The organism is Nocardia sp. NPDC057663 (assembly GCF_042799895.1).
GTDB lineage: Bacteria > Actinomycetota > Actinomycetes > Mycobacteriales > Mycobacteriaceae > Nocardia.
Window position 1 is genome coordinate 4044 of sequence record NZ_JBHVHX010000020.1, and the last position, 55178, is coordinate 59221.

At 68.7% G+C, this 55178-nt stretch carries 58 protein-coding genes and 2 pseudogenes (1 of these 60 only partly in view); 30 read left to right on the top strand and 30 right to left on the bottom strand.

The annotated features are described in order from the left end of the window. Nucleotides 1–76 precede the first annotated feature (76 nt). The 4 genes from ACFVAV_RS29050 to ACFVAV_RS29065 all read right to left on the bottom strand — a co-directional run bounded on the left by ACFVAV_RS29050 (nt 77) and on the right by ACFVAV_RS29065 (nt 3413). On the bottom strand, nt 77–505 hold the full coding sequence (locus ACFVAV_RS29050) for a DoxX family protein (protein ID WP_379038726.1): 429 nt from the start codon (nt 503–505) through the stop codon (nt 77–79). A gap of 73 nt (nt 506–578) precedes the next feature. Further along, entirely contained in the window at nt 579–1217 is a 639-nt protein-coding gene (locus tag ACFVAV_RS29055) for a DNA-3-methyladenine glycosylase (protein WP_379038727.1), read from the bottom strand. Nucleotides 1218–1263: 46 nt separating this feature from the next. Continuing rightward, entirely contained in the window at nt 1264–2154 is an 891-nt protein-coding gene (locus ACFVAV_RS29060; protein ID WP_379038728.1) for an RNA polymerase sigma-70 factor, read from the bottom strand. Between the two features lie 80 nt (nt 2155–2234). Further along, nucleotides 2235–3413, bottom strand: a complete 1179-nt coding sequence (locus tag ACFVAV_RS29065) for an NAD(P)/FAD-dependent oxidoreductase (RefSeq protein ID WP_379038729.1) — start codon at nt 3411–3413, stop codon at nt 2235–2237. Nucleotides 3414–3624: 211 nt separating this feature from the next. Between ACFVAV_RS29065 and ACFVAV_RS29070 the strand changes: the two genes are divergently transcribed. From ACFVAV_RS29070 to ACFVAV_RS29085, 4 genes are all read left to right on the top strand, one after another. Next, nucleotides 3625–5142 (top strand): multicopper oxidase family protein, encoded by a 1518-nt coding sequence (locus ACFVAV_RS29070; RefSeq protein WP_379038731.1) that lies wholly within the window; start codon nt 3625–3627, stop codon nt 5140–5142. 73 nt (nt 5143–5215) lie between these two features. After that, entirely contained in the window at nt 5216–5950 is a 735-nt protein-coding gene (locus ACFVAV_RS29075; RefSeq protein ID WP_379038733.1) for an ABC transporter ATP-binding protein, read from the top strand. Beyond that, nucleotides 5947–6711, top strand: a complete 765-nt coding sequence (locus tag ACFVAV_RS29080) for an ABC transporter permease (RefSeq protein ID WP_379038735.1) — start codon at nt 5947–5949, stop codon at nt 6709–6711. The genes ACFVAV_RS29075 and ACFVAV_RS29080 overlap by 4 nt, the downstream gene beginning before the upstream one ends. Before the next feature lie 22 nt (nt 6712–6733). Next, nucleotides 6734–7369, top strand: a complete 636-nt coding sequence (locus ACFVAV_RS29085; RefSeq protein ID WP_379038737.1) for a TetR family transcriptional regulator — start codon at nt 6734–6736, stop codon at nt 7367–7369. 1 nt (nt 7370) lies between these two features. On the opposite strand, the gene ACFVAV_RS29090 is transcribed toward ACFVAV_RS29085, so the two are convergent. The 4 genes from ACFVAV_RS29090 to ACFVAV_RS29105 all read right to left on the bottom strand — a co-directional run bounded on the left by ACFVAV_RS29090 (nt 7371) and on the right by ACFVAV_RS29105 (nt 11250). Continuing rightward, nucleotides 7371–8177 carry a class I SAM-dependent methyltransferase gene (locus tag ACFVAV_RS29090; RefSeq protein ID WP_379038738.1) on the bottom strand — a complete coding sequence of 269 codons (807 nt, stop codon included), beginning with the start codon at nt 8175–8177 and terminating at the stop codon, nt 7371–7373. A 116-nt stretch (nt 8178–8293) separates the two neighbouring features. Further along, nucleotides 8294–8518: a Trm112 family protein gene (locus ACFVAV_RS29095; protein WP_378857006.1), complete on the bottom strand. Its 225-nt coding sequence runs from the start codon at nt 8516–8518 to the stop codon at nt 8294–8296. 9 nt (nt 8519–8527) lie between these two features. After that, the gene (locus ACFVAV_RS29100; protein WP_379038739.1) at nt 8528–8971 is read right to left on the bottom strand and encodes a GtrA family protein; all 444 of its coding nucleotides are present in this window, start codon (nt 8969–8971) and stop codon (nt 8528–8530) included. Then, nucleotides 8968–11250, bottom strand: a complete 2283-nt coding sequence (locus ACFVAV_RS29105; RefSeq protein ID WP_379038861.1) for a hypothetical protein — start codon at nt 11248–11250, stop codon at nt 8968–8970. The genes ACFVAV_RS29100 and ACFVAV_RS29105 overlap by 4 nt, the downstream gene beginning before the upstream one ends. 294 nt (nt 11251–11544) lie before the next feature. Between ACFVAV_RS29105 and ACFVAV_RS29110 the strand changes: the two genes are divergently transcribed. Then, complete coding sequence (locus ACFVAV_RS29110) at nt 11545–12585, top strand: glycosyltransferase (RefSeq protein ID WP_379038862.1); 1041 nt, start codon at nt 11545–11547, stop codon at nt 12583–12585. Then, nucleotides 12582–13718 carry a dTDP-4-amino-4,6-dideoxygalactose transaminase gene (rffA, locus tag ACFVAV_RS29115; RefSeq protein WP_379038740.1) on the top strand — a complete coding sequence of 379 codons (1137 nt, stop codon included), beginning with the start codon at nt 12582–12584 and terminating at the stop codon, nt 13716–13718. The genes ACFVAV_RS29110 and rffA overlap by 4 nt, the downstream gene beginning before the upstream one ends. Before the next feature lie 87 nt (nt 13719–13805). Here rffA and ACFVAV_RS29120 read toward each other — a convergent pair whose 3' ends face one another. Beyond that, nucleotides 13806–16823, bottom strand: coding sequence for an acyl-CoA synthetase (locus ACFVAV_RS29120; protein ID WP_379038741.1), 3018 nt, complete (start codon nt 16821–16823; stop codon nt 13806–13808). Between the two features lie 81 nt (nt 16824–16904). Then, nucleotides 16905–17690, bottom strand: coding sequence for a hypothetical protein (locus ACFVAV_RS29125; RefSeq protein WP_379038743.1), 786 nt, complete (start codon nt 17688–17690; stop codon nt 16905–16907). A gap of 339 nt (nt 17691–18029) precedes the next feature. On the opposite strand from ACFVAV_RS29125, the gene ACFVAV_RS29130 reads away from it, so the two are divergent. The 9 genes from ACFVAV_RS29130 to ilvA all read left to right on the top strand — a co-directional run bounded on the left by ACFVAV_RS29130 (nt 18030) and on the right by ilvA (nt 26290). Further along, a complete protein-coding gene (locus tag ACFVAV_RS29130; RefSeq protein ID WP_379038744.1) occupies nt 18030–19436 on the top strand; it encodes a family 2B encapsulin nanocompartment shell protein in 1407 nt (468 codons plus the stop codon). A 12-nt stretch (nt 19437–19448) separates the two neighbouring features. Then, nucleotides 19449–20714, top strand: coding sequence for a family 2 encapsulin nanocompartment cargo protein terpene cyclase (locus tag ACFVAV_RS29135; RefSeq protein WP_379038745.1), 1266 nt, complete (start codon nt 19449–19451; stop codon nt 20712–20714). Further along, nucleotides 20711–21586 carry a geranyl diphosphate 2-C-methyltransferase gene (locus ACFVAV_RS29140; RefSeq protein WP_379038746.1) on the top strand — a complete coding sequence of 292 codons (876 nt, stop codon included), beginning with the start codon at nt 20711–20713 and terminating at the stop codon, nt 21584–21586. The genes ACFVAV_RS29135 and ACFVAV_RS29140 overlap by 4 nt, the downstream gene beginning before the upstream one ends. Beyond that, nucleotides 21583–22152 carry an isopentenyl-diphosphate Delta-isomerase gene (idi, locus tag ACFVAV_RS29145; RefSeq protein ID WP_379038747.1) on the top strand — a complete coding sequence of 190 codons (570 nt, stop codon included), beginning with the start codon at nt 21583–21585 and terminating at the stop codon, nt 22150–22152. The genes ACFVAV_RS29140 and idi overlap by 4 nt, the downstream gene beginning before the upstream one ends. Before the next feature lie 181 nt (nt 22153–22333). Further along, entirely contained in the window at nt 22334–22702 is a 369-nt protein-coding gene (locus ACFVAV_RS29150; RefSeq protein ID WP_379038749.1) for a hypothetical protein, read from the top strand. A gap of 49 nt (nt 22703–22751) precedes the next feature. Beyond that, on the top strand, nt 22752–23930 hold the full coding sequence (locus ACFVAV_RS29155) for a serine hydrolase domain-containing protein (RefSeq protein ID WP_379038750.1): 1179 nt from the start codon (nt 22752–22754) through the stop codon (nt 23928–23930). A 289-nt stretch (nt 23931–24219) separates the two neighbouring features. After that, nucleotides 24220–24723, top strand: a complete 504-nt coding sequence (locus ACFVAV_RS29160; protein WP_379038863.1) for an ATP-binding protein — start codon at nt 24220–24222, stop codon at nt 24721–24723. Next, nucleotides 24704–25039, top strand: a complete 336-nt coding sequence (locus ACFVAV_RS29165) for an STAS domain-containing protein (protein ID WP_379038751.1) — start codon at nt 24704–24706, stop codon at nt 25037–25039. The genes ACFVAV_RS29160 and ACFVAV_RS29165 overlap by 20 nt, the downstream gene beginning before the upstream one ends. Nucleotides 25040–25075: 36 nt before the next feature. Further along, on the top strand, nt 25076–26290 hold the full coding sequence (gene ilvA, locus ACFVAV_RS29170) for a threonine ammonia-lyase (RefSeq protein ID WP_379038752.1): 1215 nt from the start codon (nt 25076–25078) through the stop codon (nt 26288–26290). A 73-nt stretch (nt 26291–26363) separates the two neighbouring features. Here the strand turns inward: ilvA and ACFVAV_RS29175 are convergent, their stop codons facing one another. The 3 genes from ACFVAV_RS29175 to ACFVAV_RS29185 form a co-directional block, all read right to left on the bottom strand. Continuing rightward, the gene (locus tag ACFVAV_RS29175; protein WP_379038753.1) at nt 26364–26687 is read right to left on the bottom strand and encodes a DMT family transporter; all 324 of its coding nucleotides are present in this window, start codon (nt 26685–26687) and stop codon (nt 26364–26366) included. A gap of 19 nt (nt 26688–26706) precedes the next feature. Further along, nucleotides 26707–28125: an argininosuccinate lyase gene (gene argH, locus ACFVAV_RS29180; RefSeq protein WP_379038754.1), complete on the bottom strand. Its 1419-nt coding sequence runs from the start codon at nt 28123–28125 to the stop codon at nt 26707–26709. Between the two features lie 220 nt (nt 28126–28345). Next, nucleotides 28346–29548 carry an argininosuccinate synthase gene (locus tag ACFVAV_RS29185; RefSeq protein ID WP_379038755.1) on the bottom strand — a complete coding sequence of 401 codons (1203 nt, stop codon included), beginning with the start codon at nt 29546–29548 and terminating at the stop codon, nt 28346–28348. Between the two features lie 281 nt (nt 29549–29829). On the opposite strand from ACFVAV_RS29185, the gene ACFVAV_RS29190 reads away from it, so the two are divergent. Beyond that, a complete protein-coding gene (locus ACFVAV_RS29190) occupies nt 29830–29970 on the top strand; it encodes a hypothetical protein (RefSeq protein WP_379038757.1) in 141 nt (46 codons plus the stop codon). Between the two features lie 34 nt (nt 29971–30004). Continuing rightward, nucleotides 30005–30139, top strand: a complete 135-nt coding sequence (locus tag ACFVAV_RS29195) for a hypothetical protein (protein WP_379038759.1) — start codon at nt 30005–30007, stop codon at nt 30137–30139. Here the strand turns inward: ACFVAV_RS29195 and ACFVAV_RS29200 are convergent, their stop codons facing one another. Continuing rightward, complete coding sequence (locus tag ACFVAV_RS29200) at nt 30140–30826, bottom strand: GNAT family N-acetyltransferase (protein ID WP_379038760.1); 687 nt, start codon at nt 30824–30826, stop codon at nt 30140–30142. Nucleotides 30827–30974: 148 nt separating this feature from the next. Here ACFVAV_RS29200 and ACFVAV_RS29205 point away from each other — a divergent pair, with 148 nt between their 5' ends. The 3 genes from ACFVAV_RS29205 to ACFVAV_RS29215 all read left to right on the top strand — a co-directional run bounded on the left by ACFVAV_RS29205 (nt 30975) and on the right by ACFVAV_RS29215 (nt 32607). Then, nucleotides 30975–31130 carry a hypothetical protein gene (locus ACFVAV_RS29205; protein WP_379038761.1) on the top strand — a complete coding sequence of 52 codons (156 nt, stop codon included), beginning with the start codon at nt 30975–30977 and terminating at the stop codon, nt 31128–31130. A gap of 236 nt (nt 31131–31366) precedes the next feature. Further along, nucleotides 31367–32164 (top strand): DUF4184 family protein, encoded by a 798-nt coding sequence (locus tag ACFVAV_RS29210; RefSeq protein ID WP_379038762.1) that lies wholly within the window; start codon nt 31367–31369, stop codon nt 32162–32164. Further along, nucleotides 32137–32607, top strand: coding sequence for a hypothetical protein (locus ACFVAV_RS29215; protein WP_379038764.1), 471 nt, complete (start codon nt 32137–32139; stop codon nt 32605–32607). Before ACFVAV_RS29210 ends, ACFVAV_RS29215 begins: the two co-directional genes overlap by 28 nt. Before the next feature lie 99 nt (nt 32608–32706). Here the strand turns inward: ACFVAV_RS29215 and ACFVAV_RS29220 are convergent, their stop codons facing one another. Beyond that, nucleotides 32707–33333 (bottom strand): TetR/AcrR family transcriptional regulator, encoded by a 627-nt coding sequence (locus tag ACFVAV_RS29220; protein WP_379038766.1) that lies wholly within the window; start codon nt 33331–33333, stop codon nt 32707–32709. 91 nt (nt 33334–33424) lie between these two features. Between ACFVAV_RS29220 and ACFVAV_RS29225 the strand changes: the two genes are divergently transcribed. Continuing rightward, nucleotides 33425–34888, top strand: a complete 1464-nt coding sequence (locus ACFVAV_RS29225) for a carotenoid oxygenase family protein (RefSeq protein ID WP_379038767.1) — start codon at nt 33425–33427, stop codon at nt 34886–34888. Between the two features lie 10 nt (nt 34889–34898). Then, entirely contained in the window at nt 34899–35639 is a 741-nt protein-coding gene (locus ACFVAV_RS29230) for a nitroreductase family protein (RefSeq protein ID WP_379038768.1), read from the top strand. 131 nt (nt 35640–35770) lie between these two features. Here ACFVAV_RS29230 and ACFVAV_RS29235 read toward each other — a convergent pair whose 3' ends face one another. The 7 genes from ACFVAV_RS29235 to ACFVAV_RS29265 are packed head-to-tail and all read right to left on the bottom strand — an operon-like array spanning nt 35771 to nt 42856. Then, entirely contained in the window at nt 35771–36274 is a 504-nt protein-coding gene (locus ACFVAV_RS29235; RefSeq protein WP_379038769.1) for an arginine repressor, read from the bottom strand. Nucleotides 36275–36308: 34 nt separating this feature from the next. After that, nucleotides 36309–37241, bottom strand: a complete 933-nt coding sequence (argF, locus tag ACFVAV_RS29240) for an ornithine carbamoyltransferase (RefSeq protein WP_379038770.1) — start codon at nt 37239–37241, stop codon at nt 36309–36311. After that, entirely contained in the window at nt 37238–38440 is a 1203-nt protein-coding gene (locus ACFVAV_RS29245; RefSeq protein ID WP_379038771.1) for an acetylornithine transaminase, read from the bottom strand. The genes argF and ACFVAV_RS29245 overlap by 4 nt, the downstream gene beginning before the upstream one ends. Further along, the gene (gene argB / locus ACFVAV_RS29250; protein WP_218718170.1) at nt 38437–39324 is read right to left on the bottom strand and encodes an acetylglutamate kinase; all 888 of its coding nucleotides are present in this window, start codon (nt 39322–39324) and stop codon (nt 38437–38439) included. The genes ACFVAV_RS29245 and argB overlap by 4 nt, the downstream gene beginning before the upstream one ends. Continuing rightward, nucleotides 39321–40547 carry a bifunctional glutamate N-acetyltransferase/amino-acid acetyltransferase ArgJ gene (gene argJ, locus ACFVAV_RS29255; protein ID WP_379038773.1) on the bottom strand — a complete coding sequence of 409 codons (1227 nt, stop codon included), beginning with the start codon at nt 40545–40547 and terminating at the stop codon, nt 39321–39323. Before argJ ends, argB begins: the two co-directional genes overlap by 4 nt. Further along, nucleotides 40544–41602 carry an N-acetyl-gamma-glutamyl-phosphate reductase gene (gene argC / locus ACFVAV_RS29260; protein ID WP_379038774.1) on the bottom strand — a complete coding sequence of 353 codons (1059 nt, stop codon included), beginning with the start codon at nt 41600–41602 and terminating at the stop codon, nt 40544–40546. The genes argJ and argC overlap by 4 nt, the downstream gene beginning before the upstream one ends. Before the next feature lie 27 nt (nt 41603–41629). Then, entirely contained in the window at nt 41630–42856 is a 1227-nt protein-coding gene (locus tag ACFVAV_RS29265) for a cation:proton antiporter (RefSeq protein ID WP_379038775.1), read from the bottom strand. Between the two features lie 153 nt (nt 42857–43009). On the opposite strand from ACFVAV_RS29265, the gene ACFVAV_RS29270 reads away from it, so the two are divergent. The 3 genes from ACFVAV_RS29270 to ACFVAV_RS29280 all read left to right on the top strand — a co-directional run bounded on the left by ACFVAV_RS29270 (nt 43010) and on the right by ACFVAV_RS29280 (nt 45529). Next, on the top strand, nt 43010–43348 hold the full coding sequence (locus ACFVAV_RS29270; RefSeq protein ID WP_379038776.1) for a YciI family protein: 339 nt from the start codon (nt 43010–43012) through the stop codon (nt 43346–43348). Next, entirely contained in the window at nt 43349–44575 is a 1227-nt protein-coding gene (locus ACFVAV_RS29275) for an RNA polymerase sigma factor (RefSeq protein ID WP_379038777.1), read from the top strand. It begins immediately after the preceding gene. A gap of 87 nt (nt 44576–44662) precedes the next feature. Beyond that, nucleotides 44663–45529 carry a hypothetical protein gene (locus tag ACFVAV_RS29280; RefSeq protein ID WP_379038778.1) on the top strand — a complete coding sequence of 289 codons (867 nt, stop codon included), beginning with the start codon at nt 44663–44665 and terminating at the stop codon, nt 45527–45529. Between the two features lie 27 nt (nt 45530–45556). On the opposite strand, the gene ACFVAV_RS29285 is transcribed toward ACFVAV_RS29280, so the two are convergent. After that, complete coding sequence (locus ACFVAV_RS29285; RefSeq protein WP_379038780.1) at nt 45557–46264, bottom strand: ArsR/SmtB family transcription factor; 708 nt, start codon at nt 46262–46264, stop codon at nt 45557–45559. Between the two features lie 65 nt (nt 46265–46329). On the opposite strand from ACFVAV_RS29285, the gene ACFVAV_RS29290 reads away from it, so the two are divergent. After that, nucleotides 46330–47058 (top strand): hypothetical protein, encoded by a 729-nt coding sequence (locus tag ACFVAV_RS29290; protein WP_379038781.1) that lies wholly within the window; start codon nt 46330–46332, stop codon nt 47056–47058. Nucleotides 47059–47077: 19 nt separating this feature from the next. Continuing rightward, the gene (locus tag ACFVAV_RS29295; RefSeq protein WP_379038782.1) at nt 47078–47959 is read left to right on the top strand and encodes an isocitrate lyase/phosphoenolpyruvate mutase family protein; all 882 of its coding nucleotides are present in this window, start codon (nt 47078–47080) and stop codon (nt 47957–47959) included. Nucleotides 47960–47977: 18 nt separating this feature from the next. On the opposite strand, the gene ACFVAV_RS29300 is transcribed toward ACFVAV_RS29295, so the two are convergent. Continuing rightward, a complete protein-coding gene (locus ACFVAV_RS29300) occupies nt 47978–48469 on the bottom strand; it encodes a pyridoxamine 5'-phosphate oxidase family protein (RefSeq protein ID WP_379038783.1) in 492 nt (163 codons plus the stop codon). Between the two features lie 63 nt (nt 48470–48532). Here ACFVAV_RS29300 and ACFVAV_RS29305 point away from each other — a divergent pair, with 63 nt between their 5' ends. After that, the gene (locus ACFVAV_RS29305) at nt 48533–49507 is read left to right on the top strand and encodes a helix-turn-helix transcriptional regulator (protein ID WP_379038784.1); all 975 of its coding nucleotides are present in this window, start codon (nt 48533–48535) and stop codon (nt 49505–49507) included. 17 nt (nt 49508–49524) lie between these two features. On the opposite strand, the gene ACFVAV_RS29310 is transcribed toward ACFVAV_RS29305, so the two are convergent. From ACFVAV_RS29310 to ACFVAV_RS29330, 5 genes and pseudogenes are all read right to left on the bottom strand, one after another. Continuing rightward, the gene (locus tag ACFVAV_RS29310; RefSeq protein WP_379038785.1) at nt 49525–50622 is read right to left on the bottom strand and encodes an FAD-dependent monooxygenase; all 1098 of its coding nucleotides are present in this window, start codon (nt 50620–50622) and stop codon (nt 49525–49527) included. A gap of 161 nt (nt 50623–50783) precedes the next feature. Beyond that, a pseudogene (locus ACFVAV_RS29315) lies at nt 50784–51338 on the bottom strand (GntP family permease); the annotation flags it as partial. Nucleotides 51339–51348: 10 nt separating this feature from the next. Next, nucleotides 51349–51990, bottom strand: coding sequence for a bifunctional 4-hydroxy-2-oxoglutarate aldolase/2-dehydro-3-deoxy-phosphogluconate aldolase (locus ACFVAV_RS29320; RefSeq protein WP_379038786.1), 642 nt, complete (start codon nt 51988–51990; stop codon nt 51349–51351). After that, complete coding sequence (locus ACFVAV_RS29325; RefSeq protein WP_379038788.1) at nt 51987–52250, bottom strand: amidohydrolase family protein; 264 nt, start codon at nt 52248–52250, stop codon at nt 51987–51989. Before ACFVAV_RS29325 ends, ACFVAV_RS29320 begins: the two co-directional genes overlap by 4 nt. Nucleotides 52251–52743: 493 nt before the next feature. Further along, complete coding sequence (locus ACFVAV_RS29330; RefSeq protein WP_379038789.1) at nt 52744–54024, bottom strand: amino acid deaminase; 1281 nt, start codon at nt 54022–54024, stop codon at nt 52744–52746. Nucleotides 54025–54062: 38 nt separating this feature from the next. On the opposite strand from ACFVAV_RS29330, the pseudogene ACFVAV_RS29335 reads away from it, so the two are divergent. Together ACFVAV_RS29335 and ACFVAV_RS29340 are read left to right on the top strand one after the other, a co-directional pair. Beyond that, nucleotides 54063–54335: pseudogene (locus tag ACFVAV_RS29335) on the top strand (RidA family protein); the annotation flags it as partial. Nucleotides 54336–54437: 102 nt separating this feature from the next. Beyond that, complete coding sequence (locus tag ACFVAV_RS29340; RefSeq protein WP_379038790.1) at nt 54438–54605, top strand: hypothetical protein; 168 nt, start codon at nt 54438–54440, stop codon at nt 54603–54605. 3 nt (nt 54606–54608) lie between these two features. Here ACFVAV_RS29340 and ppc read toward each other — a convergent pair whose 3' ends face one another. Next, on the bottom strand, nt 54609–55178 hold the 3' portion of the coding sequence (ppc, locus tag ACFVAV_RS29345) for a phosphoenolpyruvate carboxylase (protein WP_379038792.1). The gene runs 2202 nt beyond the window's last position; the window shows 570 of its 2772 coding nt (coding positions 2203–2772); the start codon falls outside the window, past its right edge; the stop codon is at nt 54609–54611.

Below are 55178 nucleotides of genomic sequence, written 5' to 3' on the forward strand. Positions count from 1 at the left end.
AAAAACCCCGGTGGGCGCGCTACCCCGGAGTGTCCCGGCACATACCGGTCCGGCGACAGTCGGCGTGGTCGGTGATTCATCGAACCAGCGAGGTGATGCCGGCGCGGCGCTCGTAGGCGATCCAGGCGAAGATCGCGGCCAGCACCAGCGGGAAGATTCCCATCGCGGGCTTGTCGGCGATGAAGGCCTGCGTCGCGGCGGCGAGCACGGTGAGCACGGACAGGCCCGCGGCGGCCATGGCACTGAGCCGCGGCACCATCAGGCCGATACCGCCCGCCACCTCCGCGACTCCGATGAAGATGAGCAGCCCGAGAGGGATGGTCAGGTTCTCGGGGGCGTTGTCCATCAGCATGTTCGGGATGACGATCTTCGGGCCGCCCGAAGCGATGATGAAGAACAGGCCGAGCACCACCTGCAGGGTCCACAGGACGCGGTTGCGGATCTTGCCGGGGCGGTAGACGACGGCGCTGGAGAAGTTCGTGGCGGAGGTGGCGGAGGTGGTCATTTCTCGTCCTTCGGGTCGGTCGCGCTCGGTGGGTAGCGCGTTCACCGGATAAGACGGACCATGAGCGCCGAATTCATCGCTGCGGCGGAACATCTTTCCGCCCTGCCGCATCCTGCGGCGCCCGCGGGCTGCGGCGATACACCGACACCGCGGGCGAGGGCAGCCAGAACCGCCACGGCACTTCCTCGGCGACGCTGACACCCACGCGCGGCCCTACCCCGATTTCCGCTGCCCGCACCGGCTTCGCCAGCTGCAGCCGGATGCCGGAGAAGGGATCGAACAGCTCGGTTCCGTAGTCGGACAAGCTGATTCCGAGCGCACTGCCGACATTGCCCGGCCCCCGCGCCAAGTCGGCGTCGGTGCGCGCCGCCGGTCTGCGCGCACGCGCGGCATCGATGCCGTCGACCACTTCCCCCGCCCGCACCAGGACCGCGCCCGCGATGCCGTCGAAGCCGATGGTCACGTTGACGCACAGGTGGATTCCGTACGAGCGATACACGTAGAGCCGACCGGCCGGTCCGAACATGACCGCATTGCGGGCGGTCGGCCCCGGCCAGGAATGGGCGGCGGGATCGGGCCACGGCCCCGCCGGATCGCTGCCGTAGGCCTCGACCTCGACGATGCGCACGGCGACCGGCCCCGACGACAGGGTCGCGCCGAGCAACCTGCGCGCGGCGGTGGGCGGATCGACGGCGAGTTCCTGGGCGGACACGCTCGTCATTCTGACCCATCCGGGCGTGCGAACAGCGCAGCGGGATTCAGCCGAGCAGGTCGGTGCCGCGGTAGAGGCCGGCCAGCTTGCCCGGGTTGACCTGAAAACGCAGGTTCTGGATGCGGCCGTCGACGAGGTCGAAGGTGAAGGCGGCGCCGGGGTTTCCGCCGATCGAGGCGAGTGTGCCCAGTTCGCCGTTGATCTCGGCGGTGTTGAGTTCGATGCCCGCCGAGGACGGTTTGGCCAGCACGCCGAGGACCCAGCGGGCGACGTGGTCGGGGCCGTGCAGTGGCCTGCGCGCCGCGGTGACGACACCGCCGCCGTCGGACCAGCAGGTGACGTCGGGAGCCAGCAGGTCCATCAGCGCGTTCAGGTCGCCGCCGGAGCAGGCGGCCATGAACTGTTCGGTGATGTGGGCGCGGGCGGCCTTGTCGGTGTCGAAGCGCGGACGCCGCGATTGGACGTGGTTCTTGGCGCGGTGCGCGATCTGGCGCACGCCCACCTCGGTCTTGTCGAGCGCCTCGGCGATCTCGGCGTGCGTGTAGCCGAACACCTCACGCAGCAGGAATACCGCGCGTTCGACGGGGGTCAGGGTTTCCAGTACCACCAGCATCGCGGTGGAGACGGTGTCGGCCAATGCGGCGTCCTCGGCGATGTCGGGTGAGGTCAGCACCGGTTCGGGCAGCCACGGGCCGACGTAGGTCTCGCGGGTCACCCTGGCGGAGGTGAGCCGGTTCAGCGACAGGTTGGTGACGGTGCGGACCAGGTAGGCCTTCGGGTGGTCGACCGCGGCGTGATCGGTGTCGTTCCACTTCAGCCAGGCGTCCTGCAGGATGTCCTCGGCATCGGTGACGGTGCCGAGCATCCGGTAGGCGGTCGAGAACAGCAGACGGCGGTGCTCGAGGAAGGGGTCCTTGTCCGGCATGGGGTCAACCATGGCGCATGCTCCGTCACTGCGGCGGTATCGGGCGCCGGTTTCCCGCGAAACCGGCGCGTAGGTGATGGCGGGGGGCGGGCTCACGCGATGGCGCGAGTCGCCGTGCCGCCCTTGGACAGCTGGACGCTCATGGTCATCTTCTTGCTCGCCTTGAACGTCGGCACCGGGCTGCTGCTGACCATCTCCTTGTAGGTCCTGGCCGCCCAGCCGGTCAGGTAGAAGCGGCGCGGGGTGTCGTCGGCGTTGGTGAACTGGATGACCGCGTCGCGGCGGCCCAGGCTCACCGGCTGGTGGAAGTAGCCGAAGCGGAAGGGCCGCACCGGCTTGCCGCGCAACTCGGCCGCGATCGCGTCGGCGGCGTAGGCGGCGGTGGGCAGGCCGCTCTGGCAGGTGCCGTGGACCAGGCCCCAGGGCTGGCGCACCGCGGCGGCGTCGCCGACGGCGTGAATCATGGGGTGCGACACCGACTTCAGCGTGGGATCGACCACGATCAGGCCACGCTCGTCGGTCGCGATGCCCGCCTCGGCGGCGAGCGGCGAGACCCGCACACCGCTGGTCCACAAGATGAGGTCGGCGTCGATCCTGGTGCCGTCCGCGAGTTCGACCGCGTCGGGCAGCACCTTGGTGACGCGCAGGCCGGTCGCCCGGACGATCCCGAGCCGGTCCATCGCCTTCTTCAGGTGGGCGCGGGCCTTCTCGCCCATCATCGCGCCCGGCTCGGTCGCGCTGATCAGGGTGACGCGCAGATCGGGGTGGCTCTCGGCGATCTCGGTGGCGGCTTCGATACCGGTGAGGCCGCCACCGCACACCGTCACTGTGCCGCCGGCGGCGGCGAGTTCGGTGAGCTTGCCCGCGAATTCGTGCGCGAGGCGCGGGTCGGCGAGCGTCCAGGCGTGGTCGGCGACGCCGGGGACGACGGTGGTGTCGGTGGTGCTGCCGAGTGCGTAGACCAGTGCGTCGTAGGGAAGCTCGCCGAGACCGTCGACGTGCACACGCTGCGCGTCGGGGTCGATGGCGGTGGCCCAGCCCTGGACGAATTCGATGCCGGTGCCGTCGAGGAGCTCGGGGATATGGTGGTTCGCGAGTTCCTGACCGGCGGCGATCTGGTGCATGCGCAGCCGCTCGGTGAATCGTGCCGACGGGTTGACCAGGGTGATCCGGACGTCGAGCTTGCGGGTGCGCCGGGCGAGGCGGATCGCGGCCAGCATGCCCGTGTAGCCGGCGCCGAGGACGACGATGCGGTGCGTGGTGGTGTTCATGGCGATGCTCCTTGTCGGTGGGATGTCGATAGGACAAACGACCCCGGCGGAACGTGACAATCAGTCGATGTGACCCGTGTCACATGCCGGACTCACTGCCTCGAAACCTGCTGCTACCTGCGTAAACAACCGCACGATCAGGGTGCGGGCCAGGGTCCGATGGGGACGCTTCCCGATGTGCGACCACGGTCGCGCTCCCTACCGTCGGGACATGGCTTCCCCTTCTCGACCCGGCCGCCTGCGCCGGGTGCTGCTCGGCGCGGGCACACTCGCCCTCACCCTGGTGCTCACGATCGCGGGCCTGGTCACCTGGACCTGGGCCGGCGCCGACATCTCCACCGTCGGCACCACGGAATTCACCCACCCGCTCGCGATCCCACCGCCGGCCGCATCAACCGTCGAGCCCGACGGCACCCGCGTTTTCGACCTCGACATGCAGACCGGCACAACGGAATTCGAGCCGGGCCGCGCCACCGAAACCTGGGGTTTCAACGGCAGCTATCTCGGCCCCACGCTGCGAGCCGCCCGCGGCGAAAAGGTGCGGGTCCGGGTGCGCAACCAGCTACCCGAGGCGTCGACGGTGCACTGGCACGGCATGCACCTGCCCGCGGCGATGGACGGCGGCCCGCACCAGATGGTCGAGGCGGGCGCGACCTGGACGCCGGAATGGACAGTGGCACAACCGGCTTCGACGCTCTGGTACCACCCACACCCGCACGGCGCGACCGAGGACCATGTGCGCCGCGGCCTGGCGGGCATGTTCCTGATCGACGACGACACCGCGCTGCCACTCCCCGACACCTACGGCGTCGACGACATCCCGGTGATCGTGCAGGACATGCGCCTGCGCGGCGGACGCCTCGACGGCGGCCACACCATGTTCCGCGATATCGGATTCCTGGGCGACCGCATCATGGTCAACGGCACCCTCGCGCCGTACCAGGAGGTCGGCGACGAACTGGTCCGGCTGCGGCTGCTCAACGCCTCGACCGCGCGGATCTACAACTTCGCCTTCCGCGACAGCAAGCGGTTCTCGCTGATCGCCTCCGACGGCGGCCTGCTCGAACGACCCGAAACACTGACCGCCGTGCAGCTTTCGCCGGGCGAACGCGCCGAGATCGTGGTACGCATGCAGCCCGGTGAGCGCGCGGTGCTGCGTAGCGAACAGCTCGACGCCGGCCTCGACTTCTGGTCCAACCGGTTCGCCGGTGGCGACGACAGGTTCGATGTTCTCGAACTCCGGGCCGCGAATACCGTGCGCCCCTCCCCTGAACTGCCCGCCGCACTCGTCGCGCCGTCGACGCCGGACGGCTCGAACGCCGCCGTGGAACGCGCCTTCGACCTCACGCTCGCGGGCATCAACGGCTCCCCGATGGCGATGGACCGTATCGACGCGACCGTCACCCGTGGCACGACCGAGAAATGGGTGGTCCGCAATGCCGACGGGATGCCGCACAACTTCCACGTCCACGACGTGCAGTTCCGGGTTCTCGACTACGCGGGCGCACCGCCACCACCCGCGTTGACCGGGCCCAAGGACACGATCTTCCTGCCGCCGAACACGACCGCGACGCTGGCGCTGCGCTTCGACGGGCCCGCCGATCCGGACACCCCGTACATGTATCACTGCCATCTGCTCTGGCACGAGGACGTGGGGATGATGGGCCAGTTCGTGGTCGTCGAGCCAGGTCAGCAGGCCACGACGACACCCCCGCGGCACGCGCATTGACTCTTGCCACGCCGACCGGGTCGCGCTAAATTCATCACGTAGTGAATTCAACACTCGATGAATTGAGGCGACCATGTCGCACACCGCACCGCCACCGGTCGCCGTCCGGGTCGACGGCCTGACCGTCACACGCGGGAAACGCACCGTTCTGCACGGCCTCACGCTCGATATCCCGCGCGGTTCGATCACCGGCCTGCTCGGACCCTCCGGCTGCGGCAAGACCACCCTGCTGCGCAGCATCGTCGGCACCCAGATCGTGGAATCGGGCACCGTCACCGTGCTCGGCGACCCGGCGGGCAGCGCCGGGCTGCGCCGCCGGGTCGGTTATGTCACCCAGGCGCCGAGCATCTACCCCGACATCAGCGTCCGCGACAACATCGCCTACTACGCCGCGCTGTACGGACGCGACCGCGACGATGTCGAATCAGCGCTCACCGCAGTCGGTTTGCGTGAGTTCGCGGGCCAGCTCGGCGATCAGCTCTCCGGCGGGCAGCAGACCAGGGCGTCGCTGGCCTGCGCGCTGGTCGGCAAGCCGGAACTGCTGGTCATGGACGAACCGACCGTCGGCCTCGACCCGGTCCTGCGCGTCGAACTGTGGAAGCAGTTCCGCGAATTGGCCGCGGCGGGCACGACCCTGCTCGTCTCGAGTCACGTGATGGACGAGGCCGACCACTGCGATCGGCTGTTGCTCATGCGCGAAGGCAACCTGCTCGCCCAGCTCAGTCCCGACGAACTGCGCGAACGCACCGACGAGCAGAACCTCGAGACCGCCTTCCTCACCCTGATCACGATGGGAGAGAGCGCATGAACACCACTCTGCGCCCCTACACCGCCACCACCGGCCGGATCCTGCGGCAGCTGCGCAACGATCACCGCACCGTGGCCATGATCCTGGTGGTCCCGGCCCTGCTGATGACATTGCTGTACTTCATCTATCAGGACGCGCCGCGAGCGCCGCACGCCCCGCTGACGATGTTCGACCGGGTCGGCATCACCATGCTCGGCATCCTGCCGTTCATCGTGATGTTCCTGATCACCGCCATCGCGATGCAACGCGAACGCACCTCCGGCACGCTGGAGCGGCTGCTCACCACGCCGTTGCGCAAGCTGGATCTGCTCGGCGGGTACGGTAGCGCGTTCTCGCTGGCCGCCGCGGCACAGGCCGCCGTCGCCTGCCTGGTCGCCTTCTGGCTGCTCGGCATGAACGCCGCGGGCAATCCCGGCTGGGTGATGCTGATCGCCATGGTCGACGCGGTCTGCGGCGTGGCACTCGGCCTGCTCGCCAGTGCGTTCGCGCGCACCGAGTTCCAGGCGGTGCAGTTCATGCCGGTGGTCGTGGCGCCACAGATCTTCCTGTGCGGCTTGCTCGTTCCGCGCGATCAGCTGCCCGGGTGGCTGGAGGCGATCAGCAATGTGATGCCGTTGAGTTACGCGGTGGACGCGCTGCAACAGGTGTCGCTGTATCCGGAACCGACCGCGACCATGTGGCGCGATATCGCGGTGGTCGCCGGGTTCGCGGTGGTGGCCCTGTGCCTCGGTGCGGCTACCCTGCGTCGACGGACCCCCTGACGGAACGAGAAGAGAGACAAGCATGAGTGGCGGCGAATCCGGTTCGGGCACAGCCAGATCCGGTCGCACCGGGCGCAGGCCCGGCAATACCGATACGCGCGCGGCGATCCTCGACGCGGCCCGGATCCGATTCGCCGACACCGGTTTCGACAAGACGTCGATCAGGGCGATCGCCGGTGACGCCGACGTCGACCCCGCCCTCGTGCACCACTATTTCGGCACCAAGCAGCAGTTGTTCGCCGCGGTGGTGGAGTTTCCCGCCGATCCGGAGGCGACGCTGAACGCGGTCGACCGCGCGCCGCTCGACGAGCTCGGGCCGACCATCGTGCGCGCGGTGGTCGGGGTATGGGACTCCCCCGCCGGGCCCGGCATCGTCGCGATGGTGCGCAGCATGTTCGGCGGCGGCGAGATGAACCTGGCCCGGTCGTTCCTGCTCCAGGTGGTGCTGGAACGGGTGCGGGTCCGGATCGCCACCCCCGCCGACGACGGCCGGGCGCGGGTGGCGCTGGCGGCCGCGCAGATGGTCGGGGTGCTGACCGCCCGCAAGATCGTCGGGATCGAACCGCTGGCGTCGATGCCGATCGACGAGGTCGTCGCCGCCGTCGGACCCTCGATGCAGCGCTACCTGACCGGTGATATCGGCACCGGCGGTGCGTGATTCAGCGCGAGCGCACCCGGACGATCGCGGGTGGGATGTCGCGCAGGATCGGTAGCGCGGCGAACAGTGACAGGGTCGTGGCGAGCGGACCGTGCGAGGGGCCGTAGGAGCTCACCGTCACCTCCTCGACCGCGGGACTCCACGACCGGACCAGCGCGGCGACCTTGCTCCGCTCGACGCCCCAGGGCATCGGCGGCGCGAGGTAGTCCGGCGTCTTATGGAATCCGCGCATCGTCTTGCGGGAAAACCAGGGTGGGATGGTGTCGAACATCAGCTCGACGCCGGGGAAGCGTTCGAGGATCGCGGCGACCAGGCGGCGCACGTCGTCGGGCTCGAAGTACATGAACAGTCCCTGCGCCGTGACGAAGACGCCGTGCGTGGGATCGACGTGGTCGAGCCAGGTCAGATCGAGCGCGCTGATCGGCAGGTACCGGCACCGCGGGGATGGCGGCAGGAATCGGCTGCGGATCTCGATGGCCTCGGGGACGTCGACGCACAGCCAGTGCACCGCGCCGTCGTCGCAGCGCTGGAACTGGGTTTCCAGCCCGGCGGCGAGTTCGACGACGGTCCCGCCGGGATGGTCGGCCAGCCACGGGCGCAGCGCCTCGTCGAAGCGTGCCGACCGCACGGCGTGGGTGCCGTCGGGTGGCCCGAAGCTTCGCTCGTAGTCGAAGGCGATGGTGTCGTAGAGGCGTTCGCAGTCGGGATCGGTCAGGACCGCGTCGGCACGTTTCACCTCCGACCCGCGGTTGTGCAGGGTCCAGAGCATGGTCAGCGGAACACCGCTCAGGGCTACATCGTCGGACATCGGAGGCACCTTCTTGCGCTCGCCGGACGAAATCTACGTCACCGCCACGGGACGGCAACTGAGGTAACCCTAACTCTGAAGCGGGGCCCGTGGGGACCCTACGTTCGCCGCGCCGATCAGGACTGTGCGGTGAAGAACTCGTGCTCGGCGTCGGTGACGTCGCGGGCCTCGTCGATCAGCAGCACCGGAATGCCGTTGTCGATCGGGTAGGCGCGGCGCAGGCGCGGGTTGTAGAGCACACTCGCGTCCGATTCGGTGCGCACCAGCTGCAGCGGGCCCTTGTCCTGAGGGCAGGCCAGCAGGCTGAGCAGGGTTGCGTCGATGGTGGATTCGTGCGCCATGTCCCTAACCTACCGCGCCCGCCGGAACGAGATGTAGCGGTGCCCGAAGAAGCTGAGCACCGCGACCAGCCCCATCACGATCACCGACGCCGGTGCGGCCGGGAAACCCAGCCCCGTCACCGCCAGCTCCACCAGGATGACGTTGAGGACCAGGCCGCCCACGTTCACACCGCAGAAGGCGACGAAGTCGCGCAGCAGGTGCCCGCGGACCCGGAACACCAGGGTGCGGTGCAGCACGAACGCGACGACCGTACTCACCGCGTAGGCCGCGACCACCGCAAGACCCGGCCTGCCGTCACCGAACACACCCAGCCAGAACACGGCCAGCGCCATGCCGAGCAGGGTGTTGAACCCGCCGACGATCGCGAACGCCAGCTCCTGGCGTTTGACGATCCGCAGCAGCGGGCCCGGCGTCTCGAGCACTCCGGGGGCGGGCGCCGCCTCGGCCGTCATCGCACCGCGTCCACGAGTTCGGCGTCACCGTCGGGGATCGACTCGGCCGCAGGCGCCGCCAGCTCGTCCTCGGGCTTGCGCCCGCGCACGTACAGCCACTGCAACAGCGCGAGGCCGAGCAGGCCGAGGCCGATCGCCGCGCCGCCGATCTTCCAGCCCGGCGGGCGCCAGGTCAGTTCGAGGTCGCCGTTGCGGGTGCCCGCGGGGATATCGACCGCGACGAAGCTCTTGGCGACGACCGTGAACGGCACGTCCTTGCCGTCGATGCTCACCCGGTAGCCCGGCCAGCCCAGGCGCGCGAACACCACGCGGCCGCCGTTCTCCGAGCTGACCCTGACCCGGCTGGTGGTGTCGGTTTCCGACACCGAGACCGCGGTGCCGCCCTCGACCGCCGAGATGCGGCCGTTGCGGGTGGAGATCAGGCCGTTCTCCCGTTCGAGCACCGCGATGTACTTCTCGTGGCCCGGGTAGTCGACCCACTTCCAGCCGCTGGGCGCCTCCTGGTTGCGGGCGTCCGGGTAGAGCGCGCGCTGGAGCACGACGCGGTCGACGTTCATCAAATCGACGATCGTCTTGCCGGTGGACGGTTCGACCGCGAACGCGCGCCGGTAGGCGTCGGGGCAGACGCTGGTGTCCCAGCGCATGCACAGCATGTCGCCGAACCAGTAGTGCCCGTTCGGGGTGTAACCGCTGACGTAGGTGAGCTCGAGATCCTTGGCGTAGTTGCCGAACACCAGCGAGCCGTAAGCGCCGTCGAGCGTGCGCTCCCCCGGCTGGATCAGCGCGCGGTCACCCAGTTGCAGGGTGGTGCCTGCGAAATCGGGGAACGCCGCCATGGCCGCGCCGCGGTCGCTGGGCAGGTTCCAGCTCATCGGCGTCGGCTGGGCGCGGTCGACCTGGAAGTACGCGATCGGGAACACCGCCACGATCGCCAGCGCGACCGCGGCCGTTGTGCCCTTGTTCACCGCGAGCCACACCACCCCGGCGCCGAGCGCGGCGAGGACCAGCGCGGCCACCACGTGGACCACCCAGTTGTGCGGATCGGCCGAGAACGACCGCACCCACAGCAGCCCGATCAGCACCGCGGCGGCGATGCCACGCGGACGCCAATCCTTGAATGTCGCGAACCGGCCGAGCAGCACGCACACCAGCAGCAGCAGACCCAGCGCCACCATCGGCAGCACGCGGGCCGGCCAGCGCAGCGGTCCGATCGTGCCGGGACCGGCGGTCCACATGAGCGCGGCGATCGCGAACAGCGAGATTCCGCTGAGCTCGCGCCACGCGTCCCGCGCCTTACCCCAGTCGATGAACGCCAGCGCCGGGATCAGGAACCAGGCGATGTAGACCACCGGCAGCGGCTGCACATAGCCCCACCACGAGGTGAAGGCAGGCAGCGTCGAGGGCAGGCTCGCGTTCAGCGATTCCGACCACGGCACGGTGAGGAACTGGTCGTTGTTGATCTGGGCGGTGCCACGCCAGGTCACCTTGGCCGACAGCATGCTGGGCAGATAGGTCGCCAGCCCGGCCAGCGCGGCCAGTCCCGAGACCAGCAGCAGTTTCAGCGATGGCCGCCAGGTCTTCTGGTAGATCAGCTCGCCGACCGCGACCGCGCCGATCATCAGACCGGCCTCGACCGCGGGGAAGATGTACTGCACCGAAATCGCCAGATACAGGTACACGAACACCGGGATCGGCCCGCAGTATCCGACCAGCCTGCTCGGGCGCCCTGCGTGGTCACGCTCCGCTACCGCCTCCGGGCGCTGACCGAGCAGGCGGGGACCCCGCGCGTAGCGCACCCCGGACGCCCACGCGTGCACCATCCACGCGGTGCCGGTGAACGCGGTCATCCAGCTGGCCTCGTCGAAGAACAGCAGCCAGCCCGTGAACGGGATCGACACGCCCGCCAGCGCCGCCCACTGCACCTTCGAGCCGTAAGCCAGACAGATCCGGTAGACGCCGAGGCCGAGGATGATCGCGAAGATCAGCTTCACCACGGTCGCGTACAGCACGAGATTGCCGACCGACGGCGCGATCAGATCGATCAGCAGCTGCGGCGGATTCAGCAGTCCCGCTTCTTCGATCGAGTAGTTTCCGGCCATCCAGTGCTCGGGCACCATCACCGGCAGATCACCGTCGCGCAGCCGCCTGCCGAGCATCACCCACAGCGGAACGTACTGGGATTCGGTGTCGTCGGTGTAGAAGTGCCTGGCATTGGCCAGCAGAACCGCGCCGTAGCCCGCGATCACTCCGAGGGAGGTGATCAAGCCCCACAGGTACACGGCACGACGGGGAGGGGTTCTACTTTCCACCACGAGGACCAGACCCTACAGGTAAGCGCCCGCCTCGGCACTGCCGCACGGCACATCCGCCGCGGACCCGCCGCAGCCGCCCGAGCAGCGGAGAACCGCACCACGGGTCGCCATATTCCGATGTTAAAGTGCGCTCACTGTTGGGTTTCTCCGCGTTCTCGCCCTATACACCGAAAGTCGACGATGCCGATTCCTTCCGCACATTCGTCCCGACCCGGCGCAGTCCTGCGTGCCGGTGCGCCCGACCGCGACGGGTCGAGCCCGGTGCATTCGGTATCGGTGGTCGTCCCGGTGTATCGCGGTGAGGAGACGATCGCGGCCCTGGTCGCCGAGCTGGATCGGCTGACCGGTCCGTCCACCTCGACCGGCGGCGCCCGGTTCGCGGTCGAGGAGATCATCCTCGTGCACGACAACGGCCCCGACCGTTCGGATGTGGTGCTGCAGGAACTGGCAGGCGCCTATCCGCAGGTTCGCCCGGTGTGGTTGAGCCGCAATTTCGGTCAGGACGCGGCGACGATCGCTGGCATGGCGGCGGCGCGGGGCGACTGGATCGTCACGATGGACGAGGACGGTCAGCACGACCCGGCGTTCATCGCCGATTTCCTCGACGCGGCGCTGGCCTCGCGCGCGGACCTGGTCTATTCGAAGCCGACGAATACCCGACCGCACGGTTTCCTTCGCAACATCACCTCGCGCGGCTCGAAGATCGTGCTGGCGACGGTGTTCGCGTTCCCGGATTCGACGCGGTTCGAGAGCTTCCGGCTGATCCGTGGCGACATCGGCCGTCAGCTGGCCGAGGTCGCGGCCAACGGCGTGTACCTGGATGTGGCGCTGACCTGGGTGGTCGGCAATGCCGTTCAGGTGCCGGTGGTGTTGCGCGCCGAGGGCCGCGAGGAGTCCGGCTACAACTATCGCCGCCTGTTCTCGCTGTTCTGGAAGATGGTGCTGTGCAGCGGCACTCGCGGTCTGCGCCTGGTGAGCATGCTCGGGGTGACGCTGGCGCTGGCAGGCGTGATCATGGCCGGTGTCGTCATCGTGCAGGCACTGACGCAGGACAATCACGATCCCGAGGGCTGGGCGTCGATCATCGTCGTGCTGCTGCTGTGCTCGGGGGCGACACTGTTCTCGCTCGGCCTGATCGCGGAGTATCTCGGTGTGGCCCTGCACATCCTGGTCGGCAAGCCGCTGTACCTGACCGTCGAGACCCCGACACCGCGCCCGGATACGATGCATGCGCCGGCCGTGAACCATCGAGTCGACGCCGCGGTACCGGCAGCCGCGACGGAGAAGGGCCACCCCGAGTGAGCGACCGGATCATCTTCAGCAGGCCGTTCCGCGCTGCCGCTGAACGCGCCAATCTGCTGACCGTGCTCGATTCCGATCACAGTCACGGCGACGGTCAGTTCACCAAGTCGGCGACGGCCAAGATCAAGGCCATCACCGGCGCCGGGCACGCCCTGCTCACCACGTCGTGCACGCACGCGCTGGAGCTGGGCGCCCTGCTGCTCGAGCTGGGCCCCGAGGACGAGGTGATCGTCCCGAGCTTCGCGTTCACCTCGGCGGCGACCGCGATGGCGCTGCGCGGTTCGACCTGTGTGTTCGTCGATATCGACGAGACGACCGGCAATATCGATCCCGCGGCCGCGGCGGCCGCGATCACCGCACGCACCAAGGCGATCGTCGTCATGCACTACGGCGGTGTCGCCGCCGACATGGAGCCGTTGCTCGCGCTGGCCGCCCAGCACGGTGTGGCGATCATCGAGGACAACGCGCACGGCCTCGGTGGCACGTGGCGGGGCAGGCAGCTGGGCACCATCGGCGCCCTGGGCACACAGAGCTTCCACGACACCAAGAACGTGCACTGCGGCGAGGGCGGCGCGCTGCTGCTCTCGGACGAGATCCTGATGGGCCGCGCGGAGATCATGCGGGAGAAGGGCACCGACCGCGCTCGCTTCCTGCGCGGCCAGGTCGACAAATACTCCTGGCAGGACATCGGCTCGAGCTACCTGCCCAGCGAGCTCAACGCGGCGGTGCTGGACGCGCAGCTGGCCGAGTTCGACACCATCCAGCAGCAGCGTCACCGCGTGTGGGACACCTATGCGGCCGCACTGCCGGATTGGGCATCCCGCAACGATGTGCGCCCGATGACGGTGCCCACCGACCGTGGCCACACCGCGCACCTGTTCTATCTGCGGATGCCGACCGAGGAGAGCCGCGACGGCATCATCGGTCATCTCGCCGAGCGCGGGATCGTGGCGCCGTTCCACTACATCCCGCTGGATTCGAGCCCGGCGGGCCTGAAGTACGGCCGCACCCCGGTGCCGTGCACCCGGTCGGCGAACTTCTCCGCGACGATCGTGCGGCTGCCGCTGTGGCCGCTGCTGAGCGACGCGCAGCTGACCCGCGTGATCGACGCGGTCACCGAGTACCAGGTGTAGCGCTTCGGGCATTGTCAGCGCCCGAAGCGCACGTTCACTCCGGCAGCGACCGCGACAGCACGCGGCGCCTGGCGGTGAGCCCGCCCGTCAGTTGCCGCCGAACAACGCGGCCGCCGCGGCGTCGGTGAGCACCTCGTAGGCGTCGGTCTTCCGGTTGTAGATCCAGGTGGTCGGACCCGCCTTCGGCAGACCGGCAGCCTGGACCGCCGTGGCGGAGGGCCGGAAGCTGGTGCTGCGCGGGATCTCGTCGACGACGTAGACAAGATCGGGTCGCTGATCGGCGGCCAGTGCCCGCATCGCCTCGGTGACGTCACCCGGTTCGATCTTGAAGCCCTTGCGCACGCTCAGCGCGGCGGCAGCCAGGATGCCCGACGGGGTCGTCAGCCCGTACGCGACCTCCATGTCGACGGGGGTGATGTCGTTGAGCACGTCCACGATCGGCTGGGTGAACACCGGACCGCGCGCGGTGCGGATCACCGTGTCGCGGCGGTCGACCAGCCAGTAGTCGCCGTCGCTGTCGCGCCGGAACAGGTTCTCCGTCGGCCACCACGCGTCACCGGCCCGGAAGACGCCGCGCAGCCCACCGTCGGACAGGTCGCCGCCGTCGACCGATTTGCCGAGCAGCAGGCCCGGCTCGTTGTCGGCGCAGCGCCGCGCGAAGCCGTCGTCGCCGACGCGGATCTGCTCGGTGACCGGGTCGTAGGCGACCAGCTCGACATGCGCGGTACCCGGCACCGGCCTGCCCTTGGAGCCGATCTTGGCGCCGGGCACATTGGCCAGCACCACGTCGCCGTCGATCGAGGCGTAGAACTCGAGCACCCTGGCCGGCGCGAACTGCTCGACGGTGCGCCGCCACAGCCCGGCGGGCATGCCGGAGCCGATGAACAGCCGGATCGGATGGTTGTGCCCCGCCGGGAAGACCTGCGCGTCGAGCAGGTCGCGCAGCATCGTCCAGGTGTAGGTGACGACGGTGACGCCGTAGCGGTGCACTTCCTCGGCGAAACGGCCCGGCTCCATGTCCACCGGCCTGGCCAGCGCGATCCGGCTGCCACCGGCGATCGCACCGCCGAGGCTCACCAGCAGACCCGACGAATGATGCAGCGGCGCAAGGCAGTACACGGTGTCACGACGGTCGAGATCGGCCGCGCTCGCGGTGCCGAAGGCCGACAGGGCCCACCGGTGGTTGGTGATGTACTTGGCCTCGAGCCGGTCACCGGTGCCGATGACGAGGATGAACGCGAGCTCGCGAGCCAGACCGGGGTTCGGCCGGTACCAGGCAGGCACCCGCACCCGCGACGGATCGATCTGCTCGAGGTCGATCACCCGATCGCCGGTCGGCACCACCAGCTTCCTGGTGTCACCACCACCGAGCACCAGCACGCGCGCGCCGGTCGCGATGGCGGTGCGCAGGTTCTCCGGGTCGGTGATCAGCGTCTGTACGCCGGTCAGCTCCATGGCCCGGTCGAGTTCGGCGCCGGGCGCGAGCAGCACCGCGACGGCGCCGAGGCGCGAGAGCGCGGCGACAACGGCCAGCGCACTGGGCCTGGTCTCCATGACGACGCCGACCCGGGTGGCGGGCCGGATGCCGACGGAGATCAGCCCGCGCACGACATTGTCGATGCGGACCTCGACCGCGGCATTGGTGTGCACGCGGTCGTCGAAGAGGAACAGATCCTTCTGCGGCGCCCGCTTGGCGTGCTCGCTGAGCAGCTTGCCCAGCGAGATCCGGGTGTGCGGCTGGATCATCCCGAGCCGGGTCAGCCGCGGCAGGGCGCGCGCCGCCTCACCCGCCATCTCGACCGAACCGCGAATCGTATTGCTGGCGATGCCTTCCAGCGCCTTGCCGACACCGGCGCCCGCCTCGGCCAGGGTGGCCGCGGTGTGCACCACCCGGGTCGCCGCGGTGCGGGGCGCGTTGCTCGGCACGTGCTCCTGCATCGGCACGATCTGCTCGGGCAGGGTGCCGTTGCCGTCCATCCAGGCGATCCAGTCGCGCACCATCGGCCAGGTGTGGTTGGTCGCGATCGAACCGGCGACGAGCCCGAAATGCCCTGCCACCAAGCTGGCTTCGTACACCTCGGCATTGGGCGCCGCCCGCACGATGCCGCGCACCGCGGCGGGCTGGCCGATATCGTCGACCTCGCCGACGAACGCCAGGATCGGGCACTTCAGCTCGGCGAGCGAGACCGGGTGATCACGGATCACGAAGCCGCCCAGCATCATCCGGTTGTGCGCGACGAACTGCTTGAGCAGATCGGCGGCCGCGGGACCCGAATACCCCACCCAGCCATCGTTGTTGAGAAAGCGTCGCTGACGTTCCTTGGGCAGCAACGCTTCCCGGTCGTGCAGCTGCAAAAGGAAGTCGATCCGCGACTTGGCGGTCTTGACCGGGTCGAGCATCTGGAAGCCGATGCGCACCATGGATTCGGTGATCGGCAGCCGGTACATCACGTGGTCGGCCAGGAAATCGGCGACCTCGGACACCACGCCGTAGGGCAGCCCGAACGGCATCCCCGCGACGATGTCGACCGGACTGCCGAAGGTGACGATGGAGGCGACGCCCTTGCCGTACCGGTAGGCGGTGGTCTGGTAGGCGAACATGCCGCCCTGCGAGTACCCCATCAGGTGCACCTGCGCGCCGGTGGCCTCGCAGACGGTGTCGATGGCCGAGTTCACCGCGAGCACATGGTCGGCCAGGTCACGTTCCCAGCCGCCCTCCTCGGTGGCCGGCGAACCGAAATCGATGACCCAGCAATCGATTCCGCTCGCGTGCAGGATGCCGACGGCGCCGCCCGCCGCGTTGACATCCCAGATGTCCGCGTTCACCATCAGCGGCGGCACCAGCAGCGCCACCGGACGCCCCGCCGCCGTATCGTCGGGGAAGTAGTGACGCAACCGGTACATGCGTCTGCGCTCGACGACCTCGAAGGGCGAGGACTCGACATCGTGTGCCAATCCGCCGAAGCGGATCACCTCCAGCCCGTTCTGCGCGGTAGCCAGCAACCGCTGCATAGAACCGACCACACCTTTTGGACTGATATCCACCGTTCCCACCTGGCCTACCCTGCTGAAAGTGACACACCTCACACACCCCGATGTGCTCATATGAGCTAACCACACCGGACCTCCATTATGTGTCGCCTGTGACAGGCCGCATGTTCCGGCGATTCGGGTCACACTCGCTGTTCAGCGGCCCATCACATTGACGTAGACACTGTCGAATGGCTCGCTGCTCACGCTGAGGTCACCGCGGAACGGATAATCCAGCGCGGCGATCAGGAAGATCATCGCGCCGAGGAAGAAGGCGAACAGCCCGCCGAGTACCAGGTGCGCGTGCTTGCCCAGGCAGAACAGGCACAGCAGCACCAGGTTCACCACGCCGCCGACCAGGATCGTCCACCAGAGCACATCGGGGATGCCGCCCTTGGTGGCGTTGATCCGGTGCCTGCGGTCGGAGTCGAACCGGGCGAACTGGTCGATCGTGGCGGCGTGCACGATCTCCTCCGCGCTGTTCGACGGATGGAACTCGAGCAGATGTCCCTGGAACCGGGTCACCAGCGCGGTGCCGCCGATGGGTTCCCGACCTTGCTGCAGGGCGGGCCAGACGACGTCGAGCACGTCGCGGGTGTAATCGGCGAGGTCGTCGCGCAGCAACTCCCGGTACGGCTCCGGATAGGCGCTCACCTCACGGTAGAGGGTGCCGACCGCCGCGGCCTCGTCGGCGACGCGACTCTGCGCCGCGTCGTAGGACTCGTAGGTGGCCGCCGCGATCAGCCCGAGCAGCAGACCGTAGAACACGCCGCCGACGGTGAGCACCATCGTGACGGTCTCGTTCCAGCCGGGCTCGGGGCCGAAGGCCCGCTGGACGGCCCGCCGGCTGAGCAGAATCGCCGTCACCGTGAGGCCGACGGCAGTGCCGGTGATGAGGAGGAAGTCCAGCCAGATCGGAAGCGCGTATATCCAGGTGAACATGATTCGACGATATCTACTCCGCGCCCGATTCCGGCGGCGATCCGCGATTCATCCCAGGACATCCATCGGGCCGCAATCGCTTCCCGCGCAAGGGTTCTCCCGGTCAGAGCCATGTTTTCCCGATTAGCCCGCACGCGGCCGCCTCGACGCCCTACCATCGTTGTTGTCCGGAACGTACTGGCACGCACCAAATCTCGTGTAACCCCGTTTCACACGCGCAGCCTCTTCCGCGCAGGACCATTCGCTTCGCACCGTTACCCACCCCCCAGCCTGTCACGCATCGTCGCGCCGCACAGGCTGATCGGCCGTGCCGATATCCGCCCCGAGGTGAGGAACTACATGACCATCGAAATGCCGCTGCCCACAGAGAATTCCGTGCGCAAGAGTCTCAGCACCACTGCGGCGCATCAGCTGGCGCACACCACCAAATCCGAGCCGCAGATGCAGGGCATCAGCTCCCGCTGGCTGTCACGCGCGCTGCCATGGGTGCAGGTCGCGGGTGGTATCTATCGCGTCAACCGCAGGCTCACCCACACCCTCGGCAACGGCGAGGTCGAGTTCGTCGTCGACGGCTCGCGCGCCAGGGTGATCCCGCAGGAATTGCGCGAACTCCCCGCCCTGCGTGCGGTGGACGACGACGAGTTGCTGCGACCGCTCGCCGACAATTTCGTGCAATACGATCTCGATCCCGGCACCGTTGTCGCCGAATTCGGGAATCCGATGGATCAGGTCATTCTCGTCGTCCACGGAAAACTCGCCAAGCTGGGTTCCGGTGAATACGGCGAGGCCACCAAACTCGGCCTCCTCGCCGGCGGCGACTTCTACGGCGAGGACATGCTCACCGACCCGTCGGCGATCTGGCCGGAAACCGTGAAAACGGTGACCAGGACGACCATTCTCTGCCTGCCCAGGCAATCGTTCGAAGAATTCCTCGACATGAATCCAGAACTGGCCCGGATCCGCGACGATGCCGCCCAGACGCCACGCCGGAATCAGAATTCCAAAGGCGAGGCCGATATCGAGATCTCCTCCGGCCATTCCGGCGAACCGCTGCTCGAAGGCACGTTCGTCGACTACGACGCCAGCCCCCGCGAATACGAACTCGGCCTGGCACAGAGCGTGCTGCGGGTACACACCCGCGTGGCCGATCTGTTCAACGACCCGATGAACCAGATCGACCAGCAGCTGCGCCTGACCGTCGAAGCGCTCTACGAGCGGCGCGAGCACGACCTGGTGAACAATCCCGAGTTCGGCCTGCTGCACAACTGCGATCTCAAGCAGCGCATCACCACCGAATCGGGCCCGCCGACCCCCGACGACATGGACGAGCTGCTGAGCATGCGCCGCGGCACCAAGTTCTTCCTCGCCCATCCCAAGGCGATCGCCGCGTTCGGCCGCGAATGTTCGCGCCGCGGACTGTATCCCGATCCGGTGGAGTTCCAGGGATCTCGGGTGCCCGGCTGGCGTGGGGTGCCCATCCTGCCGTGCGGCAAGATCCCGGTGAACGGCACCCAGACCACCTCGATCATGGCCATGCGCATCGGCGAGAAGGATCAGGGTGTGGTCGGATTGCACCAGACCGGCATTCCCGACGAGTACGAGCCGAGTTTGAACGTCCGGTTCAAGCAGATCGATGACCAGTCGATCATGTCGTACCTGGTGAGCTGCTACTACTCGGCCGCGGTCCTGGTCCCCGACGCGCTCGGCGTACTCGACGGCGTGCGCGTCGCGCGCCAGGCCGACTGATCGGCGCGGACCGTGTCGATCCTCACCAGGGCAGCCGCCCCGCACGCGGGCACCGAGCTCGCCGCCACGGTGGCGGCCCTGCTGCACGACGCGACGGCGCCTGCCGACCTGTTCCCCCTGCTCGGCACGGCGGCATCCACGCTCCCGCACCGGATCTCGCCACCGAAGCCGCCCGTCCGTGAACCGCTGCGCCTGCTCGGTCCGACCGGGCTCGGCACCACTTCCCTGTGGCGCAGCGCCGTTCCCTCCAGCCCGCAAGCCGGTGCACCGCAAACGATTCCGACCCTCTACTGTCCACCACCCGAACGCGACGACCCAGCGCTGGCCGAGGCCGTCAACACCGGCCTGCTCGCCTGGGCCGCCCAGATCGGCCTCTACGAAGGCCGCCTCGACGAGCTGGACAAGGCCGATTTCGGTCGGCTGATCATGCTCGCCCATCCCGATTGCGACGACCCCGACCGGCTGCTGGCCGCCGCCCGCTGCGCCGTCTCGGAATGGGCGGTAGACGACTACTACTGCGAGGAGGACGCCCCTGGCGACACCGCACCCGACGGCACACCGTCCAGCGCCGCCGCCGAACTCGGGCCACGGCTCGAACTCGCCGCCGCCGCCATGGACCCAGCCCATCTGCCCGCGCGGTACGCGCCCCGGCTCGAACAGGCCATGCAGGCCGATCCGATCCTGCGCGCGTTCCGGACGTCGTTCGCGCACCTGGCGGGGTACGCGAGCCCGGCGCAGCTGGCCAGGTTACGCACCGAGATCGCGGGCTGGTTCATCGCGCTCGGCGCCGAGGCCGGCTGGCGCACCGCGGATCGGATGCCACCGGTCTGGGAGTACCTGACCAATCGTCAGCCGCACAGCTTCCTGCCGTGCATGGCGCCGATCGACGCCGTCGGCGGCTACGAACTCGGCGCTCCCGAGTACACCGATCCGGCTGTCCGGCGGGTCACCACCACTGCCGCACTGGCCGCCCAGATGGTGAACGACCTGTATTCGATGGCGCGCGAGGACCTTTCGGGTGGCAGGGAATTCAACCTGCCGACGGTCCTCGCCGCCGAGGAGGGCTGCAGCCGCGCCGACGCGGTACTGCGGACCGCGCAGATCCACGACGAACTGATGCACCGCTTCGAACGGGAAGCGGCCCCGCTCGCCGCCGCCGGCTCACCCCAGCTGCGCCGCTTCCTGGCCGGCCTGTGGGCCTGGATGGGCGGAAATCGCGCCTGGCACGCCGGCAGCCGCCGCTACCACGACATCGCTCCAGGAGAGGACGACCGATGACCATCGCGAACCCCCGCACCGAACGCACCGTCCTGCGGACCACCTACCAGCGTTCCGTCGCGGCGTACTGGAACAACAACCCGAACGACGACCGGGTCAACACCAAACTGGGCGAGGTCGACGGTCTCTACCACCACCACTACGGCATCGGCGCGCCCGATTGGTCGGTCATCAAGGGCCCCGAGAAGACCAGGCAGGACCGCATCGTGCGCGAACTGCACCGGCTCGAGACCGCCCAGGCCGACTACCTGCTCGACCATCTCGGCCCCATCCAGACCGCCGACCGCCTCGTCGACGGCGGTTCGGGACGCGGCGGCACCAGTTTCATGGCCGCGGACCGCTTCGGCTGCCAGGTCGACGGTGTCTCCATCTCCGAGTACCAGGTCGGCTTCGCCAACGACCAGGCCGCGGAACGCGGTATCACCGACCGGGTCCGGTTCCACTTCCGCAACATGCTCGACACCGGCTTCGCCGACGAGTCGGTCCGCGGCATCTGGACCAACGAGACCACCATGTACGTCGATCTGTTCGACCTGTTCGACGAATTCGCGCGACTCCTGGAACCCGGTGGGCGGTATGTGTGCATCACCGGCTGCTCCAACGACGTCACCGGTGGCCGCTCCGCCTCGGTCAGCTGGATCGACGCGCACTACGGCTGCATGATCCATCCCCGCAGCGAGTACTTCCGCGCACTCTCCGACAACGGTCTGATCCCCACCACCGTCGTCGACCTCACCCCCGACACCATCCCGTACTGGGAGCTGCGCACCCATTCCGAGCTCGCCACCGGCGTCGAGCAGCCGTTCCTCACCGCCTACCGCGAGGGGAGCTTCCAGTACCTGATGATCGTCGCCGATAAGGTAGCCAGGTGACCGAACAGCTCGCCGACCCGTCGATCGACCGCGAAGCCATGCCCGTCGAGCTGGTCGACGACACCGGTGTTGCGATCGGAGCGTGCTCGGTGGCCGATGCTCATCGGCCACCGGGCGCGCTCCACCGCGCCTTCTCGGTGCTGCTGTTCGATCGGCACGGGCAGGTGCTGATCCAGCAGCGCGCCGCGGTCAAGACCCGCTTCCCACTGCAGTGGGCCAACACCTGCTGCGGGCATCCCGCGCCCGGTCAGCCGGTGATCGAGGCGGCGGCGATCCGGCTGCGCGAGGAGTTCGGCCTCGCGGCCGACCTCACCGAGGTCGGGACCTTCCGCTACCGCGCCGGCGACGAGACGACGGGCCGGGTCGAACACGAATACGACCACGTCCTGATCGGCGTGGTGGGCGATGTGACGCCCCAGCCCGACCCGGCCGAGGTCGGTGCCTGGGCGTGGCTCACCCCGCAGGCCCTGCGGGGTGAGCTGGCCGACGACCCCGGCAGGTACACGCCGTGGCTGGCCGAGGTGCTCGATATCGCCGACCACGCGCACACCGCGCACCGGACGTAGCCCCTACCCTCCTTGCTGTCTTTCGAACAGCTCGCTGTCCACCCCACCCAGTGAGCTCATTCCGGATAGATGCGCATATCTATATCTGTCAATGTCTAGTGTTCTTGGTTAAATCACAGGCTCGCCACAGTCGCCGACCAGGCCGGACGCGCACCCTGGACCGGGAACGATTCCGCAGAAGGTGAGTGAGGTAGCGATGGTCGAGGTCGAGATCAACGACGACACCGTGACGGTCCATGTGCTCGGTGGTCATCGCCTACTCGCGCTGCGGCAGCAGGTCGTGATCGACCGTGCTGCCATCACCGGCATCACCCCCGCCGAGGTGGACCTGCGCCCGCCGTGGGTGCGCGCGCCCGGCACCTTCATCCCCGGCGTGATCGCCGCGGGCGTCTATCGGGGAAAGGGCCGGAAAGAGTTCTGGGACACCACTTTCGGTGGCAGCGCGGTGCGCATCGACCTCGACGGGCCCGATTTCACCCGACTGGTCGTCGATGTCGACGACCTCGACGGTGTGCTCAGCGCACTGTCGGGCGAATCCATCAGCGTCTGAACGATCACCGTATCGACCGGTCCCGTGGGCCGGGTGGCATGCTCGAACGATGGGAGTTTCGACAGCGCAGTCGGTGGATCGCCGTTTCGTCAACCTGGTCGCGATGTTCGACCGCCTCTTCCGCAAGCCGTCGCACGGCGGTGGCGCCTTGTGCGTGTATCTGCACGGTGAGCCGGTGGTCGATGTGTGGGCAGGCTACGCCGGCCCCGGCGTGCCCTGGGCGGCGGACACGGTGGCGCTGGCCTTCTCCACCGGAAAAGGCGTGGCCTCCACGGTGATCCATCAGCTCGCCGAGCGCGGGCAGCTCGACTACGACACCGCGGTGGCCGAATACTGGCCCGAATTCGCCGCGGCGGGCAAGGCGCACATCACCGTGCGCGACGTGCTCACCCACCGCGCCGGTCTGCACCGGCTGCGGGGCCTGCTGCCCGGGCCCGCCGACCGTTTCCTCGACGACGAGGCCGTCACCGCCGCGCTGGGCGCGGCCACCCCCGATCCCCGGCACCGGATCACCAGCGGCTATCACGGCATCAGCTACGGGCACCTGGCCGCCGAGCTGGTGCGGCGGGTGACCGGGCGTGAGTTCGTCGACGTCGTCCGCACCGAACTCGCCGAACCCCTTGGTGCCGAAGAACTCTGGTTCCGGGTGCCGAAGGAGGAGCGGCATCGCATCGCCACCACCTTCCCGCGGCTGCGGGCGGCGGGCATGGAGTGGGACCGGGGTTCGGACCTGCTCACCCGCACCCGGTACGCGGCCGCGGCGGAAACCACCCCGCGCGGTTTCGCCGACCTCATCGTCGACCCGCGCGTGCACGATTCGGTGATGCCCGGCGTGAACGGCGTCTTCTCGGCCCGTGCCCTGGCCCGCGTCTACGCCGCACTCGCCAACGGCGGCGAACTCGACGGCACCCGCATCCTCGACCCCGGCTCGATCCGCCGCGCCGCCACCCGCCAGATCTTCACCCCGGATTACGTGCTGGCCTTCCGCATCCCGTGGGCACTCGGTTTCCACGGCGTCCCGATGAAACCGTCCAAGGCCGACCCGATTTCGGCCTTCGGCCACTTCGGCCTCGGCGGTTCCGGCGCCTTCGCCGACCCCGAGACCGGTCTGTCCCTCGCCTTCGTCACCAACCGGCTCGGCGGCAAACTCACCCCCCTCGGCGACGCCCGCCTCACCCGCCTCGGCACCACCGCCCACAACATCGCGAAAGCCGACAGGCTCCGCTGAGACCCGATGCAACGCCATACCTCCGCTCCCCCGCGCCCGCCACGCCCGCAACACCTGCCGTTGTGAGCTGGTTCCGGGCTGTAGCCTTGTGCGTGCATTTCTGATTGTTCTCGACGCTGACACCTTCGACTCGAGGAGTGCACAGATGGCGAACGACCAGCAGGCTCAGCGACTGATAGAGCAACTCGATGTCTCCGGTGACACGCTCGACAGGTCGGCCCTACCGTCCCGATAACTCGTCGGGTGCGCGTTGCCTCGGTCCGCGATACCTGAAGAATCGAGTTCGGTGATGCGTCCAACTGGGATCGATGCCGGTGCGGTACTGCCGCTGCGTGTCGTGATCGGCAGTCGAATCGAGCAGATCGAGCGAGCGCACGCCCGACTCACGCCGATCCTGCACGGCCTGTGGGGCGACGATTCTGCGGTCTGGCCGATCGAACTGGCGGTACACGAAGCGGTGATCAACGCGATCGAACACAGTGGTGGCGACGGTAATCCGGACGCCACGGTCGAGATCACCCTCGATATCGAGGACGACGAACTACTGATCGAGATCAGCGACCAAGGACCGGGATTCGACCCTGATATCGTGCCCGATCCGCGCCTCCCCGAGGGAGTGCTCCGCGCGTCGGGGCGCGGTGTGCTTCTCATGCGCACAGCCGTCGATTCCCTCGAGGCCGCCCACGGTCCGCAAGGGCGGTTCACACTCACCCTGCGCACCAAGCTCCCCCGCTCCGTTGCGGAGGGAGTACCACCACACAGAGGAGGGTTCCATGGAGATCAAAGAGCGTAGCGTCAACGGCGTCACCATCCTGGATCTGACCGGGAATCTCGAAATCGGTGTGGGCGACGTTCAGCTCAGGGAGAAGATCCGGATCCTGATCAACACCGGGAAGAAGCAGATCCTGCTGAACCTCGCAGCTGTGCGTCGCATCGATTCCTCTGGACTCGGCGAATTGGTAGCGAGCTACACGACCGTCACCAACAACGGCGGGACACTCAAACTGGTCAGCTTGCCCGACCGTGTTCGGGATATCCTCATGATCACCCAACTCATCACGGTGTTCGAAACCTACGACATCGAGCAGGAAGCTATCAACTCCTTCTGACCTCGCCGGCGACACTCGGGGCGGTACGTTCGGCCCATGGAGATCGTCGGGCTCGAGCGGATCGAGGCGGCCGCGCGGCTGCTGGCACCGGTGATTCGGCGTACGCCGACCGTGGGATCGCGGGTGTTGTCGGAGCGGGTCGGTGCGCAGGTGCTGCTCAAATGCGAGAACCTGCAGCGCACCGGGTCGTTCAAGCCGCGTGGCGCCTACAACCGAATCGCGAACCTGCCTGCGGCGGAGCGGGCGCGCGGCGTGGTGGCGGCGAGCGCCGGCAATCACGCGCAGGGAGTGGCGTGGTCGGCGGCGGAGCTCGGGATCACGTCGACGGTGTTCATGCCGATCGGGGTGTCGCTGCCGAAGCTGGTCGCGACCCGCGCCTACGGGGCCGAGGTGCATCTGGTGGGTGACTCCGTCGACGAATCCCTGCTCGCCGCACAGGAATTCGCCGAGCGCACCGGGGCGACCCTGATCCACCCGTTCGATCATCCCGATATCGTCGCCGGTCAGGCGACGGTCGCCCTGGAAATCCTCGAGCAGGTTCCCGATGTGAGCACGGTCGTCGTGCCGACCGGTGGTGGTGGTCTGCTCGCGGGTGTCGCGGCGGCGTTGCACGCGGTGGCGCCGCAGGTTCGGGTGATCGGCGTGCAGGCGGCCGAGGCGGCGGCGTGGCCGGATTCGCTGGCGGCGGGTAAACCGATTCGGGTGCCGCGGATGGCGACGATGGCCGACGGCATCGCGGTGGGGCAGCCGGGTGCGGTGCCGTTCGCCCACGTCGCCGAGTTGGTGTCCGAAATCGTCACCGTGGACGAAGACTCCTTGTCCAAGGCGCTGCTGCTCTGTCTCGAACGGGCCAAACTCATCGTCGAACCCGCGGGTGCGGCGGGAGTCGCCGCGCTCCTCGCCACCGACCTCGGCGACCTGCCCGGCCCGGTCGTGACCATCCTGTCCGGCGGAAATATCGACCCGCTGCTGCTCACGCGAGTGATCGGCCACGGTCTCAGCGCGGCAGGCCGCTATCTGGCCATGCGCGTCACCATCGCCGACCGGCCCGGCGCACTGTCTGCGCTGCTCGGCGTCGTCGGCCGCGCGGGCGCGAGCGTGGTCGACATCGTCCACTCCCGCACCGGCATGTGGCTGGCCGTCGACGAGGTCGAGGTCTCGCTCACCGTCGAAACACGCGGCCCGGCCCACCGCGACGACGTCCTGGACGCGCTCCGCGACGCCGGATTCCGAGTCCACGCGGAGCTGTAGCCGCTATTGCCGCAGCGCCTTGATCGGACCGCGGCGCCACCTTCCCGAGTCAGCGTGCCCCGTGGCTCCAGTATCAGTGCGCGCCACCGAGCTCGAGGGCCAGCACCCCGAGGATCACCAGTCCGATTCCGCCGACCTGTGTCAAGGTGAGCTTCTCCCCCAGGAACAGCACACCGATCGCCGCGATCGCGGCCACACCCACCGCCGACCAGATCCCGTAGGCGACCCCGATCGACATCCCCCGCTTCAGCGCCTGGGACAGGAAGAAGAACGCGGCACCGTAGCCGATCACCACGACGATCGAGGGCACCGGTTTCGTGAAGCCTTCCGACAGCTTCAGCGACACCGTCGCCGTCACCTCGGTGGCGATGGCCAGGGCCAGGAAGAGCAGGGTCATGGCCGCAGAGTAGTCAACCTCAGCGCAACCAGGCGCGGGCGTCGTCGGCGGTCTTGCGGACCTCGTCGAGCTGCTCGGCGACGCGGATGCCTGCGGTGCCGCCACGCGCATTGCGCGAGGCGATGGAGCCGTGGACCGTGAGCACTTCGCGCACACCGGCGGTCAGGGACGGGTCGACGGCGGCGAACTCTTCGTCGGTCAGTTCGTCGAGGCCGACACCGCGTGCCTCGGCGGCCCGCACGCACGCACCGGCCGCTTCGTGGGCGACGCGGAACGGAACGCCTTGGCGCACCATCCATTCCGCGATATCGGTGGCGAGGGTGAATCCGGCGGGGGCGAGTTCGGCCATCCGGTCGGTGTGGAAGGTGAGGGTGCCGACCAGGCCCGCGATGGCGGGCAGCAGCAGTTCGAGCTGAGCGACCGAGTCGAACAGGGGCTCCTTGTCCTCCTGCAGGTCCCGGTTGTAGGCCAGCGGCTGCGCCTTGAGGGTGGCCAGCAGACCGGTCAGGTTGCCGATCAGGCGACCCGCCTTGCCGCGGGTCAGCTCGGAGACGTCGGGGTTCTTCTTCTGCGGCATGATCGACGAGCCGGTGGACCACGCGTCGGCCAGGGTGACGTAGCCGAATTCCGGTGTGCTCCAGATGATGACTTCTTCGGCCATCCGGCTCAGGTCCACGCCGATCATGGCGAGCACGAAGGCGGCCTCGGCGGCGAAATCACGCGCGGAGGTGGCGTCGATCGAATTGGCCGCCGACGCAGCGAAATTCAGCTCGGTGGCGATCTGCTCGGGATCGAGGCCCAGCGAGGAACCGGCCAGTGCGCCCGAACCGTACGGCGAGATGGCGGCGCGCTTGTCGAAATCGCGCAGGCGTTCCAGGTCGCGCAGCAGCGGATGCGCGTGGGCGAGAAGGTGATGCGAGAGCAGCACCGGCTGCGCGGCCTGCAGGTGGGTCTTGCCCGGCATCACCGCGTCCGGGTGGGCGGCGGCCTGGGCGACGAGCGCGTCGACCACGTCGAGCACACCGGCGGCGACCCGGCGCACACCGTCACGCAGCCACATCCGGAACAGGGTGGCCACCTGGTCGTTGCGCGAACGGCCTGCCCGCAGCCGGCCGCCGAGCTCGGTGCCGACCCGCTCGATCAGGCCACGCTCGAGCGCACCGTGCACGTCCTCGTCGGAGTCGGCGGGACCGTAGGCGCCCGAGGCGACGTCGGCGGCGAGCGCGTCCAGGCCGGCCAGCATGCCGGTCAGGTCGTCGTCGGAGAGCAGCCCCGCCTTGTGCAGCACCCGGGCGTGCGCCTTGGAGGCGCGGATGTCATAGGGAGCCAGCGCCCAGTCGAAATGGGTCGACTTGCTCAGCGCCGCCATCGCCTCGGCCGGGCCGGACGCGAACCGCCCACCCCAGAGCGCACCTTCGTTGGTTCCACTGCGGGTCATCGTGTGCCCTCTCCTGGGTGTCGGCGGTTACGGCGCAGAACGGCTGCCACGCACAGACGGGCAACCGCATCGAGCCTACGGTTGGCGCCTGATCTAGCGAGAACATGGGTAACTCACCGGGCACGCCCAGAACAGGCGTTGCGCTTCAGGTGAGCCCGATAGGAATAACGGCCACCTCCCCACGACCGGCAAAAGTCGCGGGGAGGCGGAACAGCCTTACTTACTTCTGGTTCAGGTCGCGGCGGGCGGCGACCTTCGAGGACAGGCCGTGGATCTGCACGAAGCCCTTGGCCAGCGACTGGTCGAAGGTGTCGCCCTCGTCGTAGGTGGCCAGGTTGAAGTCGTAGAGCGACTGCTCGGAGCGGCGGCCGTTGACCACGGCGGAACCACCGTGCAGCACCATCCGGATGTCGCCGGTGACGTGCTGCTGGGTGTCCTGCACGAACGCGTCGAGCGCGCGCTTGAGCGGGGAGAACCACAGGCCGTCGTAGGCCAGCTCGCCCCAGCGCTGCTCGACCTGGCGCTTGTAGCGGCCCAGTTCGCGCTCGATGGTGACGTTCTCCAGGGCCTGGTGCGCGGTGATCAGCGCGATGGCGCCCGGCGCCTCGTAGATCTCGCGGCTCTTGATGCCGACGAGCCGGTCCTCGACCATGTCGAGGCGGCCGACACCCTGGCGACCGGCGCGGGTGTTCATCTCCTCGATGGCCTGCAGCACGGTGACCTGGCGGCCGTCGATGGCGACCGGCACACCCTTGTCGAAGGTGATGATGACCTCGTCGGGCGCCTCGAAGTTCACCGTCGGGTCGGCGGTGTAGTCGTAGACGTCCTTGGTCGGCGCGTTCCACAGGTCCTCGAGGAAGCCGGTCTCGACGGCGCGGCCCCACACGTTCTGGTCGATCGAGAACGGCGACTTCTTGGTGACGTTGATCGGCAGGTTGTTCTGCTCGGCGAAGGCGATGGCCTTCTCGCGGGTCCAGGCGTAGTCGCGGACCGGGGCGATGACCTCCAGGTCGGGCGCCAGGGCGCCGATGCCGACCTCGAAGCGGACCTGGTCGTTGCCCTTGCCGGTGCAGCCGTGCGAGACGGTGGTCGCGTTGTGGAACTTCGCGGCCTCCACCAGGTGCTTGACGATCAGCGGGCGGCTGATGGCCGAGACCAGTGGGTACTGGCCCATGTACATGGCGTTGGCCTGAATGGTGGGCAGGCAGTACTCGTCGGCGAACTCGTCGCGCGCGTCGACCACGATGGCCTCCACGGCGCCGCAGTCCAGTGCGCGCTGGCGCACCACGTTCATGTCCTCGCCACCCTGGCCCAGGTCGATGGCCACGGCCACCACCTCGGAACCGGTCTCCTTCGCGATCCAGCTGATGGCGACGGAGGTGTCAAGCCCACCGGAGTAGGCGAGTACGACGCGATCGGACATGTCTGTTGTGCTCCTCGAAGTGTGTACGTCATCTGCACGGGCTGCCTCGAGCAGTATGAATGCTCCGGCAGCCGGTTCGGCTCGCGCCGCTGCTGCAAATGATTATGCACGATGATGCAATCTCATTCATACCCGGGGGTAGTGCCGCCTCGGATCACTCCAGGCGCCCCACCGAAAATGCCTACCACCTGCAGAGACGCCATCGCAGCAACTTGGCAGCAAGCACTTCCTGTGAGACGCTGGTCACACAGCCACCCATCGGTCGGGGTCGAGGAGTGAACATGCAGCAGCTACGTGATTTCGCCCAGGCGAACTACGACCTGATCGGGGCCGTCGTCATCGGAGTCGGCAATTTCGGGTTGACGGTCGCCAAGCTGGTCATCGACCTCGGCACGCCGATCCTCCAGGGCTATTTCGCCTGACCCGCCGAGTCCGTACCAGTACAGGGAGCACACCATGGTCGACGCGATCCTGCAGTTTCTGTCCGACCACTACGAATCCGGCGCCACCACCGGCCTGGCCATCGGACGGGTCCTCTTCGATCTCTCCGCACCCCTGGCCCTGGCGATCCTGAATTTCCTCGCTTCCTGATCACCGGATCGAACGACGCCGGCTGTCGAGCGACGCACGCACCTGCGGCCAGTCCTCGCTGGTGATCGAGAACAGCACGCTGTCGCGCACCGTGCCGTCGCTGCGCCGGAAATGCCGCCGGAGGGTGCCCTCGTATCGGGCGCCGAGCCGCGCGATCGCCTGTTGCGAACGCTGGTTGCGGACATCGGTTTTCAGCTGCACCCTGCCGACGCCGAGCGTGTCGAACGCGTAGGCCAGCAGCAGCAGTTTGGTTTCGGGATTCACCGCAGTGCCCCAGACGGACGGTGCGTAGACGGTGAAGCCGATCTCGAGCCAAGCATCGCGCTGATGGACGTCCAGGTAGGCGGTCACACCGATCACCGCTCCGGCCGGTCTTTCACCGATCGCCCGGCGAGCACGCACCGTCCACAATTGCCACTCACCCGATGAGCCCAGGTCACGCAGGATGTCCTCGCAATGGCGGGGATCGCGCGGACGCCCGGGAACATGCGCCCACGCCACATCGTGGTCCAGTGCTGCGAAGAGCTCGCCGGAATCGGCCGCGGGATCGGTGAGGGTCAACTGCACGGTCTCACCAGTGAGCACCGCATCGGCGGGCACGGGCCAGGTCATCTCCGGCCACACCTCTTCGGAGGGTCTGGGGTCGGGGATCGGCTCGAAGCGGTCTGGATCGAGAGTCTGTCGCACCCCCGGAATATACGGCCCGAGCTGCGTGCGGCCCGTGGGACGAACCCTCGGCGCCGCTACGGATCACCGGACAGCCGATACATTCACGGGCACCGTGTGACACTCTGGGAGAGCACTATTCGGCTCGCCACACGTGAGGACGAACAAGATGCTCCAGTACATCGCGCAGGAATTCTCAACCCTCGGCAACGGCGTGCTCGATGTCGGCCGGGCCATCGTCGAGCTGGTCCAAGACATCATCGACATCGCGACTCCGAACAATCCGGGCGGCGGCGCGGGCGGCGGGCAATACCCGTTCAACTGAGCGGACGACCGGCCGACGGCCGCCACATCCCACCGATCCGAATTCGACGCCACCAGCATGGATCTGCGCGATGTCCTGCCCAGGGTCAGGTCGTCTCCACCGTCGGCAACGTCCAGTGCGCCATCGACCTGGGCCGTCTACGCCGTGACCACCGCCATCCTGCTGACCCGTGCATCGCGACACACTCTCCGCGCGTACGCTACAGCTCCTCCCTATCCGCCGAATACGTTGAGCTGGTGCCGATCACGCTCGCCCATCCGCTGGCTGTGCTGCCGTTTCGCCGATTCTTCCCACTGCCCGCATTGATCGCCGGATCGGTCGCCCCTGACGCCGTCTACTACCTGCCGATCCCGGTCAGCGGCAGCATGACCCACTCGCCGTTCGGCGTTCTGGGCTGGGATCTGGCGATCGGGCTCGCGCTGCTGCCTGCCTTCCGCCTCTCCGCCGGGCCTGCTGCCGCCCTTCTCCCCTATCGCGTAGTACTACCGGTTCATTCCGGCGCCTGGTGTCGAGCATCGTCGACGATCATCGCCCTCGCTCTCGGCGCGACAACCCATATCGTGTGGGATTCCTTCACCCAGACAGCCGGTTTCGCGGTGCAGCACTGGGAGCTGTTGCGTGCACCGGTTCTCGAACCGCACAAGGCCTACAACGTGCTCGGCTACGCCTCGTCGCTGGTCGGCACGGCAGTGCTCGCCTACATCCTCGTTCGCCGTGCTCGCCGGCGCCCACCAACCATGCCCGCACGATGGCGCCGAGTGGTCATCACCGTTCTTCTCCTCGCACCCGTCGCCGCTGTCGCCTCGGCCATCGACGACCCGGTCAGCCGGACCAGCACCTACGACCTCATCCGCCACACGATCGTCGGCGCGGCTCAGGGCCTGGGCTGCGCCTGGATGATCTATCTGCTGCTCTGGCATATCGCGACGGTCGTCTCATCAAGCGCTGACGAACCCGCTGACCAGCGCGGCGACACCCGCCGTCGCGCACCCGGCATGATGGGCGAATGCGGATCAGCGTCACCGGACACATGAACATCACCGCCGCCACCGAGCCCCTGCTCCGGGACGCGGTGTCGGCCCTCCTCGCCGATGTCCCCGACCTGGTCGGCATCTCCTGCCTCGCCCGCGGCGCGGACTCGGTCTTCGCCGCGGCCGTGCTGGACCTCGGCGGCCGGCTGGAGGTAGTGCTGCCCTCCCGGAACTATCGAGCAGCCCAGGTGAAGCCCGACGACCTCACCCACTTCGACGAACTCCTCGCCCAGGCCCACACAGTGCGCGTGATGGACTTCGACGACGCTGGCCGAGTCGCCTACGAAGCAGCCAACCAGGTCCTCCTCGAAGACTGCGACCGCCTGATCGCAATCTGGGACGGCGACCACGGCGCCCGCGGCGGCACCGCCACCGTCGTCGCCCTCGCCCACACCCTCGACATCCCCGTCGACATCATCTGGCCCTCGGGCGCCGCCAGGGAATAGAAGATCACTGGCACAACCCCAACCCGGGTGTTTGCGTCACACGTGGATGGAACGGGCGAATTCGGCACCGCGGTGAGTACCGGATCCGGCTCGATCCGGTCAGGGATGCGTGTCGCCGATGACGCGGATGCACAGCCGGGCGCACTCGGTCGCCAGCTCGGCGGCGGTCAGGTCGATGGTGCCGTCGAGCCAGCCATCGATGAGCTGGTTGACGCCGCCGGTGATGAACAACGCGGCGCGACGCAGCGAGGCCGGGTCTTGGACGGTGCCGAGTGCAGCAGGGGCGTTGGCGACGACGAGGTCGGCGATCCGGGTGAGCACATCGCGTCGGCGCTGCACCAGCGCCGGTACATCGCCGGGGTCGCTGGACACGATCCGGTGGATGTGCCGGTCGCCCGCGACAGTCTCGAGAAACGCCCGCAGGGCGGCCGTCAACTTCACCTCGACGGGCCCGGGGCTCGACACCCCCGCCTCGACCAGCACCGACAGCAATTGGTCGCGGACATCGTCGGCGACGGCGGCCAGCAGCTGCTCACGGTTGGCGAAGTGTTCGTAGAAGTAGCGGTCGGTGAGACCCGCCGTCTTGCACACTCCGCGCACGGTGACCGCGGCGATTCCGGATTCTCCCCAGGTGGTGCGGGCTGCGGCGAGGAGCCGGGCGCGGCGCTCGGCGCGGCGCTCGGCGGCGCTCACGCCGCCGTAGCTGCGTAGGACCGGCTTCGTCATTGACAGCAGTGTAGTCACCCTTCTACATTTGCAGACATACGTCATCAGATGACAGGCGTCATCAGATTTGCGATTCAAAGGAGAATCCACGATGACCAGCACCCACGCCACCGCCTATCACCAGGTCACCGCGCCGCTGCTCGACGAGCTCGACTACCGGGTCGAGCAGATCGATGGCCGGCTCCCCGAGGATCTGCGTGGCACGCTGTACCGGATCGGGCCCGGCAAACATCAGGTCGGACGCTCGTTGCTGCACAACGTGTTCGACGGCGACGGAATGATCTCGCAGTTCGTGCTGGACGGGACATCGGTGCGGTTCCGCAACCGGTACGTGCGCACCCGCCACTTCCAGCACGGACAGCACTCGGACCGGATCCGATATCGCGGCGTGGGAACCCAGATCCCCGGCGGAGCGCTGGCCAACATCGGACGGCTGCCGGCGAACGTGGCCAACACCAACGTTGTCGGCTACGACGGCGGCCTGCTGGCGTTGTGGGAACTGGGCAACCCGCATCGCATCGACCCCGACACCCTGGCCACCTTGGGCCCCACGGACTTCGACGGAAAACTCGGATTCCTCGGCGCGTTCTCCGCGCACCCGAAATGGGATCCGGTCACCGGCGACATGTACAACTTCGGTCTCGATCTGCTGCCCACACCGCGCCTGCGCACCTACCGCGCCGACCGCGCGGGACGCCTGCACCGGCTGGCCACGGTGCCGATGCTGGACCTGCCCTGGAACCACGACTTCGCCCTCACCGGGCGATACTTGGTGTTCGTCCTCGACCCGATCCTGCCCAACATCGCCAAAATCGCCCTGGCCACGCATTCGTTCATCGATTCGCTGGACTTCAAGCCCGCCAAGGGCACCCGGTTCCTGCTGGTACCCAAGAGCGGCGGACGTCCGCGCATCATCGAGCACGACGCGCTGCTCCACGTCCACGTCACCAACGCCTACGACGACGGCGACGACGTGGTGGTCGAACTGGTCCGGCTGGACACCGAATGGAGCAAGTTCCGGCGCATGGTCGGCACGGTCAACCGCGATACCCCCGACATCCCGGCATTCCCCGACTCGCGGCTGATGCAGTACCGGATCACCAAGAGCGGCACTGTCATCGAACGCGAACTCACCGACCGCTCGGGCGAGTTTCCGCAATACGACTGGCGCCGCAGCACCCGCGAACACCGCTACAGCTACCTCGCCGGCGCGGGCGGCCCGGCGGGGGTGTTCAACGCCGTGGTCAAAGTCGACCACGGCACAGGCGCGACCACCAGCTGTGAGCTGGGCGAGAGCTCGGTCGGCGAACCTTTGTTCGTGCCCCGCACACCCGATGCCGCCGAAGACGACGGCTGGCTGCTGGCCCTCAACCACGAACTCACCGAGAACCGGTCCCAGTTCCTGGTTCTCGACGCCCGCGACCCCGAGCGCGGCCCGCTCGCCACAGCGTGGCTGAACCACCACATCCCCGGGGGATTCCACGGCACATTCACCCGCCGCATCGCCACGCCCGGTGCCCCTGTCCCCAGCCCCGACACCCTCCCCACCCACTGAGGCCGAACCGATGACCGGCACCCACAGCCCCGCCGTCCCGATCGGTCCGGACGCACCGATCCTCGAGGTCATGCGCACGATGCGCGCCATGCGCCGCCTCAGACCCGACCCCGTCCCCGACGAGCTGCTCGCCACCCTGATCGAGGCCGCCACCTGGGCACCCAGCGGCAGTAACGCCCAGGGCTTCCACTTCGTCGTCGTCACCGACCGCGACCGGGTCGCCACCGTAGCCAATCTCTGGCACGTCGTGGCGACCTACTACCTCGACGGCATCGCCCGCGCCGTGCCCCCGGGATCCACCGAGGACAAACACGAAAAGCTGCGCCAGGCCCTGCGCTACCAACGCGACCACTTCGCCGACACACCTGCGTTGATCGTCGCCTGCTACGACCAGGGGCCCTACTGGGCGAAACTACGCGAACAGGCCCGCCACATCAGCGCCGCGACAGTTCGTCTCGGCCCGCGGCACGCGATGACGGTGCTGCGCAACACCGCCCGGTTCACCGCAATGGGTGAAGCCGCGAGCATCTACCCGTCTATCCAGAACCTGTTGCTCGCCGCCCGCGCGCACGGTCTCGGTGCCACCCTCACCACCTGGCACCAGCTGCTGGAACCGGAATTCAAAGCCGCGCTCGACATTCCGAAACGGGTCAACACCTACGCCATCGTCCCGGTCGGCCGGCCAGTCGGACGTCTCGGCCCGGTCACTCGCCGGAACGCCCACGACATCATCCACCGCGACCGTTGGTAGCAGTGCTTTCACCTCCGGCCTCGGGGTACTGCTCGTATCGAACGGCAGGCCACCCGGCCGGATCGTTCGTCATCAGCCCATATCACCTACGGCTGAGCAGTTGACGTCAACTGAGCATTCGCGTCACCAGATCAGGCCAGGCGTTCGATTTTCGCGGCGAGTTCGGCGCCGGTGAGGGGTTCGCGGGCGATGACGGCGATGGTGTCGTCGCCGGCGATGGTGCCGACGATGTAGGGCAGGGCGGCGCGGTCGAGGGCGCTGGCGAGGAAGTGGGCGGCGCCGGGTGGGGTGCGCAGGACGGCGAGGTTGCCGCTGGCGTCGGTGGAGACGAGGAGGTCGCCGAGGAGTTTGGAGAGGCGGCCGGTGCCGCCGGTGACGCCGCGGACGGGGCTGCCGTCCTCGGGGACGACGTAGACGCCCGCGCCACCGTCGGCGGCGCGAAGTTTCACCGCGCCGAGTTCGTCGAGGTCACGCGACAGGGTGGCTTGCGTGGTCTCGATGCCCTCGGCGGACAGCAGCGCCGCGAGTTCGGTCTGGCTGCGGACCGAATGCGCGGACAGCAGTTCCACGATGCGCGATTGGCGGCCGGCGCGGGTGCGGGCGATGGCGGGCGAGCCCTTCTCGGGTGCACTCATCGCCCAGCCTCCGCGCCGGCCCCGGTTCGCGGTCTCACGCGGCGGCTTTCGCGAGCAGCCAGACCAGCAGCGCCTTCTGGGCGTGCAGCCGGTTCTCGGCTTCGTCCCAGACCACGCTGTGCGGGCCGTCGAGGACGTCGTCGGTGATCTCCTCGCCGCGGTGCGCCGGAAGGCAATGCATCACAATGGCTTCCGGATCGGCGGCGGCGAGCAGTGCCTCGTTGACCTGGAACGGACGGAACGGGCCGACGCGGTCGAGGCCGTCGTTCTCCTGGCCCATCGAGGTCCAGGTGTCGGTGACGAGCACGTCGGCGCCCGTCGCACCGGCCACCGGGTCGTGGGTGACCGTCACGGTCGCACCGCTTTCGGCGGCCCGCTTGGCGGCGGCGTCCAGGATCCACGGCAGCGGCTCGAACCCGGCGGGCGCGGCGACGGTCACGTTCATGCCCGCCGTCACGCCGCCCAGCAGCAGCGAATGCGCCATATTGTTGGCGCCGTCGCCGAAGTAGGTGAGGTTCAGGCCCGCGAGTGCACCCTTGCGTTCGGTGATCGTCTGCAGATCGGCGAGCACCTGGCACGGATGGAACTCGTTGGACAGCGCGTTCACCACGGGAACCGTTGCGGTGGCCGACATCTCGTCGAGTCGGGACTGTTCGAAGGTCCGCCACACGATGGCCTCGACATAGCGCGAGAGCACGCTGCCGGTGTCGCCGAGGGTTTCCTCGCGGCCGAGCTGGGTGTCACGGCCGTCGACGACGACCGCGTGCCCGCCGAGCTGGGCGATGCCCAGCTCGAACGAGAACCGGGTACGGGTGGAGTTCTTCTCGAAGATCACCCCGACTCCGCGCGGACCGTCGAGCGGCCGGTGCGCGAAGGGGTTCTTCTTCAATTCTGCGGCGATGGCCAGGATTTCGGCCTGTTCGGCCTGGGTCACGTCGTCGTCGCGCAGAAAGTGGCGTAGGGTCACTTACTCGCTCCCTTCGCATCGGCGGCGGCCTTGTCGAGGATCTCGGGCAGATCGGCGACGAAGTTGTCGGCCTGGGTTTCGGTGAGCACCAGGGGCGGCGCCAACCGGATCACGTTGGGCTTGGCGGGGTTGATCAGGTAGCCCGCCTCCCGCGCCCGCTGGTCCACGTAGGCCGAGATGTCGTTCTTCAGCACGATGCCGATGAGCAGACCGGCGCCGCGCACGTGATCGATCTCCGGATGCTCGAGCAGCGCGATCCCGTCGCTGAGCTTCTTGCCGACCCATTCCACATGGGAGAGAAGACCTTCGGAGTCGATCGTCCGCAGCACCGCCAGCGCCGCCGCGGCGCACACCGGGTTGCCACCGAAGGTCGTCCCGTGCAGGCCCGGGGTGAGCAGTTCGGCCGCCCGGCCCTGCGCCAGCACGGCGCCGATCGGCAGGCCACCGCCCAGGCCCTTGGCCAGGGTGATCGCGTCGGGCACGATGCCCGCCGCCTGATGCGCGAAAAACGTTCCGGTGCGGCCGATTCCGGTCTGCACCTCGTCGAGGATCAGCAAAGCGCCCGCCCGCGAGGTGATTTCCCGCGCCCGCGCCAGGTAGTCGAACGGCGGGACGACCACACCGCTCTCGCCCATCATCGGCTCCAGGAACACCGCGGCGGTGTCGGCGTCGACGACCTGCTCGAGCGCGTCCGCGTCACCGTAGGGTACGTGCACGACGCCGGGCGGCATCGGCTCGAACGGCTCCCGCTTCGACGGCTGACCGGTCAGCGCGAGCGCGCCCATCGTGCGGCCGTGGAAGGCCTCCTCGGCGGCCACGATCTTACTGCGGCCGGTCAGCCGCGCGATCTTGAACGCGGCCTCGTTGGCCTCGGTGCCGGAGTTGCAGAAGAACGCCTTGCCCTCGCCGTCGCCGAAGTGGGCGAGCAGCTTCTCGGCCAGCTCGATCACCGGTTCGCTGGCGTACAGGTTCGACACGTGGCCGAGCGTGCCCAGCTGCTGGGTGACCGCTTCCAGGATGGCCGGGTGGGCGTGGCCGAGGCTGTTCACCGCGATACCACCGAGGAAGTCGACGTAGCGCTTGCCGTCGGCGTCGTAGACCACCGCGCCCGCGCCGCGCACCAGTGCGACCTTCGGGGTGCCGTAGTTGTTCATCATCGCGGCCGACCACCGCTGCTGCAGCTTCTCTACTTCACTCATGCGGTCACCATCGTTCCGATTCCTTCTCCGGTGAACAACTCCAGTAGTACCGAATGCGGCACCCGTCCGTCGATGACGTGGGCGCTGGGCACCCCGCCCTGGACGGCGCGCAGGCACGCTTCCATCTTCGGCACCATGCCCGCGTCCAGGCGCGGCAGCAACTCCGCCAGCGCCGTCGCGTCGATCTCACTGGTCAGCGAGGAACGGTCGGGCCAGTCGGTGTAGAGGCCCTCGACGTCGGTGAGGACGACGAGCTTCTCCGCGCCGATGCCCTCCGCCAGCGCGGCGGCGGCGGTGTCGGCGTTGATGTTGTGGACCACGCCGTCGGCGTCGGGGGCGATGGTGGAGACCACCGGGATGCGACCGGCGTCGATCAGGTCGAGCACGGCGCCGGGGTTCACCTCGGTGACATCGCCGACCAGGCCGATATCGGTGGCGACGCCCTCGACAGTGACGGTACGCCGGGTCGCGGTGAACAGGTGCGCGTCCTCACCGGAGATGCCGACCGCGTACGGGCCGTGCGCGTTGATCAGCCCGACGAGCTCGCGCCCGACCTGGCCGAACAGCACCATCCGCACCACGTCCATCACCTCGGGGGTGGTGACGCGGAAGCCGCCGCGGAACTCGCCGGCCATGCCGAGTTTCTTCAGCATGGCGTTGATCTGCGGGCCACCGCCGTGCACGACCACCGGGTGCACGCCGACGGTGCGCAGGAACGCCATATCGGCGGCGAAGGCGGCCTTGAGTTCGTCGTCGACCATGGCGTTGCCGCCGTACTTCACGACGACGACCTTGTCGCGGAACTTCTGCAGCCACGGCAGCGCGTCGGCGAGCACGTGCGCCTTGTCCAGCGCCGACAGGGACTGCACCACACCGCTGCTCATGAGCTGTATGCCGAATTCTCTTCGACGTAGGCGTGCGAGAGGTCGGTGGTGCGCACCATCGCGGTGCCCTCGCCGACATTGAGCTCGATCAGCACGTCGATGTCCTCGCCGGACAGGTCGACCTCGCGGGCGCCGGGCGCGCCGACGCTGTCGACACAGACCGGATTGCCGTTGAACGACACCGCGATCCGGTTCGGGTCCAGCGTCACCGGGGCGATGCCGACGGCGGCGAGCACCCGGCCCCAGTTCGGGTCGGAGCCGAACAGCGCGGTCTTGACCAGGCTGTCGCGGGCGACGGCGCGGGCGGTGGTGAGCGCCTCTTCTTCGGAGGCCGCGCCGGTGACGGTGATCTGCACCCGCTTGGTGACGCCCTCGGCGTCGGCCATCAGCTGGGCGGCCAGGTCGTCACACACGGTGAAGACGGCGGCGTCGAGGTCCTCCTGCGAGGGGGCGACGCCGCTGGCGCCGTTGGCCAGCAGCAGCACGGTGTCGTTGGTGGAGCAGGAGCCGTCGACGTCGAGGCGGTCGAAGGTGTACTTGGTGGCCTTGCGCAGCGCCTGGTCGAGCTGCTCGGGTGTCGCCACGGCGTCGGTGGTGAGCACGACGAGCATGGTGGCCAGCGACGGTGCGAGCATGCCGGCGCCCTTGGCCATGCCGCCGACGTTCCACTTGTCCTCGTGGTGGAACGCCGATTCCTTCGGCACGGTGTCGGTGGTCATGATGGCGTGGGCGGCGTCGGAACCGCCCGACATGCCGCCGCCCATCTCGTGCACGATCTCGGTGACCGCGGGGATCAGCTTGTCCATCGGGAGCCGGTCACCGATCAGGCCCGTCGAGCAGACCGCGATCTCGCCCGCGCCGGTCTCGGTGCCCCAATTGCTCAGTGCCGCAGCGAGTTCCTCGGCGGTCTGGTGGGTGTCCTGGAAACCGCCGGGGCCGGTGCAGGCGTTCGCGCCGCCCGAATTCAGGATGACCGCACGCACGCGACCGGACTTGAGCACCTGCTGCGACCACAGCACCGGCGCGGCCTTGACCTGGTTGCTGGTGAACACACCGGCGGCCGCGTATTCGGGGCCTTCGTTGAGGACCAGGGCGAGGTCGGGCTTGCCGCTGGCCTTGATACCCGCCGCGATACCGGCGGCGCGGAAGCCGAGCGGGGCGGTGACGCCCTGGGTGTGGATCAAATTGCCATGGTCCGTCGTGTGCGGATCAGGGGTCGTCACGGTGCCACTCCTACGGTGGAAAGTCCTGCGGTCTCGTCGAATCCGACGGCCAGATTCATCGATTGCACCGCGGCGCCCGCGGTGCCCTTGGTCAAGTTGTCGATCGCGCCGATCACCACGAGCAGGCCCGCGTCGGTGTCGACGGCGACCTGCAGGGTGATGGCGTTGGAGCCGAGGACCGAACCTGTCTGCGGCAGAACGCCTTCGGGCAGCAGATGCACGAACGGCTCGTCGGCGTAAGCCTTTTCGTAGACGGCACGCGCCTCGGCCGCGTCCACCTTCACCGGGGCGGTGCAGGTCGCGAGGATGCCGCGCGGCATCGGGGCGAGCACGGGAGTGAACGACACCGCGACGTCGACGCCGCCCGCCGCCTTCAGGTTCTGCGCGATCTCGGGGGTGTGCCGGTGCGCGCCGGCGATGCTGTAGGCGCGGACGCTGCCCATCACCTCGGAACCGAGCAGCCCGACGTCGAGCTTGCGGCCCGCGCCGGAGGTGCCGCTGATGGCGACCACGTTCACGGTCGGCTCGATGATGCCCGCGGCGATGGCGGGGGCCAGCGCGACGCTCGACACGGTCGGGTAGCAGCCGGGCACGGCGATCCGCCGCGCGCCGGTGAGCCGCGCCCGGCCCCCGGGCAGCTCGGGCAGGCCGTAGGGCCAGCTGCCCGCGTGGGCGCTGCCGTAGTACTTCTCCCAGGCGACGGGATCGGTGAGCCGGAAGTCGGCGCCACAGTCGATGATCACCGTCGACTCGGGCAGCGCCTGCGCGATGGCGCCGGACTGACCGTGCGGCAGGCCGAGGAAGACGATGTCGTGGCCTGCCAGGACCTCGGGGGTGGTTTCCTGCAGGATCCGGTCGGCCAGCGGCAGCAGATGCGGCTGGAGCGCGCCCAGCGCGGTGCCCGCGTTGGATCCGGCGGTCAGCGCCCCGATCTCGAGGCGCCCGGCTCGGTATTCGGGGTGGTTCAGCAGCAGACGCAACACTTCGCCACCGGCGTATCCACTCGCACCGGCAACCGCCACCCGCACTGCGGGTCCTCCCGACGAATCAACCATGTGATGATTATGCACGACTGTGCAAGCTCATTCATGAGCAGGTGCGGTCGCGACCGGCTCCTTGGACCCGATCAGCCGCGCTACCAGGGGAAACACCAGAACCGTCGTGGCACCGGCAGCGACCAGGACCGAGGCGGTGTCGTCGGTCATCAGGTCCGTCGACACGGCCACCTGGGTGACGGCGACGATGATCGGCAGGCCGGTCGCCGCGAACAGCGCGAGCTGAGCCCGCTCGCGGGGTGACTCCAGATTGCGCCCGTGCGGGACGTACCGTTCGCTCAACCACACGGGCAGGCCGCGGGCGACGGCGATGGCGGCCACGAACGACACCCACAGCAGCGGTTGTCCCGCGACCGCGGACATATCGATCCCCATCCCCGAGACCACGAAGAACACCGGGATCAGCAGTCCGTAGCCGATGGTCTCGAGCTGCTCGTCCACGCGCGGGTGGCCCGCGGCGATGAGCCTGCGCAGCACCATGCCCGCCGCGAACGCGCCGAGCACCACGTCCAGGTCGAAGCGTTCGGCCACCACCATGAGGACGAGCAGCAGCAGGATCGACCCGCGCACCGGCAGCTGCGAGGTGCCCCCGTCCATCCTGGCCAGCGCCGCGCCGAGATCGGGGATGCGGCCGAACAGGCGCATCGGGATCACACCGACCAGCAGCGCCGCCACCACGAACAGCGCGAGCACGACCAGCGCGGCGCCGACATTGCGGCTGCTCAACAGCACCGACATGGCCACGATCGGGCCGAGCTCGCCGACCGCGCCGTGCGCCAGCACCGCCCGGCCCAGCGGGGTGTCGAGCAGGCCCGCCTGTTTGACGATCGGCAGCAGGGTGCCCAGGGCAGTGGAGGTCATCGCGATGGCGACGGCGATGTGGTTGGTGGTCGACTCACTGCTCGCCAGCACGGCGACCAGCCCGAACGCGAACACCAGACCCGCCAGCCACACCAGCCAGGCCACCCGTCCCGATCGGCCGCCGAGCAGCTTCGGGTCCAGTTCGTACCCGGCCAGCAGGAACAGCATGCCGAGACCGAGTTCCTCGATCAGGTCGACGCCACCGCTCGCGGTGGCCCAGCCCAGGGCGAACGGTCCCAGAATCGTGCCCGCCACCAGCAGGATCACCACGTCCGGCACGAATCCGCGCAGTGCGCGCGAGAGCAGCGGAGCCGCCACGGCGACCAGCGCGATCCAGAACAGCGACACGATCGGCGACGGGCCGTCCACGGCGGCGGAAGCGAGCAGCTCCATCGCCTCATCGTGGCACAGCGGATCGGCCGATCCCGGAAACCTCGCTGGCGGTCCGGACGAGAATCGGGTCACCCCTGCTGTCGATTCGGCGGCATCGCGTTCGTGTAGGAGATGAACCGGTCTCGCGCCGGCCCTATCGACGAAAGGACGATCATGAAGCAGTACCTGCTGTCCATCTATCAGCCCGACGGACCGGCGCCGGAGAACATCGACGCGATCATGGACGATCTCGCCGCCCTGAACGACGACATGCGCGCCGCCGGGGCCTGGGTGTTCGCGGTCGGCCTGCACGAGCCGAGCACCGCGACCGTCGTGCGGGCGAAGGAGGGTGACGTGCTGATCACCGATGGGCCGTATGCCGAGGGCACCGAGCACATCGGCGGCTTCACCCTCATCCAGGCCGCCGACCTGGACGAGGCGCTGGAGTGGGCGGGCAAACTGGCCGCGGTGCTCACCTTGCCGATCGAGGTGCGACCGGTGGCGCACAGCTAGATGGACACCGCGGTGATCGAGGCGGTGTTCGCCGAGCACTACGGTCGTGCGGTCGCGTCCCTGATCCGCGTCTTCGGTGACATCGGACTGGCCGAGGACGCGGTGCAGGAGGCGTTCGCCGCCGCGGTCGTGCGCTGGCCCGCCGACGGTGTCCCGCCGAGCCCGGCGGGGTGGATCATCACCACCGCCCGCAATCGCGCGATCGATCGGCTGCGCCGCGAGGCCACCCGCGCCGACCGGCACGCCGAAGCCGCTCTCCTGCACTCCGATCCGGACCGGCCCACCGACAGCTTCCCCGACGACCGGCTGCGCCTGATCTTCACCTGCTGCCATCCGGCACTCGCCCCGGCCGCGCGGGTGGCGTTGACGCTGCGGCTGCTCGGCGGTCTGACCACCGCCGAGATCGCGCGTGCCTTCCTGGTCTCGGAATCGACGATGGCGCAACGGCTCGTGCGCGCCAAGGGCAAGATCCGGGACGCGCGTATCCCGTATCGGGTGCCCGCCGATTCCGAGCTCCCCTCGCGGCTGCCCGCAGTCCTTGCGGTGATGTATCTCATTTTCACCGAGGGCTATTCGGCCACCGCAGGCCCACAACTCACCCGCGCCGACCTGTGCGCCGAGGCGATCCGGCTCGGTCGCCTGCTCACCGAGCTCATGCCCGGCGAACCGGAGGTCCTCGGCCTACTCGCCCTCATGCTGCTCACCGAATCCCGCCGCACCGCCCGCACCGACGGCGAGCGCCTCGTGCTTCTCGCCGACCAGGACCGCACTCTGTGGAACCGCGACCTGATCGCCGAGGGCCAGTCCCTGCTCCGAGAATGCCTGCGCCGCAACGCCCCCGGCCCCTACCAACTCCAAGCCGCCATCAACGCCGTCCACGCCGACGCCCCCACCGCAACCGCCACCGACTGGCCCCAAATCCTCACCCTCTACGACCACCTCCACACCCTCACCCCCACCCCCCTCGTCGCCCTGCACCGCATCGTCGCCCTCGCCGAAGTCCACGGCCCCACCACCGCCCTCCACGAACTGTCCACCATCGACCTCCCGAACCACCACCTGTTCCACGCGATCCGCGCCGATTTCCTCCGCCGCGAAGGCAATCTCACCGAAGCCGCAGCCGCCTACGACGCGGCCATCGCCCTCACTGCCAACGAGGTCGAACGCGAATACCTGTGCCGCAGAAGGAATTCGCTGCCCAGTTCGTGCATCGATCACGTGACATGAACGTGCCCGTGAAGGCCCGACTTGCCCAGATTCGGGGAATCACAGGGGATTTCGAACAACTATTCGATCGGGGGTACGGTGCCGCGCATGGTCAGCTCTCGGCATGAGGCGATGCATCGCATCTTTCAGCACGATCCTGGGGCTTTCACGCGGTTGATGCGGACATTGGATCTGCCGTTTCCCGATCCGGTGGCTGTCGACCAGGTGACGGTGGATCTGACCGAGACGCGGCCGGTCGAACGGCGCGCCGATACGATCCTGCGCATCACGACCCGGGATGGCCCTTTTCTGTTGATCGTCGAAGCGCAGGGTCGCCCAGAGGTCCGCAAGCCGGCGGCATGGTCGTACTACCTGTCGTTCTTGATCGCGAAGTATGAGTTGCCGGTCGTGTTGGCCGTCGTGTGCCGGGACCACGCGACAGCGACCTGGGCCGCCGGGCCCCTGCGCCTAGGCCATGACCTGTGGACCTGCCTGTCGGTGTCACCGATCGTGCTCGGACCACACAACGTCCCCGCCGTGCTCGACGTGGACACCGCCCGCCACGACCTGCCGCTGGCGGCGTTGTCGGCCATCACCCACGCCCGGCAACCACATATCGGTGCGATACTGAAGTCTGTGGCCGAGGCCTTCCGGCAAGCCGGAGACCAGGACGAGACTCAGCTGTTCATCGAACTCGTCTACCACGGCCTCGGCCGGACCACAGCGGGCACAACCTGGAAGGAACTCATGGACGCCGATCTTTCGTTCTTTCGCGGACCGCTGGCTCAGGCTCTTCGCGAGGAAGGGCTCGATGCGGGCAGGGCCAAGGATGTGCTGCTGATCCTTCGGCATCGTGGGGTCCATGTTCCGGCCGATGCCGCCGAGCGGATTGCCGCGTGCCGCGATCAACGCACGTTCGATACGTGGATGCGCCGTGCGCTGGAGATCTCGGCGGTCGAGGATCTGTTCGACTGACGTCCGGTTTCCGGTCGATCGAAGCGGTCAGCGTAGGTCGGACGGATCTATGCCGAGGGTCTCGGCGAGCCCGGCTTCTCCTGTCGGTGTCGCTCGAACCGCGCGGCCGGTTCCGGACGGGATGATCCAGCCGAGGGTGAGCAGGCGGCGGTGCAGGAGGACCGCGGCGGGGCCGCCCAGGTGGGTGCGGCGTTCGGTCCAGTCGAGGCAGGGGCGGGTCAGGGGGCGGCGGGAGCGGGTGAGAGTTGGCTCGTCGATGCCGAGGGTGGTGGTGAGCCAGGTGGTTCCGGCGGGGGTGAGGGAGTGGGCGTTGTCCGGGTCGAGGAGGGCTCGGATGGTCATGGCGTCGGTGATGGTGACGCCGAGGCGGCCTGCCAGGTGGTTGTAGCAGGTTCGGCCGCGGGCCAGGGCCGCGTCCGCGGTGGTGGCGCGGAGGGTTTTCGGTGGGGTGGGAGTTGGATCCAGTTCGGCGAGAAGGGTTTCCAGCAGCTGGGCGATGGTGGGGCCCGCTAGTTCGACGTAGCGGTGTCGGCCCTGTTTGCGGTCGGTGATGAGGCCCGCGGTGCGCAGGCGATCCAGATGTGCGGTGGCGGTGGAGGGGGCGACGCCGGTCGAGCGGGCCAGTTCGCCTGCGGTCCAGGCGCGGCCGTCGAGCAGGGCCAGGCACATGTGGGCTCTGGTCCGGTCTGCGAGGACGGCGGCCCAGTCGGCGAGGGCTGCGGCGCGGGACGGCATCTCCCCATCATGCGGCGGTGATTGTTCGGCGGCCACCGAAACGTCGCGGACCTACCGTCGGTGGCGTGATCAGCGATCCTGAGCTCGTCCGCGAACTTCTCCGCACCGCGCCGATGCCGCCGGTTCCCGCCGCGCACGGCCCGGGCATCGCGTGGTTGCGGGCGCACGTACCCAGATTTTGTGACGGTGCCGACCATCGGCGTCGGCGGGCTGCAATACAGCGCGAGCTGGATCGCCTCGACCCCGCGGCTCTGCGTGCCGGCGCAGGTAACCGTGCCGGGCAACCGCTCGCCCATGTCCGGGTGCTCCTCGACGCGATGGGGCTTCCAGAGAGTGCAGCCGAGGTGGTGGCAGTTGTCGCTGCCGCTTATCAGCCGCATGAGCCGGTGGATGCAGCCGCGGACACAGCGGTCGTCGAACTCGTCGCGCTGTGCCGGGCGGCGGTCCACACGGACGCGATCTGCTCCGAGCGCGACACCGACACCGACACCGACAGGATCGTCGCTCAGATCTGCATCCTGGTCCAGGCATGCTCGGCAACCGGCGAATTGATCGCGGCCGCCCGTGCCTCCGATACCGGCGCGCCGGCCGACCGACCCGCAACGATCATGGCGACGACACCACCGCTGCGGTCCACCCGCCGCGTCGTCGACGGCACGGTCGTCGAGCTCGACCTCCGGCATCCCGGGCTCGGTTTCGGTGCCGGACCGCACCGATGCCCGGGGAGCGCCCACGCCCTTGCGATCGCGACCGGCGTCGTGGAATCGGAAGCCACTCGGCTTCGAGTCAGCTAAGAAAGGCGTCGTACGCAGGATGGATACAACCAACGGACCAGGCCGGTCAGCCTCGACGAACGCGCCGAGCACGACCGGCGAACCACGCCGGCCTGCGGGACTCTTTCATGCCCTCCATCACGGTGACGGCCCCCTTGTCCTGCCCAACGCGTGGGACTTCACCTCGGCCGCGTTGCTCGTCGACGCGGGGTTCCCGGCGATCGCCACCACCAGTCTGGGCGTTGCGGCAGCAGCGGGACTGCCCGATGGCAGAGCCGTCTCGGCTGACGAAACCTTTACCCTCGCTGCACGATTGACGCGGCTTCCGGTGCCCGTGAGCATCGATGTCGAAGCAGGTTTCGCCGACGGCCACGAGGACGTGGCCGACTATGTCTCTCGGCTGGCCGATCTCGGTATCGCGGGCATCAATATCGAAGACGGGCGCGACAATACGGACTTGGCGGAGCCGGAACGGCACGCCGATCTCATCCACACCATCAGGGCGCGCGTGCCGCACCTGTTCGTCAACGCCCGCATCGACACGTACTGGTTCGGTATCGACCTCGAGTCGACGCTGGTCCGTGCGCGACTGTATGCCGGGGCGGGCGCCGATGGGCTGTTCGTTCCCGGAGTCACCGACCCCGCCACACTCAGCACGCTGGTCGGGGCGACCCCGCTACCCCTGAACACGCTCTACTCGCCCAGCGGCCCGGATGTCGACGTCCTGGCGGCGCTGGGGGTTCGCCGGATCAGTACCGGATCGGCCCTCTATCGGGCCGCGCTGGGCGCCGCGATCGGCCTGGCCCGCACTCTGCGCGGGGAGACCGGCGAGCTGTCGACCGCACCCGACTATCGGAGGATCCAGGCTCTCCTAGCGGCGGCCGACAGCCCCGAAGCCGATCCCGGTCCCGCCGGGACGTAGTCCGGACCGCTGGCGAGCTCAGTCTTTGCGAACGACCCGTTCGCCCGTGCCCGGCTTCCACACGGTGATGTTCAGATGGTCGTCCTCGACTTCGACCGTCGACGCGCCAGTCAGGTCGGCGACGTAGAAGTGATCGAACTTCTGGCCGCGGATGTCGAAACCGCTGTCGTCGAACAGCTTCTGGGCGAAGCGGGCGTGGACGGCATCGTCGCGCAGGTCGGTGACGGCGCCGAACAGCTTGGCGTCGCCGTCGGCGACGTTGGTGTCGACGGTGGCGGTGTGCAGGCAGAAGCGGGGGTCGCGGGCGAGGTCGTCGAACTTCCGGGTGTTCGGCATGCCGGCCAGGACCAGCATGCCCTCGAAGACGGTCGGCTCGATCGGGCTGATCCGCGGTGATCCGTCGGCCCGGAGGGTGCCGAGCATGCACAGATTGCCGGTCGCCTGGTGCCTGCGCAGGAACAGGGCGGAGATACTCGGCGCTTCCTCGGTGAACTGGCTCCACGTGGTCATGGATCGAACGGTACGACCAAATGTTGACATCCTGTGTCAAGTTCTGCGGCTAGTCTCGAGAACATGCGAGCGAGCAGGCTGGTGCAGCTGCTGCTCCTGTTGCAGGCCAACGGCGGGGCGACCGCGACCGAGCTGGCACGGGAGCTGGAGGTGTCGGTGCGCACCGTGTACCGCGACGTCGAGGCACTGTCGTCGGCGGGCGTGCCGGTGTACAGCGAGCCGGGGCGCGGTGGTGGCGTCCGGCTGATCGACGGCTACCGGACCCGGCTCACCGGCCTCACTTCCGACGAGGCCGACGCGGTCCTGCTGGCCGGGCTGCCCGGCGCCGCCGCCGACCTCGGACTCGGCACCGTTCTCGCCACCGCCCAGCTCAAAATGCTCGCCGCCCTTCCACCCGAGCTGCGCGGCCGAGCGACCCGCATCGCCGAACGCGTCCACATCGATATGCCGGGCTGGTTCCACCGCCCGGACGAAACGCCCACGCTGTCCACGGTCGCCGATGCGCTCTGGCACGACCGCCGCCTGGCCATCAGCTACCGCCGTCACGACAAGAACGTCGACCGCACCCTCGACCCGCTGGGCCTGGTCATGAAGGCGGGCACCTGGTACCTGATCGCGCGCGACCGATCCGATATCCGCTCCTATCGGGTGAGCCGGATCGCCACCGCCCTGTCGACCGGCGAATCCTTCACCCGCCCTGCCGATTTCGAACTCGCCGCGCACTGGCAGGAGTCAACCGACGAGTTCGCCCGGTCCATCCTGCGAGTCAGCGCGCGATGCCGGATCTCGGCCGACCACCTGACCCTGCTCCGGTTGATGAACGACCCGGCCGCGGTGCGCCAGGCGCTCACGTCCGTCGGCGCACCCGACGCCGACGGCTGGGTGGACATCACCATCCCCGGCGAGTCCTACGAGATCCTCGCGCACGCTGTGCTGCCCCTCGGCGAACACATCGAAGTCCTCGATCCACCCGAACTCCGCACCGCGATGGCAGGTACGGCGGCGGCGATGTACGCGCGCTACCACCCGTCGGCGTGACCGGCATGGTCCGCACATCAGCATGTCCAGTCGAGAATCTCGCCCATCGCACGCAGGGAAACCGACGGCGGCGTGACCCGCAATGCCGTGTCGCGCAGGGCGACCAGCGGCGCGGCGGACAGCTGGCCGATCATGCCGATGCGGGCGGACCGGGCGGCGATCATCTGCGTCCGTGGACGTCGCTCCCGGTCATACCGCGCCATCCCGTCGGGCCGGCCCGCCAGCCGCGCCAGCACCACGGCATCCTCGAGCGCCTGGCAGCCACCCTGCCCGAGATTCGGTGTCATCGCGTGGGCGGCGTCGCCGACCAGGGCGATGCGACCGGCCGTGAAGGTCGGCAGCGCAGGCAACTCGTAGATGTCGTTGTGCAGCACCGTGTTCTCGTCCGCGGCGGCCAGCAGGGCCGGGATCGGGTGATGCCAGCCGGCGTAGCGGGATCGGACCTCCGCGAAGGTTCCCGCGGCATTCTCGGGCGCGTTGTAGACGGCGAAGCAGTAGGTACGCCCGTCGGCGAGCGGGGCCATGCCGAAACGTGCTCCACGACCCCATGTCTCACCGAACTCGGTCAGCGCTTCGTCGATGTCGACCACCGCGCGCCACGCGGTGTACCCGGCGTAGCGAGCGGGCACATCGCCGCAGACCGCGCGGCGGACCACGCTGCGGATCCCGTCCGCGCCGACGACCAGATCCGCGGTCGCCACACCGCCGGAATGGACCACCGAACCATCGGTACCCGCTTCCGACACCGACATGCCGGTCCGCACCACACCATCCGGGAGCGCGGCATGCAGGATGTCGAGCAATGCCGCGCGGTGGACCACCACGGGAACACCGAATCGCGCACGCATCGTGGCCACATCGGTGTGCGAGAGCCACCCGCCGCGGGCGTTGCGGATCCCGGCCGAGACGTCCTCGATCGCCTGCCCACGCACGGCCGAGCCGACACCGAGCGCGTCGAGTGCCCGCAATGCGTTGGCCCACAGCGAGATTCCCGAACCGACCTCGGCGACCTCGGGCGCACGCTCGAGCACCTCGACCCCCCAACCGCGCCGCGTCAACGCCAGCGCGGTAGCCAATCCCCCGATTCCGCCACCGACGACGATTGCCATGGACATCGCGTTCTCCCCTCGTTGCAGGTACCGGCTCACCGCACCACTCCGAACAACAACGCGGCCAGCACGGTGCCGATCAGCGCCACCGACGGCGGCGATTTCGTCAGCATGGCGGTCCCGCCGGTTCCCACGGTCGCACCGTTGTCGCCGGTCTTGTCCCCGCCGTCGCCGTCGGGCTCAAGCGGCACGAACTCGGCAGGCACGTCGACCTGCACACGCTTGCCGATCCAGGTACCCCAGGCGATGCCCGCGGCGAGGAAACCCGGGATGCCACAGACGAATCCCAGGAGAATCAGCCAGCCGAGGCTCACCCCGAGCAGACCGCCGAGCGCGACGGGACCGGGGTGCGGCGGCAGGAACGCGTGCGTCATCGACAGACCGGCCGGCATCAGCATGGCGTAGAGCACCAGCGAGCGCCCGCCACGCTCGGCCGCGACGTACACCAGCGGCGCGAGCACGAAGATGCCGATGTCGAAGAAGACGGGGATGCCGCCGAAGCCCGTTTCCAGCAGTGACTCACCGGCTTTCAGCGGTGTGCCGACGATCTGGGCGACCGGTAGCCCCGCGGCGAGCGCCGGCAACAGACCGGTCAGCAGCAGCGCGACGAGCGGCTCCAGTTCGACCTTGATGATGGCGATGAGGAGCACGGCGATCGCGAGACCGCACAGCACCAGCAATCCGGGGGTGGTGGTGCGCAACCAGTCGACGGTGGTGCCCATGGGATACCTGTCAATCAAGCGAATGGACGAAGCGTGCGGCCTTGGCGCCGATGTGGGACCAGCGCGAGCTCGCGACGTCGAGTGGTGCGACCACCTCGGTGCCCGCGGTGACGGCGATCGCCCCCGCCTGCAGGAAGTCGCGGGCGTTGTGGGAGTTGACCCCGCCGGAGGGGATGAGGAACACGTGCGGGAACGGACCGAGCAGATCCTTCAGGTAGGCCGGGCCGAGCGTGCGGGCCGGGAAGATCTTCACCGCCGCCGCACCCAGCTCGACCGCCGCCAGCACCTCCGAGGGCGTGAACGCGCCCATGATGACCGGGATCTGATGGGCGACAGCCACTTCGGCGACCTCCGGACGCAGCGCGGGCGTCACCAGGAATTCGGCACCCACCTCGATCGCCGCTTCGGCCTGATCGCGGGTGGTCACGGCGCCGACGCCGATCACGGCGGCGCTCACCGCCGAGGCCTTGCCGATCGCGTCGAGCACGCCGAGGGTGGTGAAGGTGAGCTCGACGGCGCGAATGCCGGACCCGGCGAGGGCTTCGGCGAGCGCGACCGGGTCGGGGATGGCGGGCGCGCGGACCACGGTGAGCACACGGTCGGCGCGGATCACCTCCATGGCCTCGGACGACGAGCTGAGCAGCGGGTTCATCGGGTCTCCTCTCGCGTGGCGTCCATGCGCAGGGCACGTCCGGCGCGCACACCGGTCGCGGTGCCGCTCTCCAGCGCGAATTCGCCGTTGACCAGCACGTGCTGGATACCACGCATCTGTTGTTGTGGATGCTCGAAGGTTGCCGTGTCGTGGATCGTCGCCGGATCGAACACTACGAGGTCGGCGGCAAAGCCGGTGCGGACGAGTCCGCGCCGCGCCAGCCGCAGCCGGGCGGCAGGCCTGCCGGTGAGGTGGTGCACGCATTCCTCCAGCCCGAGGACGCCGAGTTCGCGGACGTAGCAGGGGAAGGCAGGCGGCGTTGGGCGTGATGCCCTCGTCGAGCCGGTTCAGGTATTGCGCGACCGTGCGCCAGGCGAAGTCGAAATCGGGGGGACTACCGTTCCAGCCCGCGATCTGCTTGCGCACCACCGCGAGTGCGGCGTCGTCGATCGGCGCGTAGGACAGGCCGTCCTGGCCGATCACCTCGGTGGTCACGCCCTGGGTGATCTTCGGGAAGTGCCCGGGATGGGTGAGCAGGGATAGGTCCGAATGCGCGTGCATGTCGATGAATCGGGGCGCGAGGACCGAATCCGGCTGCACCGCAACTACTCTCGCGTCGGTGGGGATCGATCCCGACGGTCCCGTCTCGGCGATGCGCCCGGCGCGGATCAGTACGTCGCCGCGACGGCGCGGGGTGCCGGTGCCGTCGACGATATCGATGGCACGAAACAGCAAGTCCGTCAGGGTCATCCGTCAGAAGTAGGTGCGGATCAGGTCGACCACGCGGGGCCGGTCCGCCGCAGCGCTGTCGAGCACCGGGATGAGCCGCCACTTGTCGAACGCCGTGCACGGATGTGACAACCCGAGCCGCACGATGCTGCCGACCGGGAGATCGGCGGCCACGGCACCGGGCAGCCGCAGGAAGGTGTGCTGATCGTTGAGCGCGGTCACCTGCGCGCCGGTGGGCAGCGCACCGCCGCCGACCACCCGCTGCGGCACCGGCAGGCCCTCGTCGAAGGGGAAGTCACGCTTGCCGCCGTCGAGCAGCGCCAGTTCCGGTTCGGGCCGGGAGACCACCCTGGCCCAGCCGTGCATCGCGGCGCGCAGACCGGGCTCCACCGCGGGTGCGGTCAGCGGGGAGATGCCGGCGTAGAAGCCGTCGTCGTGGACGAGGTAGGCGCCGCTGCGCAGGACGACCGTGGTGGTGTCGTCGGCCAGCCGCGCCAGCTCGTCGACGACGAGTTCGGGGTAGGCGCTGCCGCCCGCGGTGACGATCGCCGGACCCGGGTAGGCGCCGGACGTGGCGAGTTCGGTGTGCAGGGCGGCGAGTTCGCCGAGGTAGCCGCGCACAGCCGCGACACCGGCGGTACTGCGATCGCGGGCCAGCGCGCCTTCGTAGCCGGCGACACCGGCCAGGGCCAGCCGTTCGCCGGCCCGGATGGCTGCCGCGACCGCCCGCGCTTCCGTGCGGGTGCGCGCCCCGGTGCGACCCTGCGGGCCACCCAGTTCGACCAGCACCCGCACCGGTGGGCCGGGCGGGGTATCGCGCAGGATCTTGTCCATCAGCTCGACGGTGGCGACGCTGTCGGCCCAGCAGTAGAACTCGAACGCGGTGTCGCGCGCCGATTCCGCGGCGACCCAGGACAATCCGGCCGGATCGACGAGCGCGTTGGCGAGCAGGATCCGGCCGACACCGAACGACCGGGCGATCTGGGCCTGCCAGCCGGTGGCCAGCGTGATCGCCCACGAACCGGCCGCGAGCTGTTCGCGCCACAGTTGCGGCGCCATCGTGGTCTTGCCGTGCGGGGCCAGCGCGACACCCGCCGCGGCGGTCCACCGCGCCATCAGCGCGAGATTGGCGTCGAGCAGGCCGCGATCGAGGGTGAGCAGCGGTGTCTGCCACGGGGCGAGTTCCGGCGCGCTCGCGAGGTAGTCGCGCACGGTGTGCCCCCACGCCGCGGGCGGCACGCTCTTGTGCCACGGTCCGAGCACCTCGTCGGCGAGCGCGTCCACGACGGTGTTGTCGATCGTCACAGCTTCCCTTTCCGTCGATCGCCGCGGAGGTCACCCGGGCGGATCGGTCATATCGGCATTGCACCGCCCGCACCCTGATGAACGTGCGGGCGATCGTGGAGGCCGCCGGGGCCACCTGCGGCGACGTCGTGATGCTGCGCGTCTACCTCACCAAAACAGACGATTTCGCCATGATGAACGAAGCGTATGGTGAATTCGTCGTCAAGCACACGACCACCGGCGTCCTGCCGTCGCGCACGACCGTTTTCACCGGCCTGCCCCGCGAAGAGATGCTGGTGGAGATCGACGCGCTCGCCGTCGTCACGGACTGAACGGCGATTCCGGTGATGTCTCCGACATCGCGCACTACCCCGTGTCGAGATGGGGCAGCCCCCGCAAGGGAGCAGTTTCACCGTTCTACCGAGGAGCACCGCATGTTCGCCAAAACCGCCCGTCCGCTCGCCATCGCCGCTCTCGCCCTCTCCGTCACCGCCATCGGCGCAGGCCCCGCCTCGGCGGCCACCGCGCAGCCGGTCTTCGGTTCGGTGGCGGTCTGTGTCGGCGTCCCGCTCGGGCCGATCGTCTTCAGCGTCTGTATCTAGCGGCTAACCCGAGTTGCGCAGGGCGGTGGCCAGGCCGTTCATGGTGAGCAGGATGCCCCGCTTCACGAGTTCGGAATCGTCACCGCTGCGCAATCGACGCAGCAAGTCCACCTGGAGCTGGTTGAGCGGCTCCAGGTAGGGGAAACGATTGTGGATCGACTCCGCCAACGACGGGTTGTCGCTGAGCAACTCGTCGTGGCCGGTGACCGCCACATACATGCGGATGGTGCGGGCGTGTTCGTCGCGGATCATCCCGAAGATCTGCGCGCGCAGCGCCGCGTCCTCGACGAGGTCGGCGTAGCGCGCGGCGATGTCGAGATCGCTCTTGGCCATCACCTGCGCCAGGTTCGACAGCACTGTGCGGAAGAACGGCCAGCGCTGATAGAGCTCGGTGAGCCGGGCCAGGCGCTGCGGGTCCTCGCCCACCCATTCCTCGAGCGCGGTGCCGGTGCCATACCAGCCGGGCAGCATGACGCGTGCCTGGCTCCAGGCCATCACCCAGGGGATCGCGCGCAGGTCCGAGACCGAATTGGTGGGTTTGCGCGAGGCCGGGCGGCTGCCGATATTGAGGTC

Excerpts from the sequence above, each read along its gene's own strand:
- ACFVAV_RS29050 (WP_379038726.1), bottom strand. The coding sequence starts at position 505 with ATGACCACCTCCGCCACCTCCGCCACGAACTTCTCCAGCGCCGTCGTC.
- ACFVAV_RS29060 (WP_379038728.1), bottom strand. The coding sequence starts at position 2,154 with ATGGTTGACCCCATGCCGGACAAGGACCCCTTCCTCGAGCACCGCCGT.
- ACFVAV_RS29065 (WP_379038729.1), bottom strand. The coding sequence starts at position 3,413 with ATGAACACCACCACGCACCGCATCGTCGTCCTCGGCGCCGGCTACACG.
- ACFVAV_RS29070 (WP_379038731.1), top strand. The coding sequence starts at position 3,625 with ATGGCTTCCCCTTCTCGACCCGGCCGCCTGCGCCGGGTGCTGCTCGGC.
- ACFVAV_RS29075 (WP_379038733.1), top strand. The coding sequence starts at position 5,216 with ATGTCGCACACCGCACCGCCACCGGTCGCCGTCCGGGTCGACGGCCTG.
- ACFVAV_RS29080 (WP_379038735.1), top strand. The coding sequence starts at position 5,947 with ATGAACACCACTCTGCGCCCCTACACCGCCACCACCGGCCGGATCCTG.
- ACFVAV_RS29085 (WP_379038737.1), top strand. The coding sequence starts at position 6,734 with ATGAGTGGCGGCGAATCCGGTTCGGGCACAGCCAGATCCGGTCGCACC.
- ACFVAV_RS29090 (WP_379038738.1), bottom strand. The coding sequence starts at position 8,177 with ATGTCCGACGATGTAGCCCTGAGCGGTGTTCCGCTGACCATGCTCTGG.
- ACFVAV_RS29095 (WP_378857006.1), bottom strand. The coding sequence starts at position 8,518 with ATGGCGCACGAATCCACCATCGACGCAACCCTGCTCAGCCTGCTGGCC.
- ACFVAV_RS29100 (WP_379038739.1), bottom strand. The coding sequence starts at position 8,971 with ATGACGGCCGAGGCGGCGCCCGCCCCCGGAGTGCTCGAGACGCCGGGC.
- ACFVAV_RS29120 (WP_379038741.1), bottom strand. The coding sequence starts at position 16,823 with ATGAGCACATCGGGGTGTGTGAGGTGTGTCACTTTCAGCAGGGTAGGC.
- ACFVAV_RS29125 (WP_379038743.1), bottom strand. The coding sequence starts at position 17,690 with ATGTTCACCTGGATATACGCGCTTCCGATCTGGCTGGACTTCCTCCTC.
- ACFVAV_RS29130 (WP_379038744.1), top strand. The coding sequence starts at position 18,030 with ATGACCATCGAAATGCCGCTGCCCACAGAGAATTCCGTGCGCAAGAGT.
- ACFVAV_RS29140 (WP_379038746.1), top strand. The coding sequence starts at position 20,711 with ATGACCATCGCGAACCCCCGCACCGAACGCACCGTCCTGCGGACCACC.
- ACFVAV_RS29155 (WP_379038750.1), top strand. The coding sequence starts at position 22,752 with ATGGGAGTTTCGACAGCGCAGTCGGTGGATCGCCGTTTCGTCAACCTG.
- ACFVAV_RS29160 (WP_379038863.1), top strand. The coding sequence starts at position 24,220 with ATGCGTCCAACTGGGATCGATGCCGGTGCGGTACTGCCGCTGCGTGTC.
- ACFVAV_RS29165 (WP_379038751.1), top strand. The coding sequence starts at position 24,704 with ATGGAGATCAAAGAGCGTAGCGTCAACGGCGTCACCATCCTGGATCTG.
- ilvA (WP_379038752.1), top strand. The coding sequence starts at position 25,076 with ATGGAGATCGTCGGGCTCGAGCGGATCGAGGCGGCCGCGCGGCTGCTG.
- ACFVAV_RS29175 (WP_379038753.1), bottom strand. The coding sequence starts at position 26,687 with ATGACCCTGCTCTTCCTGGCCCTGGCCATCGCCACCGAGGTGACGGCG.
- argH (WP_379038754.1), bottom strand. The coding sequence starts at position 28,125 with ATGACCCGCAGTGGAACCAACGAAGGTGCGCTCTGGGGTGGGCGGTTC.
- ACFVAV_RS29185 (WP_379038755.1), bottom strand. The coding sequence starts at position 29,548 with ATGTCCGATCGCGTCGTACTCGCCTACTCCGGTGGGCTTGACACCTCC.
- ACFVAV_RS29190 (WP_379038757.1), top strand. The coding sequence starts at position 29,830 with ATGCAGCAGCTACGTGATTTCGCCCAGGCGAACTACGACCTGATCGGG.
- ACFVAV_RS29195 (WP_379038759.1), top strand. The coding sequence starts at position 30,005 with ATGGTCGACGCGATCCTGCAGTTTCTGTCCGACCACTACGAATCCGGC.
- ACFVAV_RS29205 (WP_379038761.1), top strand. The coding sequence starts at position 30,975 with ATGCTCCAGTACATCGCGCAGGAATTCTCAACCCTCGGCAACGGCGTG.
- ACFVAV_RS29215 (WP_379038764.1), top strand. The coding sequence starts at position 32,137 with ATGCGGATCAGCGTCACCGGACACATGAACATCACCGCCGCCACCGAG.
- ACFVAV_RS29220 (WP_379038766.1), bottom strand. The coding sequence starts at position 33,333 with ATGACGAAGCCGGTCCTACGCAGCTACGGCGGCGTGAGCGCCGCCGAG.
- ACFVAV_RS29225 (WP_379038767.1), top strand. The coding sequence starts at position 33,425 with ATGACCAGCACCCACGCCACCGCCTATCACCAGGTCACCGCGCCGCTG.
- ACFVAV_RS29230 (WP_379038768.1), top strand. The coding sequence starts at position 34,899 with ATGACCGGCACCCACAGCCCCGCCGTCCCGATCGGTCCGGACGCACCG.
- ACFVAV_RS29235 (WP_379038769.1), bottom strand. The coding sequence starts at position 36,274 with ATGAGTGCACCCGAGAAGGGCTCGCCCGCCATCGCCCGCACCCGCGCC.
- ACFVAV_RS29245 (WP_379038771.1), bottom strand. The coding sequence starts at position 38,440 with ATGAGTGAAGTAGAGAAGCTGCAGCAGCGGTGGTCGGCCGCGATGATG.
- argB (WP_218718170.1), bottom strand. The coding sequence starts at position 39,324 with ATGAGCAGCGGTGTGGTGCAGTCCCTGTCGGCGCTGGACAAGGCGCAC.
- argC (WP_379038774.1), bottom strand. The coding sequence starts at position 41,602 with ATGGTTGATTCGTCGGGAGGACCCGCAGTGCGGGTGGCGGTTGCCGGT.
- ACFVAV_RS29265 (WP_379038775.1), bottom strand. The coding sequence starts at position 42,856 with ATGGAGCTGCTCGCTTCCGCCGCCGTGGACGGCCCGTCGCCGATCGTG.
- ACFVAV_RS29270 (WP_379038776.1), top strand. The coding sequence starts at position 43,010 with ATGAAGCAGTACCTGCTGTCCATCTATCAGCCCGACGGACCGGCGCCG.
- ACFVAV_RS29275 (WP_379038777.1), top strand. The coding sequence starts at position 43,349 with ATGGACACCGCGGTGATCGAGGCGGTGTTCGCCGAGCACTACGGTCGT.
- ACFVAV_RS29280 (WP_379038778.1), top strand. The coding sequence starts at position 44,663 with ATGGTCAGCTCTCGGCATGAGGCGATGCATCGCATCTTTCAGCACGAT.
- ACFVAV_RS29285 (WP_379038780.1), bottom strand. The coding sequence starts at position 46,264 with ATGCCGTCCCGCGCCGCAGCCCTCGCCGACTGGGCCGCCGTCCTCGCA.
- ACFVAV_RS29295 (WP_379038782.1), top strand. The coding sequence starts at position 47,078 with ATGGATACAACCAACGGACCAGGCCGGTCAGCCTCGACGAACGCGCCG.
- ACFVAV_RS29300 (WP_379038783.1), bottom strand. The coding sequence starts at position 48,469 with ATGACCACGTGGAGCCAGTTCACCGAGGAAGCGCCGAGTATCTCCGCC.
- ACFVAV_RS29305 (WP_379038784.1), top strand. The coding sequence starts at position 48,533 with ATGCGAGCGAGCAGGCTGGTGCAGCTGCTGCTCCTGTTGCAGGCCAAC.
- ACFVAV_RS29310 (WP_379038785.1), bottom strand. The coding sequence starts at position 50,622 with ATGTCCATGGCAATCGTCGTCGGTGGCGGAATCGGGGGATTGGCTACC.
- ACFVAV_RS29320 (WP_379038786.1), bottom strand. The coding sequence starts at position 51,990 with ATGAACCCGCTGCTCAGCTCGTCGTCCGAGGCCATGGAGGTGATCCGC.
- ACFVAV_RS29340 (WP_379038790.1), top strand. The coding sequence starts at position 54,438 with ATGTTCGCCAAAACCGCCCGTCCGCTCGCCATCGCCGCTCTCGCCCTC.